Origin of the sequence: Bradyrhizobium erythrophlei (genome assembly GCF_042430365.1) — a bacterium.
GTDB classification, from domain to species: domain Bacteria; phylum Pseudomonadota; class Alphaproteobacteria; order Rhizobiales; family Xanthobacteraceae; genus Bradyrhizobium; species Bradyrhizobium erythrophlei.
This window is the reverse complement of record NZ_JBHMET010000274.1, coordinates 344219-401364: the sequence shown is the minus strand read 5'-3', so window position 1 is coordinate 401364 and position 57146 is coordinate 344219. Positions and strand designations below refer to the sequence as shown.

The following is a 57146-nucleotide window of genomic DNA, read 5'->3' as shown; positions in this document are numbered from 1 at the left end:
TTGCGGATCAAGGGATTGGTGCGCGTGGCGGAGAGCGAGCAACCGCTCCTGATTGAGAGCGTCGGCACAACATTCTCGCCACCGCGTCCGCTGCGGGTCGAGGCGGCGCCGGTTTCCTGCCTTGTCATCATCGCGCGCGACACGGAACAATCCGAAGTTGGACAGATCGCGCCGGCTGGGCTTTTTGAACTCTGCTCCTGGAAGACGCCGGATCCGAGCGGCCGGACCGATCGGCTCGCCATCAGGGCCGAGTGGGTCGCGTAACCGATGAGCGACGGCGCCAATCTCGATCATGCCTGGCGCGTATCGCCGACGGCCTATCTGGCGCAACGCCCTGTGGCCTTTCGGCTCGCCGCGCCGCGCTCTCGATATGTCACGATGCGCGACGGCTGCAGGCTTGCGGTCGATGTTTATCTTCCGGAATCGACGGATACAGCCGCCAAGCCAGCCTTTCCGACCCTTGTCTTCTTCACGCCTTACTACCGGCGTTTCAAGCTGCGGCCGGGCGGCGTTGGCGAGGTCAATCCCAACACCGGAAAGTTCCGAGACTTCTTCGTGCCGCGCGGCTATGCCGTTGTGATCGTCGACGTGCGCGGCACCGGCGCCAGTTTCGGCACGCGCGACGGTTTCCGGTCGCCGCGCGAGCGCCACGATAGCCGAGAGATCGCCGATTGGATCGTGGCGCAGCCCTGGTCCAACGGCTCGATCGGTGCGACCGGCATCTCCTATGTCGGTGCGGCGGCCGATTTTCTCGCCTCCACCGGTCATGGCGCGGTGAAGGCGATCGCGCCGATCTCGTCGGTCTGGGACACCTACGTCGACAACTACTTTCCAGGCGGCATCCAACTGAAGTCTCTGACCAAGGTCTATGATGAGCTGATGATCGGGCTCGACCACGACCGGCGCGATATCCTCAGGCAGTTCTCCTATTTCAACAACCCCGATTTCGAGGGGCCGCAACCCGTCGATGAGGATCCGGACGGCGTTCTCCTGAAGGACGCGATCAGGGACCATCTCAACAATTTCCGGCAGACTGATTTTATGGCGGAGTTCAAGTTCCGCGAGGAGGGGCTGCCTTATGACCCCGAATTCAGCTCGGCCACGATCAGCCCGTACTCCGTCGGTCACAATATCCGGCCCGACGTTGCCATCCTTTCGGTGTCCGGCTGGCTCGATGGGGCAGGCTATATGAATGGAGCGATTTCACGCTACCTCACGAAGGAGGGCAATCCTCGTCATCTTCTGCTCGGCCCCTGGGATCATGGCGCACGCATTGACATCTCGCCTTGGAGGCAGGCGGTCGAACCGGATTTTCCACTGCTCGGAGAGCTGCTGCGCTTCTTCGACACCTATTTGATGGGGCTCAAGACCGGCCTGCGCGACGAAGCGCCAATCCATTATTTCTCGGTCCATGCGGAAGAGTGGCGCGCGGCGGAAAGCTGGCCACCGATCAAGGAGCAGCAGACGTTCTTCCTCGCGTCAGATGGACGGCTCGTGAACACGACGCCGCCGGCAGGCGAGGATCGTTATCAGGTCGACTTCACGCTGGGCACGGGTACGGAGACCCGCTATGAGCGCATCGCCGGCATCGACAGCCGTCACTACTATGCGGATTGGCAGGGCCGCAGCGGCAGGATGCTGAGCTATACTTCGGAGCCGCTTGAGACGGCCGCTGAGCTTGCAGGGCACGGGCTTGCCGATCTCTGGGTCTCCGCCAGCGAGCGCGATCTTGCGCTGTTCGTCTATCTCACCGAAGTCGAGGTCGACGGCACCGAGCGCTATGTGACCGAAGGACTGCTGCGGGCGCTGCACCGGAAGGAGCGGCCAGCGCCCGACAGCTATCGCACCATATGGCCGTTCCGCAGCTTCGCGCGTGCGGATGCCGTACCGCTCGATCCTGGCGTGGTCGAGCGTATTCGGATCCCGTTCCTTCCAGTGGCATGGCGATTTTCCGCCGGCAGCCGCATTCGCTTGTCGATCGCAGGCGCCGATGACGATCATTGCGGACAGATACCGCATGGACGCCCGCCGCTCGTGACGATTCGATGGGGCGAGGGCCATGTCTCACGGTTGGAGCTGCCCGTGCTTGCAGGCGACCGATGAGCTGAGGCCCTGAAGACAACTCGCATCGCTATGTCGTGCCGAGCGTTCGAGCCACCAGCACTACGGGCCCATCAAGGCCGCCGTTATGGGGGAGTCGTTCCCAAGGAGACCCAGCGAGTCCAATTCGCCGCGATGAAGATCGACTTCCAGGATAGCCAAGAGCAGGGCCAGGACGACCGCGACATATATGAGCGACGGCGAGGTTTCAGCAGGCGCATCGTCGCGGCGGGGCGAACTCGAATTGCGACGCGATCGCCACAGCCAAATAAAATGCAGATACGCTTTGGATCGTATTTGCATGCCGTTATCCCTGACGTTTCGCATTCAACATAGGAGTCGCTCGTCCCCAGCGCAAGTTGACAAGCCGCCGCGGCACGCGTGGCAAGGACGTTCGAATTCTGCGCTGCAGCATGGAGGCCGAACAACGTCTCCAATCGTTGACCCGGATCGCGCACGGACAGGCTATCTTGCACAGCAACGGCAAAATGCCCGAGCCAACCCGCGAACCGCCGATGAACTGGATCTCAAGTCTGTGCATGGTTGCCGCGTTGTCGTCGTTTGGTCCGACACCGGCACATGGACAACTCGCGGGCCATGGCGGGCCGGTGCGGGCGATTGCGATTAGCGGCGATGGCAACGTTGCGCTGTCAGGCAGCTTCGACACCTCGGCAATTCGATGGTCACTCAAGGCCGAAGCCGCCGAGCAGGTTCTGCGGTTTCATGCCGACGCCGTAAATGCGGTTGGCTTCCTGAAAGATGGGCGAATGGCGACCGCTGGAGCCGACGGGCGGATCGCGATCTGGACGTCCGGCCGGCAGCAGCCGGATCAGGTTTTCGAGGCGCATCGCGCGCCGATCGCCTCACTCGCAGTTTCGCCGGATGGGGCGAAACTCGCCACCGCGTCGTGGGACCACGCCGTCGGCATCTGGCCGCTCGCTGGCGGTGCCTCGCAGATGCTGGAAGGGCATACGCAGAACGTCAACGGCGTTGCCTTCACGCCGGACGGACAATCGCTGGTCAGCGTCGGCTACGATCATGAATTGAGAATATGGCCGATGGTGGCAGGAACACCCGATGTCGTCATGTTGCCATCACCACTTAACGCTGTGGCAGTCGCTGCTGACGGCGAAATCATCACAGGCGGGGCAGATGGGAAAGTTCGATTTTTGACCTCGGATGGCAATGAGACCGGTGACGTATCGACCGGTTCGACGTCGATCGTCGCGTTGGCGTTATCCGCGGACGGTGCGTTGCTCGCTGCAGCTCAAGTCGATGGAGCGGTTGCCGTCCTCGATCGAAAGGCACGGAGCGTCGTGCGAACAATGGCTGCGCAAGGTCCGCGGGTCTGGTCGGTTGCTTTCCTGCCCGACAACGCGACTTTGCTAACGGGCGGCGCAGACGGCAGGATCCGGCGCTGGAGCGTGCGGACTGGCGATTCCCTGGATTCGTCTCTGCATGTCGCGTCGAGCGATCCCCTGGCAGCCTACGCTGGCGATCACGGCGCCGAGGTGTTCAGAGCGTGCGTTGCATGCCACACACTATCCGAAGGAGACACGCAGCGTGCCGGTCCGACGCTTGCCGGACTGTACGGTCGCAGGATTGCGTCGTTGCCGGGCTATCGCTTCTCCGATGCATTGAAGAAAATGGACATCATCTGGACTCCCGAGACGGTGGCAAAGCTCTTTGAGCTCGGCCCGAATGCCTATACGCCGGGGACAAAAATGCCCGAGCAGCGGATCGGATCGGCGGAGGACCGCAAGGCGCTCACGGAGTTTCTGGAGCGGGCGACGTCAAGGTAGCAACGGAGCGGTTGCAGCACTGATTGGCTTAGAACGCGTCCCACTTTTCTGCAGGAAGGTCCGTTAGATTGGGGTGGGCCTTCAGCAATTGAATCACCTCGATGTTCGGATGTTGCTTCAGGGCTTCCGCAACGCAGTTATTTAGGTATTTCCGGCGCGCCAGCCATTTGATTTTCTTGCCCTTCGCTTCCGCTTTGCAGGCCGTGATCGCCTGCTTCAGCGCGACCTTGTCGGCCTTGGACAGGCTGGCCGCCTGGGTGAGCGTGGGCATCGCGATAGCGCCACCGCTGACAAGAACAGCGAAATTGAAGGCGAACCAGGTTCTAGTGAGAGGGGGCATTTTGCCTTCCCACGTTGGTCCGAAAATGGCGAGGTGTCTGTGGGGCAGGAGCCTAATCCTTGATCTCGCGTTGGCGGAGATAATCGTCGGTGGTGCGAGGTGATGCTCGTTCGGGCACGCCGGCAAACGGGTCGAACTGCTGCTCGGTCATGGCAATCACACGGCAGTCGGCGCACATTCTGACCGTATCCAGCCGTTTGTCGCCTGCCGGAAACATCCAGTGTCGGCCTTCAAGTTTCGCTGCGATCTTCTCGATCGTGCTCTTCACGCCAAAGGGTTTGTTGCAGCGAATGCAGAGCGCCGGCGCTTCCTCCTTGATGACTTTGGCCGAAGCCCTGGCGGCACGGAAATCGATCTGCGGCTTTAGCGTAATCACCTTTTCCGGGCAGGTGCTTTCGCATAGGCCGCACTGCACGCAGGCGTCTTCGACGAATTTGAGCATGGGACGTTCGGGGTCGTCGCGAAGTGCGCCGGTGGGGCATACGGAGACGCAGGACAGGCATAAGGTGCATCCGTCCACATCGACGCTGACCGCGCCTAGCGGAGCGCCGGCAGGCAAGGCGATGACATCGACCGGCGATGGCGCCACGCGATGCAGCTCGTGGAGGGCAAAACGAAGCAGATCGCGCCGCTTGCCGACCGTTTTGAAGGTTGCGGGAGGCTGAACCGCGGGTGCTGGCTCTATCGCGCGCAGCGTTCGCCCGAGCACGTCGGGGTCGTCGGTTTCGATCGTCGCCACCCGGCAACCCGAGAATCCGAGCCCGGAGGCAATGGCCTCCGACATCGCGATGGTCTGGACGAGTCCGGAGACGTCATGTAGGGGCTTTGCCCGCAGAAGAAAGCGCACTGCCATTGCGCCATAGGCAAGGGAAGCCACGACCGATTCCAGTCCAACCTGCGTCACCTCGTTGACGGCAAACGGCAGCACGTTGGCCGGAAGGCCGTCGCCGTGGCGGGCGAGCGCATCGATCAGCGCGGTGCCGTGTTGGCCATCGTGGAGCAGGACGACTGCATTGGCGCCGCCCGCGGCGTGATAGGACAACAGCATCGCGCGCAATTTGTGCAGCAGCGCGTCGGCGGGCGGCAAGGCGTAGGTTGCAGCACCGGTCGGACAAGCCGCAGCGCATTGGCCACATCCGGCGCACACCTCAGCGTTGATGTTGACGTGGTCGCCAGCCGGCGTAATCGCGCTGGTCGGACAGAGATCGAGACAGCGATGGCAGCCCGTCAGATTCGAGCGTGAATGGGCACAAAGGTGTGCGGTGAAATTGACGTATTTCGGCTTGTCGAACGTCCCCACGAGGTCCCGCGCCTTGAGGACTGCCTGCAGCATTGCTGACGGCGTGCGTGGATCGGCGCGCAGATAGCCGTCACGAAGGCCATGTGCTGGGAAAAGTGGTGTTCCCCCGGAAAGATCCAGGACGATGTCGCAGCGCGAGGTCAGGCCGCTGCGTGGGGCCTCGAAGATGAAAGCATCGCGCGAGGAGGGGCGGGGGACGGCATAGTCGTCGACCGTCAATTCGAACGCCCCCAAATAGCCCTTGGCGTTGCGGATCGTGCCCTGGACGATCGGGAAAGATGTTCGCGCCGGCGGTGCAATCTGCGCCGGCCCCGTAATCATGACCGTCACGTCGAGATGATCTGCGAGCAGTTGGCCGGCTTCGATCGCAACTTCGTCGCGGCCGTAAATCAGTACGACGCCCTCGCTGGACAAGGTGACGAACGGATAGGCCGGTACGGGCTCGGATGCCGCGGCAAGCAACGCCGCCATTTTCGGGCCTGCCCGCGCTCCCTCCGTCGACCAGCCCGCCTGCTCGCGAAGGTTGACGAAGTCCATGCTTTCGGAGCGTCCTTCCGCCTCATCGGCAAATAGCGGCGCCTCCTGGGTGCAGCCCACAATGAGCGATCCCGCGGAGTTTGCCACATTGCGAAAGCGATCGAGCTCCGCGCGGCAGAGCTGATGGAATTCAGCGATTTGGCTGTTGCGGCACCCTCGCTTGATGGCCGCCGTATCGAGACGCATTGTGTCTTCGCACGAGCAGACCAGGATTGTCTTGGGCGGTTCCGACATGGGCAGCTGCTTGCCTCCTAGCGAGGTCAGCGCGTCCGTGAGCGGACTCGCGCCGACCCGCCCGCTCGGATAAGTTATTCTCGCAAGGGAAGAAAAGGAAGCAGGAGGCCTGCCTGTCGCCGATCGCCCGATCGCGCTCCTCGATTTCGGAGCCCATCGATCTGCCTCCGCCATTTACGCTGGTGAGGTTGCGCGAAAGTCGTGATGCCTTTGCCCATGCCATCAATATCGCGGAAGAGAGCGGGGCAGGGACGCTGACCTATGTGGGGCGCTTCGACCTTGCCGAGTTCGCCGTTGTACTTGAGCCCGCCGAACCCTTGCGCATGGCGCGCCGGGCTTTCTATGCCGGCATGGTGGCACTGACAGACGCGCTGCGCGCCTATGCGCCGCCGAACAAGGAGGTCGCGATCGACTGGCCGGACGCGATCCGGGTCGATGGCGGGCTGGTCGGCGGCGGGCGGCTTGGCTGGCCCTCGTCCGCAAGGGAGGATGAGCCGCCGCGCTGGCTGGTGTTCGGCGCCATGATCCGAACCGTTGCGATGCTCGACACCGGGGCGGGTGTGAATCCGCTCGCTTCGGCTCTCGACCAGGAGGGGTTTGGCGAGGCCGGCGCGGTTCAGATCACGGAAAGCTTCGCGCGGCATCTGATGCTCGCAACCGACACCTGGCAAACTGACGGCTTCGATGCCATCTCACGCGAATTCCTCAAGCGGCTGGCGCGTGAAGGTCAGACATCGCGCATGATCGACGGCCACGGCGATCTCCTGGTGCGCCGCAGCGGGGCCGACAAGACTGATCGCCGTGACCTGAGGACGGCATTGGCTGCGCCCTCGTGGCTCGATCCGAAATCTGGAGGACCACGCCTGTGAAGCTTTTGCGTACCATCGCGCTCGATCCCTCCGATAGGTTCGTATTCGACGCGGCCGCGGAGCCCGGCGATTGGGCGGTGTCGGGGGCTTTTCGCTTCTGCGATCGGGATCCGCTGAGGTTGAGCGGTAAGGATCGTTCGGCGTTCCGCAGCGGATTTCTCGGAGTGCGGTCCTGGGGATGGTCGACCTTGGCGCAGATCGTCCACGCAACCGAGGACGATCGCCGGGCGTTAGTGGAACTCCTCGCGAGACAGCTGGTCGAGCGGTTCGGCGCGCCCGACGTTGAAGTCGCGCGCTTTGCTGCGGAGGAAGAAATCGCCTTTGCCCAATCGCTCTGCACGCATCCCTTGGGCACGCTCATCGCTGTCCACCGGGCGGCAAGTGACGGTGAGGTCCGAGAGTCCTTTCGCAGATTGCAATTGCGAGAGGGGCAGGGGCACGGAAAGGCGTTCTCGTTCATGGAAATGGATGATGACGTCGAGCCAAGCGGCGACCTCAACCTTGCGGATATGACGAGGGAGACGCGGCGATGAGGGACTTCTGGATCGCCTGCGGCCATCACCTGCTCGATCGCGACGCGACCGGCGGGTTGGTTGTCACGGACGAGTTCCTGAAGGCCTATTTCGCGCGCCCCGAGTTGAACCCGCCTGACGACGCCTGCGCGGTGGAACGCCGGCTGCACCGGCAAGTGCTGGCCGATCCCCGCCATGCCATTCGGGTCAACGAGGTGGCCGCGATCGCCGATGCCGACGCGCGGGAGAATTGGCAATTCGTGCTGGCCTTTCGCGACCTGCTGCTGAGTTATCCGACGCTGGAAGCGGCTTATCTCGCGGTGGTTCGCTCGGGAGCGTTCAATTTGCCGCCACTGTTCATGAACCAGCTCGTCCACGTGATCCTGCGCAACGCGATGGATGGCTGCGAGGATCCGTTTCAATTGCGGGCGGCCGAGTTGTTTTTCCGGCCGCAGCGGATCCTGCCGCACGAACATTCGCTGCTCTTGGGGGACGAGGAGGTCGTCGGCGGGCGTAGCCCGACGCCGGTGCTGTCGCTGATGTCCATGCTTGGGGTTACGACCGATGCGAGCGTCGATGTTCTCAATGAGGAGAATGCCGACAGCTACTGGCTGCGCAGCGACCAGTTCGATATGGGCCTCGATCTGACCGGGGGACGACGGGGACAGGCAGCGCTTGCCGATGCGATGCGTCGCTGGATTTCGCATCTGCTTGGGATCGACGTCGCAATCGAGCCGCTTACCGAATTGCGTGACACTGAGCTTACCTGGTACGTAGGCCTCGATGCCGAGGCTACGCGCATTGGCGACCGGCTTTGGCATGGCGAAGGCCTCGACAGCGGCATAGGGGGACGCGTGCTGGCGTTATTTCGGCTCACCTTTGCGGATGCCAATTTGGTCGTTGATGCCGTCGGGCGCAGGCCGGCCTATCTGATCCTTGCTATGAACTCGGACCAGGTCGTGCGGATGAAGCCGCAGAACCTGCTGACAGGATTGCCGATCAAGCATCTGGAGGCTGCAATGTGACGTCCGTCGTTCAGCCGCTGCTGCGTATTCCGGTCGGTGTCGTGGTCGAGCGCCGCAAGGCGGATTCGCCGTGGGTCGATTTTGTCTGGCGCGGCATCGGCGTGTTGCCAGACGAGCCGGAGATGGCGGCCTGGACGGTGATCCGCGAGCAGGACGGGGCGACGCTGTTTTACGCCGGCAGGGCGACTGTTGATCTCTACCGGTCGGAAACCGATCGTTATCGCGACAACATTGCCACCGGCGCCCCCAGCGTCTGGATCGTTTTGGCTCCCTCGGAAGGCGCCTGGCCCTACCTCGTCTCAGCCGTCACGGCGGATCCCGCGGAGGGGGAGGCGTACACGGAAGCCGGCGCCAATCTGGTCGAAGCGACGCCAATGCCCGACATCTTGCGCACAGCGATTGAAACCTTCATCGCCGAGCACCACGTCGAGAAGGAGTTCGTCAAGCGGGAGCGGCGCCGCGCTGATCCGGAGGCCTTGGCGCGGCGACAGCATCAAGGTGATGACCGATGAGCGACGAGCAATTCCTGACGCGCTGGTCACGCCGCAAGCACGAGGCGAAGGCCGGCCAAGCAAAACCCGAAGAGCCGGTCGAGCCGAACGGGCCGGCGGCGTCCGCCCCCGCCGCGGCGCCGCCGGCTTCCACCGGGGTCGATCTTTCGAGCTTGCCGCCAATCGAGTCGATCGATGCGGCGACCGACGTCGCAGCCTTCCTGCGCAAGGGGATTCCGCAAGAGTTGAGCCGGGCGGCGCTTCGCCGCGCCTGGTCCGCCGATCCGGCTATTCGGGATTTCGTGGGGCTCGCGGAGAACGCCTGGGATTTCAACGACCCTACCGCGATGCCCGGCTTTGGGCCGCTCGACTGCTCGGCCGAGCAGATCGGCGCACTCGTTCGCCGCGTTGTGGGTGACGTGGTGCAGGCGGCCGAGGACGCCGCCGATCCGCTTGGGGGGGCTGCGGAAGACGCCGTCCGATCGACCGCTCCTGAGCCCGAGCGGGATCAGGTGTCTGTTTCAGTGCAGGCCGATAGCGATCCCCGCGAGGTTGGCGAGGCCACGCCCGCAGACCTCCCGCTAAGCTCTATTGCACCGCAACCGCCAACCGAAGAACCGTGCGTGCGGCGCCGCACGCACGGTGGCGCGCTGCCCCGCTAGACCTGCGACCAAATGCTATAGGCAGAGGCTATGCCATCAATTGACCCTTTCCGTGCACGCGACTAGTCTTTGTGTTAAGCAAACGCAATCAAGCGCTTGGCCCCTTGGATGGGAGGGTGGCGTGCGCGATGCGGGCCTTGAACGTGCGATCGATGCTGCGGGCGGCGTTGCTCAGCTTGCCCGAAAAATCGGTATTGCCCAGCCTTCGGTGTCCAACTGGAACCGGGTGCCCGCACAACGTGTCATCGCCGTCGAAGCTGCAACGGGCGTCTCGCGGAACCTGCTACGCCCAGATCTTTATGACATGTCGGACGAAGAAATCGATCCGGTCGATGCCGATCGTGCGCAGGAATATGCGCTGCTTGCGACCTTGCTTTCGTGCGCGCCGTCGCGTGCCTTGCTTGAGCAGATTGCCGGACTGACAGGCGATGCGACGCCGCTTGGGCGCGCGCATGCGGCGCTTGCGGAAGCGGCTTCGATCGCGGTCGTATCCGAAGTCGAGCGCGAGTACTTCGATTTGTTCATCGGGCTCGGACGTGGCGAATTGCTGCCTTACGCATCCTATTATCTGACCGGGTTTCTCAACGAACGCCCGCTTTCACGCCTGCGCAATGATCTCGCCGTGCTCGGCGTCGAGCGTGTTGAGGGCAATGTCGAGCCTGAGGATCATGCGGCGACGCTGTGCGAGATCATGGCAGGCCTCGCCTCCGGCCGCTTTGCGGTTTCGGCCGAGGCGCAGCGCGCTTTCTTCGAGAAGCACGTCTCTGGCTGGATGGGACGTCTGTTCGCCGACATGGAGAAAATCGAACGCGCCAGGTTCTACCAGGCGGTCGGGGCGCTTGGACGCGTTTTTCTGGAGATCGAAACTGAGGCTTTCCCGTTCGCCGACTGACCGAACATGCTGGTGGAGGAGGGATACGATGAAGGACGAAACGACTACGACCGTTGGTCGCCGCGACTTCCTTCGCAAGGTTGGTATCGGCACGGTCGGCGCGGGGGCGACGCTGGCAACGCCCTTGATCGTTCCTGCGCGGGCTGACAGCGAGACCGAGGTCGAGAAGCGCAAAGCGCGCTACAGGGAAACCGAGCACGTCAAAACGTATTACCGGGTCAATCGCTATCCTGCTTGAGGGAGGCCGCCGTGCTGATCAGGAGAACACCGCGTTCCGATTCCGATCGCCGCGGATCCGTCGCGGCCAATCTGTCCGGGCAGGCTGGCGGTCTCGACCGTCGCATGTTCCTGCGCCGGTCTGGCCTTGCCGGCGGCACGCTCGCCGCGCTCGGCGCGCTGCCGATCGGCGGCGTCCGCAGAGCCGAGGCTGCGGTTGCAGGTCCGCTTGCTGCGGGCGCGACCGTTCGCAAGAGCATCTGTACGCATTGCTCGGTCGGATGCACCGTGACGGCTGAGGTGCTGAACGGAGTCTGGATCGGCCAGGAGCCGAGCTGGGATTCCCCGATCAATCGCGGGTCGCATTGCGCCAAGGGCGCTTCCGTGCGCGAGCTCGTGCACAGCAACCGGCGCCTGCGGTATCCGATGAAGCTCGTGGGCGGACAATGGACGCGCGTCTCCTGGGACACCGCGATCAACGAGATCGGCGACAAACTGCTGGAGGTGCGCGAGAAGTCGGGCCCCGACTCGGTCTATTGGCTCGGATCGGCCAAGATGACCAACGAAGGTGCCTACTTGTTCCGCAAGCTCGGCGCGTTCTGGGGTACCAACAATACCGATCATCAGGCGCGCATCTGCCATTCGACCACCGTCACCGGCGTGGCCAACACTTGGGGCTACGGTGCGATGACCAACAGCTTCAATGATATTCGCAATGCCAAGACCCAAATGATTATGGGCGGCAATCCCGCCGAGGCGCATCCGGTCTCGTTGCAGCATCTGCTCGAGGGAAAGGAGCTTCAGAAGGCCAACTTCATCGTCATCGACCCCCGCCTGACGCGAACCGCGGCACATGCGACCGAGTATGTGCGCATGCGGCCGGGCACCGACATCCCGGTGCTCTACGGCATGATGTGGCACATCCTCCAGAACGGCTGGGAGGATAAGGAATTCATCAGGCAGCGCGTCTACGGCTTCGACGATCTTCGCAAGGAGGTGGAGAAGTGGAATCCGGAAGAGGTCGAGCGCGTCAGCGGTATTCCCGGCGAACAGCTCAAGCGTGTTGCGAAGATGTTCGCAACGGAAAAGCCGTCGACGCTGATCTGGGCCATGGGCCAGACCCAGAAGACTGTCGGCACCGCCAATGTGCGGGCGAGCTGCATCCTGCTCCTAATGACTGGAAATGTTGGCGGACCGGGCATGGGCGCCAACATCTTCCGCGGCCACGATAATGTGCAAGGCGCGACCGACGTCGGGCTCGATATCGTCACGCTGCCATTCTATTACGGCCTCGCGGAAGGCGCCTGGAAGCACTGGTCGCGGGTTTGGGAAGTCGACTACGACTTCCTGAAGTCACGCTTCGACTCCAAGCAGATCATGGAGACCCCCGGCATTCCGCTCACCCGCTGGTTCGAATCGGTGACCCTGCCGAAGGATCAGGTTGCGCAAAAGGACAATGTGCGTGCGGTGTTCGTGCAAGGACACGCCAGCAACAGCATTACCCGCATTCCGGAATCCCTGAAGGGCTTGAAGGCGCTCGAGCTACTCGTGATCGCCGATCCGCATCCGACCACCTGGGCATCGCTTGCAGTGGAGGCTGGGCGCAAGGATGGCCTTTACATTCTCCCGGTTGCCACCCAGTTCGAGTGCAAGGGGTCGCGCGTCGCGTCGAACCGTTCGCTGCAGTGGGGCGAGCAGATCGTGAAGCCGATCTTCGAATCGAAGGACGATCTCGAAGTCATCTATCTGATGGCGAAGAAGTTCGGCTTCGCGGACAAGATGTTCAAGAACATCAAGGTCGAGAACAATCTGCCGGAGGCGGAAGATGTGCTTCGCGAAATGAACCGCGGCAGCTGGTCGACCGGCTATTGCGGGCAATCGCCCGAGCGGCTCAAGGCGCATATGAAGAACCAGGCGAAGTTCGACATGCTGACGATGCGGGCGCCCAAGGACGATCCCGAAGTTGGTGGCGATTATTACGGCCTGCCTTGGCCGTGCTGGGGCGCGCCCGAGGTACGGCACCCGGGCACGCCGTTGCTCTACAACACCAAAATCGCAGTGATGGATGGCGGCGGTACGTTCCGACCGCGCTTTGGCATCGAGCGCGAGGAGAAAATGGCCGACGGCTCGACACGCAAGGTCAGTCTGCTGGCGGATGGGTCCTATTCAAAGGATTCCGAAATCAAGGACGGCTATCCGGAATTCACGCTGGCCAGCCTGAAGAAGCTCGGCTGGGACAAGGACCTAACGGAAGCGGAGATGGCGGCGATCAACAAGGTCAATCCCGCTACTCCCGACGCGGTGTCGTGGTCGCTCGACCTCTCGGGCGGCATCCAGCGCGTCGCGCTGATGCATGGCTGTGTGCCTTACGGCAATGGCAAGGCGCGCATGAATGCGTTCGGCCTGCCGGATCCCATTCCGGTTCACCGCGAGCCGATCTATACGCCGCGCGTCGACCTGGTTGCCAAATATCCGACGTTGCCAGATGCCAAGCAGTTTCGAATGCCTAACATCGGGTTCTCTGTGCAGAAGGCCGCGGTGGAGAAGGGGATCGCCAAGCAATTCCCGCTGATCCTCTCCTCGGGCCGCCTGGTCGAATATGAGGGTGGCGGAGAAGAGACGCGAACCAATCCGTGGCTCGCCGAACTTCAGCAGGACATGTTCATCGAGATCAACCCTGCCGACGCGGCCGACCGGGGCATTAAGGATGGTGGTTGGGTCTGGGTGAACGGTGCCGAAAACAACTCGCGGGCCAGGATGAAGGCGCTCGTCACCGAACGGGTCGGCAAGGGGGTAGCCTGGATGCCCTTCCACTTCGGCGGTTGGCTTGCGGGAGCGGACTTGCGCAAGAACTATCCCGCGGGAACTGACCCGATCGTGCTCGGTGAAAGCGCAAATACAATCACGACCTACGGATATGACCCTGCAACCAACATGCAGGAGGCCAAGGTCACCCTCTGTCAGATCGTCGCAGCTTAGGAGGAGCAACGCCTATGGCTCGGATGAAATTTCTCTGCGACGCCGACCGTTGTATCGAGTGCAACGCCTGCGTGACCGCTTGCAAGAACGAGCACGAGGTGCCTTGGGGTATCAACCGGCGCCGCGTCGTCACCATCAACGACGGCAAGCCGGGAGAACGGTCGGTCTCCATGGCCTGCATGCACTGCACGGATGCACCCTGCGCGGCAGTCTGCCCGGTCAACTGCTTCTACACCACCGCCGACGGCGTCGTGCTTCATTCCAAGGATCTGTGCATCGGCTGCGGCTATTGCTTCTACGCCTGTCCGTTCGGCGCGCCGCAATATCCGAAGGTTGGCAATTTCGGCTCCCGCGGCAAGATGGACAAGTGCACGTTCTGCGCCGGCGGCCCCGAGGTCGACGGCAGCAAGGAAGAGTACGAAAAGTACGGGGCAAACCGTCTAGCCGAGGGAAAATTGCCGCTCTGCGCCGAAATGTGCTCGACCAAATCGCTCCTCGCGGGAGATGGTGAAGTCATCGCCCAGATCTACAAGGAGCGGGTGACGAAGCGTGGTTATGGCTCGGGCGCGTGGGGCTGGAAGACCGCCTATCGCGAGACGATCGAGTCCTGAAGACTCTGCCGTGAGCTGGCAAACAGGGAGGAAGCTGATGGCGTCGTTTGCAAGATGGATTCGCCTCGCTTTCGGTGCATGCGCATTCTTCCTCGCCATTGTCACTGCAGCGCCAGTGGCTGCCCAGCAGGTCAATCCGACCGCAAGCTCGGTAAAGGAGCAGCAGCTTCTGCAGGAATTCAGTCGGATCCAGGGGCGCGTCAGCATTCCCGATCAGCGGTCGGGGGTCCTTGAGCAGCCCGCTGGGCGTGAGTGGCGGGAATTTCGGAACGTCACGTTGCGCTGGATCGGTGGGGTCTCCATCCTTGGCATGCTCGCAGCGCTCGTCGCATTTTACCTCATCCGCGGCATGGTCCGGCTTCAGAGCGGGAGGTCAGGGCGAACCGTGATCCGCTTCAACGCCTTCGAGCGCTTCGTGCACTGGATGGCAGCGACCTGCTTCATTGTGCTGGCAATCTCGGGGCTGAACATCACCTTCGGCCGCCCGCTGTTGCTGCCGTTGATCGGTCATGATGCGTTTTCCGAATGGTCGCAATGGGCAAAGTACGCGCACAACTATTTGAGCTTCCCATTCACCATCGGTGTCGTGCTGATTTGCCTGATGTGGATCGGCGGGAACATCCCCAACAAGGTTGACGTCGAATGGATCAAGCAAGGGGGCGGCATCGTCGGACACGATCATCCGCCGGCCTATCGTTTCAACGCCGGCCAGAAAGCTGTCTACTGGATCGTGGTGCTTGGCGGTGCTGCCGTCGCGATTACCGGGTATGAGCTGATGTTTCCGTTCTACCTGTCCGGTATCGAAGGAATGCAAGTAGCCCAGATGGTCCATGCGATCGTGGCGGTGCTGTTCGTAGCTATGATGCTGGCTCACATCTACATCGGAACGATCGGGATGCAAGGTGCGTTCGAAGCGATGGGCACCGGCACGGTAGATGTCAACTGGGCCCGAGAGCACCATAGCCTTTGGCTCGAAGAGCAGGACAGGCGGACGGGTAATGCGCGCTCAAATCCGGCCGCGACCGCAGCGGAATAGGGACACGCAATTCCAGGCGTGCCGGGCACTCGCTAGAGGCGCACGGCGGTCGTCGCAAAGGCCTGTTCGACCGGCTCTTGCACGCGGTTAAGAGCCATGGCCCCGACTGCCGCCACGACGATGGCGGTCACGCAGGCGAGCAGGAAGGCCCTCATTCGAATTCTCCCAAAAGGGCAGGATCGCGCCAGCTTACACAGAACGATCCGTCCCGGATAGCGCATCCCTTGCTGCCGTGCGACAGTGTGGTCGCGAGATGCTGACGCGCCACGCTGTCTGCTGCCCGACCCTCGTAGATCGGGCTCCGGTGAGCGAGTTAGCGACGATCCCACAATTGCCGGACCAGCACGCCGGCTCCCCGCTCGATCGCCTCTGCGGCATCAAGGCAAAGATCCTCGTGATAGCGCGAACCGACGATCTGGACCCCGACAGGCAAGCCGTTGTGAAGGCCGACGGGCACCACCGCGGCCGGCAATCCCAGCACGTTGATGGCGGAAATGAAGCGAAGATCGTTCCAGAACAGCTCCTTCACCCGTGCTGCGCCGCTGAGATCGGCGTTGACTTCCGGCGTCGGCCGAACCGTCGTCGGCGTCAGGACCAGCGGGTAATCCTCGAGGAACATCATCCAGTTGCGGATGTGGCGGGACCGTTCGGCGATCGCCTTCATGTAGCCGGCCTGGTCGAGCATGGTCGACAGGCCGACAAAGCCTTCGAACGAGTTGCGGAAGTCGGCGCTCGTCGTGGCCAGCATCTGCTCCTGCTGCAGGATGCGGACCTCGGTCATGATCAGGTCGCACCAGAGCTGCCACACCTTATTGAACTCGGGCAGTTCGACCTCGCTCACCGCGTAGCCGGCGTTGGCGAGATGATCGGCCGCCTTGCGCTGCAGAGCGATCACGGCGCGATCGGTCGCCATGTCGTCAGGGATCTTGGCGAGCGCGACCTTGATCGGGCCTGCGGGCTTGGGTCCGGTCAGCGGCGCGGGGACCCACCAGGGATCGCGCGGATCGCGCTGTGCCATGACCTCGAGGCCGAGGCGAACGTCCCTGACTTCGCGCGCCAACGGTCCCTGCGAGGACATGAACTGCGCCATCAACGGTCGCTCCGCGGTGGCGCTCGGGTTGAAAGCGGGAATGCGGCCCTGGGTCGGCTTGATGGTGGCAACCCCGTTGCAGTGCGCCGGCCAGCGCAGCGAGCCGCCGATATCGTTGCCATGTGCGATTGTGCCGATGCCGGCAGCAATCGACGCACCTGCGCCACCCGACGAGCCGCCGCAGGTCACCGCAGGATTCCAGGGGTTGCGCGTCAACCCGTGCAACGGATTGTCGGTGAAGGCGCGCAACGAGAATTCCGGCGTGTTGGTCAGGCCGATAATGATCGCACCGGCCTTCCTGAGATTGGCGGTGACCGGAGAATCGCCCGGCGCGATGTTGTCCTTGAAGGCGACGACCCCGTTCGAATTGGCCTGACCCTTGACGTCGATGTTGATCTTGATCGTCACGGGGACACCGTGCAGCGGTCCGATGTCGCTGCCCTTGCTTTTGGCCAGCGCCTCGTCTGCGGCCTTTGCGCCCGTCAGTGCTTCAGCGCCGAGATCGACCACGACCGCGTTCAGCGCGGGGTTGGTCTTGTGCATATGGTCGAGATGGGTGCGGATGACTTCCTCTGATGTCACGTCACCCTTCCTGATTGCCGCAGCCGTCTCGACTGCGGACCACTGCCAGATCGGAGTCTTTGTCACGCTTCTTCCCCTTGCTTCAGTTATCAATTGTAGCGCGTGCGCTGTCGACGCATGCCGACAAACCTTGTTGGTCGTGCGGGCCGACGTCATTCCCTCGGATCGATGGGCGTCAGGTTTGGCCCGCGCGCCTCGATCACTTCCGCGGCCGCAAGGCAGACATCCTCACGGAAGCGCCCGGCGATGACCTGGACGCCAACCGGCGCGTTGCCGGCGGTGCCGGTGGGCACCACCACCGAGGGGAAGCCGAGCGCGGGAACGGCGAGCAGCGGCCGCTGCGCGTCGAGCAGGGCGCGCACCACAGTCTCGTTCTCCTGGTCCTGGTCAAAGCGGAACGGCAGCTGCGCCGATACCGGCAGAATGATGATCGGATAACGTTCCTGAAACAATTGCCACGCCCGAACGATCGCGAGGCGCTGCTCGAAGCAGGCGAGCACCTCGTCGCCGTCGAGTTGTGGCGCGTAGGCGATATGGCAGTCGAGATTGTAGCGGCTCTTGGAATCGCCGAACTTGCGGATTGCGGGCGCGAGCGTGCGCCGCTCTTCGTTGATGACGAGGCGATGCCAGAGGTCCGCGGCCTCGGCGAGCCGCGGAGGCGTGATCTCTTTCACCGCGAAGCCGGCATCAGCAAGCCAGCGACCGGCGGTTCTCACGGCGGCACTGACCTCCGGCGCTTCGTCGCCGAACGGAGCAGGCGCGATTGCCACTCCGATTGGGCGCTTTAGCGCAGCACCTTGCAGAGGCACCGGCATCCAGTTGCCGTCGCGCATGTCGGGCTGTGCCATCGCTGTCAACGCCCTGCGCAGATCGGCGACGGTGCGGGCGAGCGGTCCTTGCACCGACATCATCTGCGCGGTGATCGGGCGATCGCTCGTCGCGGATGGGTTGAAGGCAGGAATCCGCCCCGGCGTCGGGCGCAAGCCGGCGACGCCGCAGGCATAGGCAGGGTAGCGTATCGAACCGCCGAAGTCGTTGCCGTGGGCGATCGCGCCCATGCCGGCGGCGACCGCGGAGGCCGCGCCGCCGCTGGAGCCGCCCGGCGTCAGCCGCTTGCTCCAGGGATTGTAGGTCGCGCCGTGCAGGTCGTTGTCAGTGAACCAGCGATGGGAGAAAGCCGGTGTGTTAGTGCGGCCGACAATGATCGCGCCGGCTTTTCGGAAGTTCGCAACCACCGGGCTGTCCTCGGTGGCGATGACGTTGCGAAACTCGACGACGCCGTTGGTGGTGGCGTAGCCGCGCTGGTCGACGTTGACTTTCGTGGTAACGGGCACGCCGTGCAGCGGGCCGAGCTCGGCACCGGCCTTCACCGCGGCATCAGCGGCGTCCGCTGCAGCGTGCGCTTCGTCGGTTAGGACCTCGACAATGGCGTTCAGCGATGGATTGACCTGCGCGATGCGGTCGAGGCTCGACTGCACGGCTTCCCGGCTCGAGATGGCGCGGGTGGCGATCGCGTGCGCGAGATCGACTGCCGACCAGCGCCACAATTCGTTGTCCATGTTGTTACTCCACTGTTGAACGGATTGAGGGGCTCGGCGCCATCAGTCGAGCCGCAGCGGCTCCGTGAAAACGGGCTGATCAGTCCGCCGGTCAGCCGGCGGGACGACTGTGGCCTCGGCGCTGAGCACGTGGTCGAGCATGATGCGCCTGGCGCGCGCCGCGTTGCCCGCGCGGAAGGCGCTCAGAAGACGCTGGTGGAAGTTGATGTTCTCTACTGTGAAGCCCGCGCAGAATTCCTGCACGCCCTGTTTGCCGATCAGATGGCGGATCGCTTCGTTGACGAAGCGACAGACCAGGCCGAGCAATGGATTGGGACATGCATCGATCAGGATATCGTGGAAATCAATTTCCGCGTGGCGATGGTGCTCCCAGTCTGCGGCACCGCCCGGATGGTGTTCCTGAACCGCAATGGCCTTCTCGAGCGCAGCGAAGTGCGCCGGCGTCAGGTGTCCGACGACGCTGAAGGCGAGCTCCGGCTCGGTCAGGCGCCGGATCTGATAGATCTGCGCCGTGCTGGTTGGCTGAAAATAGAAGTAGTTGCTGAGCAGGCCGACGATCCGGTTGGCCGAGACCGGCGCGACGCGGGCGCCGCCTCCTGGACCGGTGGTGTTCTGCACCAGGCCCTGGACCTCCAGCGATTTGAGTGCCTCGCGGATGGTGGAGCGACTGCAGCCGAACATGTCGATCAGCTCGGATTCCTGCGGCAGCCGATCGGCGGGCTGCAGGCCGGCCTGGAAGATGTGGCTGCGGATCAGGTCAGCAACGACATCGGAGCGCTTGCGCTTGATCGCCGCCCGACGAGAAGGGTTGAGGATATGATTATCAGGTTTATCCATTTTATCATCATAAATTAGTCAGGCAGGATTTCAAGGGGGCAGCCGTACGCTGCTCTGTGGGCCGGGTGGGGAGGTCCGCACGCAACCTTGCGACCGAAGTGGAGGGATCTGACGGGAGCCGGCGTGCCCTTCGCGAGGTCGCCAGCTATCGCACGGCTACCACGACATCCCGGCGTGCTGCGGTGCTCTCTTTGTCAGCGCCTGAAACGTTAGAATGTGCCGCACCTGTCAGCTTTCGTGTCGGTTCAGGCATCAGCCAATCCGGATGGGATGGCAAAGCCACCGAGCGCTTGACGTCCCGAAGCGCACGGCGACTGCGCAGCGTCCAGCATGGATTAGCTTCAATAGCTCCGCTTTTCGGGCGGGGTGCTTGATGTCGCGTCAGACGGTTGAGTCAGATTGGGCTGGCTCCGCCGGCAATTCCTCTCCGTTGGGGTCGCCCGGCGCCGTCGCCCAGGCTAGCTCGACAAGCGTCACGATTCGCCGACCAGTACCGTCAAGCTGGCAAACGATGAGGCCCTGTTCCTCGATATAGGTCAGCAGACGCCGGGCGCGTCGAAGCGAGTGGGTGCCATAGGCGCGAGCGATCGCCGCATCGCTCGGACAGGGCCAGCCGGCCTTGGCCGCGCGGGCGATCATCATGAAGACGCCTTGCATATCCTCGGGCAGGATGGCGGCGCGGATCGAGACATCCTGCCAACTATCCTCCTCCGCCATATCGGTGGCGAGCCCGGCACGGGCGTGCGTCAGCATCCGGCGGAAATCTCCCAGGTCCGGCGCCGCCGAACCGAGGCCCTCGATTCGGCAGCGCACGACGAACTCCTGATAGAGGACGCCGATGGCACGGAAGCCTGCGTCGGGTTCCGCCAGGATGGCGCGCAGGATACGATCCAGCCGCTGACGCCGCTCCGCCAGTTCCTCGGCATTGAGTGGCTGTTCCACGGCTTCGTCGCGAATCTCAAGCGCCGCGGACTTCGCTGCCATGAGCTGGCCAAGGAGATCCGGCGATGGTCTGCGTTGGGGCCGGATATTCTCGGGGGGCGGGTTTGCCAAGATAATTGCGCGCGCGTCCTCCAGTGTCGCTTCGGGCAGCGGCATAAGACGCGGTGGAGCATTGCGAGGCCGCGTATCCGTCGGACCGATGCGCAGCCCCAGAGGGCGGCGGGAGAGGGCGGGGCCCAGAGCCATGAATTGCCCGCGCTCCAGGTCCCGGAAGGCTTCTGCCTGTCGGCGCTCCATGCCGAGAAGGTCCGCGGCGCGCGCCATGTCGATATCAAGGAAAGTTCGACCCATCAGGAAATTGGAAGCCTCCGCCGCAACATTCTTGGCGAGCTTCGCCAGCCGCTGGGTTGCGATGATCCCCGCAAGCCCGCGCTTGCGGCCACGGCACATCAGGTTCGTCATCGCCCCCAGGGAGAGTTTGCGCGCCTCGTCGGAAACCTCGCCGGCGACCGCCGGCGCGAAGAGCTGCGCCTCATCGACCACCACCAGCATCGGATACCAGTGGTCACGGGCAATCTCGAAGAGTCCGCCGAGAAAGGCGGCAGCGCGTCGCATCTGGTTCTCGGCGTCGAGTCCCTCGAGATTGAGCACCGTGGAGACGCGATGGATGCGCGCGCGCTCGCCGGCGACCTGAAGGCCCCGCTCGGTATGGTCCTCGGCGTCGATGACAAGATGTCCGAAACGTTCGGCCAGCGTTACGAAGTCGCCCTCGGGGTCGATGATGGTCTGTTGCACCCAGGGAGCACTCTGCTCGAGCAACCTGCGCAGCAGATGGGACTTGCCGGAGCCGGAATTGCCCTGCACCAGCAGGCGGGTCGCCAGGAGTTCCTCGAGGTCCAGAGTCGCTAGGCCGCCTGCCGTCGTATGCCCCATCTCGATCGCAACGGTCATGTCTCGACTCAAAGTTTCCCTGCGGGGAGGGCTTATCAACCTGGTGGCAGCCCGTCGAGCGCGCCCTATGCTTCGCCGGACCGGCGCCACAAAGGTGTGGATGGAGCAGTCACGGGTGGGGAAGGCAGCGCAATAACCGCGTGGCGGTTCTTGACGGCAATCTCGCGAATGCGCGGGGCTGGAAGCAGTCGACGCCGAGTTCCGCGGCCGCGATCAAGGTCGGCCTTCGTTCAACTCTCAACTTCCAGGGCGACAACGCGGATCATCGCGGCAATCCTGGCGCGAACCATCCGTGGCCCCCAGGCGAACCGTCGCGCGCCTCACCGATGGGAAATGCGCGCGATCTTTCAATAACATCAGTATTTATCTCTTTTGAACGCTGATAGGCACGGATCGCACGGCGCGGGGGCTAGCGGGCGGCTCCGTGAATCAAGCATAATTCTTGGCAATTCTTGCCGTCGCTGCCGGCGGGGCAAAAAAAGCGCCCTATCTTGCGCGAACAAAAAAAGGATGTATACTGAGTAAAATTTAGCGGAGGATGCGAGGCATAAATGGCGTGGCGAGCGGCGACCTCGTTGGAGGGTTTGCGATCCGGAGCAGTAAAGGGTGTCCGCGTGGACGGAACGCCAGTGGCGCTCTATCGGCTCGGTGACCAGGTCTATGCGACGCACGGGGTTTGTACTCATGCCCTTGCATTCCTTGCCGATGGGTATGTCGAGGACGGGAAGATCGAGTGTCCGCTCCATCAAGGCCTCTTCGACATTCGCACCGGCAAGGCGCTGTGCGCGCCGCTGACAACGGACCTTCAGACCTTCGCCGTCAAAGTCGAAGAAGGAACGGTTTTCGTCGATTTTGACTCGCCCGCGGCAGAGGTGCAGCACGCGGCGCCCGTGCCGGGCGAGTCCAAGTCCGAGTCATCTCGCCCGCATGGCTCTGTCCTCATCGTTGGGGCGGGGCAGGCGGCTGCCGCCGCGGTTCGCGGTCTGCGCGTCAATGGCTTCACCGGTGCGATCACAATGGTCGGAAGCGAGCCGCATTTTCCGTATGAAAGGCCGCCGCTCTCGAAGGATATCCTGCTCGGAAAGGCGACCGCGGAGGCGTGTGTGCGCTTGTCGCAAGTCGATGCAGCCACGCTTGACGTGGTGACGCATCTAAACGTCACGGCGACGCGCATTGATCCGAAAACAAAGGCCGTAACGCTGAGCGATGGCCGCGAGCTGAGCTACGAGTCACTTCTTCTTGCCACAGGCGGCGTTCCGCGACGGCTCGAGATTCCCGGTGCCGACCTGCCCGGTGTTCACTATCTCCGCACGCTTGAAGATGCGGCCGCGATCGGCGCGACGTTGGAAGCCGCCCGCCGCATCGTGATCATCGGGGGTGGATTTATCGGCCTCGAGCTTGCCTCCGTCGCAGCGTCGCTCAACGTGTCTGCGACCGTTCTCGAGCGTGAACCGGAACTCCTGACGCGCGTGCTGCCGGCTCCGATAGGGCGGGCTTTTCGTACACTTGCCGAGCGCCATGGAGTGCGTGTTCAGCTCGGGGCGGCGGTGGAGGCGATCGAGCGCGACGGCGATGGGCTTGCCGTGCGGACGACGGGCGGCATCCTCAAGGCCGATGCCGTCTGCATCGGTGTTGGACTTGTCCCCGAGACGGCGCTCGCCGCTGCGGCAGGCTGCGAGGTGGATGGGGCGGTCGTCGTCGACGCCGAGCAGAGGACCAGTGTAGCGGGCATATGGGCCGCCGGCGACTGCGCGCTGCATCATTCGCCCATCAGAGGGCGGCGCGGCCGACTTGAGAGCTGGCACAATGCCGAGCAGCAAGGTGCCGCCGCAGCTCGATCCATTGCCGGATGTGCGCCTGTCGCGGACGAGCCGCGGCCGTGGTTCTGGACCGACCAGTTCGGTCTCAGCATCCAGATCCTCGGCGTCGCTGCGCCCGGTGACAGGGTTGCGCTTACGGGGCGCGACGGCGAGCAGGGCGCGATCTACAGGACAATTGATCCGATGACGGGGCGGCTGACCAGTGTCGTCGCGTTCTCCGATGCCGGCGCAATCCGCCGGGCGCGCGAAGAGCTGGGGAGCGCGGACTGTTTCGACGTCGCCAAGGCGTCTGCCGTTCTTCTGGACAGTGAAGGTAAAGGGGAGGAGCCCTCCGTGGGAGTCGAAGCCAGATCGCAGTCGGCGAAGCAATATGTGTGGCCATCCGAGGGACTGACGAGGATCCCCGACTGGGTCTATACCGACGACTACATCTATCAGCGCGAGGTCGAGAGGATATTCCATGGCCGCACCTGGAACTACGTCGCGCTCGAAGGCGAGATCCCGAATCCGGGGGATTTCATTCGCTCGAACGTGGGGCCGACGCCGATCGTGGTGTCGCGCGCGGAAGATGGGACGATCAGCGCCTTCGAGAACAGGTGCGCGCACCGCGCGGCTGAATTCTGCCGCGAGCTGAGCGGTAATGCCAAGGAGTTCGTCTGCCCCTATCATCAATGGTCTTATGATCTGAAGGGCAACCTGGCCGGTGTCCCGTTCCGTCGCGGCGTCGACGGCAAGGGCGGCATGCCGGCAAGCTTCAAGCCCGCCGATCACGGTCTGAAGCGGCTTAATGTTACATCGCATCGTGGCGTCGTGTTCGCGTCCTACTGCGACGACATGGAACCTCTGGCCGATTATCTTGGCCCAGAGATTCTGCGCGAATTCGAGGCGACGTTCGACGGCCGCAAGCCGAAAGTGCTCGGCCATTACCGGCACACCCTTCCGGGCAACTGGAAGCTTTATCACGAGAACCTCAAGGACCCCTATCACGCAACGCTGCTCCACACCTTCCTCGTTACGTTCGGGCTGCTGGTGGCCGGCAACAAGTCGTCGATGATCGCGGATGCGTCAGGTCGTCATGGGGTGATGGCGTCGGCCAAATCGGACGCCAGCAAGCTGGACGGCGACACCAAGAAGGAAATGCGCGCCTACAAGGAAGGCATGACGCTCGCTGAGCCGCGTTTCATGGATTTCGTCAACGAGTTTGACAGTCCATGGTCGGTGACCATGACGACAGTCTGGCCGAACCTTATCGTACAGCGCGAGATGAACACGCTGGGCGTCCGGCAGATCGTCCCGACTGGCCCGAACGAATTCATCATGAAATGGACGATGTTCGGCTTCGAGGGCGACGATGAGGAAATGACGCGCCACCGGTTGCGGCAGGGCAACCTGATGGGGCCCGCCGGCTTCCTGGGCCTTGAAGACAATGAGGCGATCAAATTCGTCCAGGACGGCATGCTTGGCGTGCCTGACGGCAACCATGTCGTCGAGCTGGATCCCGGCGTCATCGGGACCGCGAACACGTTGATTTCCGAAGCGTCGATCCGCGCAATGTACCAGCATTGGCGCAGCGCGATGGAACTCTGATGGCATCTCATCCCCAGGTTAATCCCATGCTGGCAACAAACACGACCCTATCCAGTCCTAGGCGTCTGGACGACCTGCTGCTTCACTTCGAGATCGAGCGCTTCAACTGCGCCTATGCGGCTGCGCTTGACGAACAAAGGTTGTCGGACTGGAGCGAAATGTTTACGGCCGACGCAAGCTATGTCGTGCTGTCGCGCGAGAACGAGGACCGCGGATTTCCCGTCGGCCTCATCTATTGCGAGAACCAGGGCATGATCCGCGATCGCGCGTTCGCGCTGGAAAAGACAGCCATGTTCGCTCCCCGCTATTTGCGTCACATGATCAGCAATATTCTGCTTCACGGTGAGACCGACGCAGGAGACATCAAGGCGCAGGCGAATTATGTCGTGCTTCAGGTGTTGTTCGATCGGCCGGATGCGACGATTCACCAGGTCGGTACCTATCACGACATCTTTCGACGTACAGACACCGGTCTGAAGCTCGTGCAACGCCGCTGCATCTACGACAATCTGCTGGTTCCAAACGCGCTCTGCATCCCGGTATGATGAGCGACGATCGGTGCGCGAGGCGGGCGGCGCGGCCGTGATTGGAAGCCGGACGCGCACAATGGGCTGGGGACGGTGATGGACAAGAGCGAGGCGTTGGGTGGAGGAATCGGCGCGCGGGTCCGGCGAAAGGAGGATGCGCGACATCTGCGCGGTCGGGGACGCTTCGTCGACGACATCCATATGCCCGGCCTTCGCGAGGTGGCTTTTCTGCGCAGTCCCACTGCCCATGCTCGGCTTGTCTCCAAGGGAAAACCTCCACAGCACGCTGCGTGCACGTTCTTTGCTGAAGACCTCGCCGGGGTCGCTCCGATCGTTACGCGATCGTCCATTCCGGGGTACAAGCTTTCGAAATACCCTATTCTTGCAACTGACAAGGTACGGTTCGTCGGGGAGCCGGTCGCGATGTGCGTGGGCGTCAGTCGCGCGGTGGCGGAGGATCTGACCGAACATGTCGGGGTCGATTACGAGGACCTCCCGGTGATCACGTCCTGCGCGTCGGGCCGTCGTGCGGGCGCTGCGCTCCTGCACGACGAGTGGGGTGACAACCTGTTCCTGGAGACATTCTTCGACAGCGGCATCGACGACGTCATCGCGAAAGCACCGGTCTCGGTTGAGCTTGAGATGTCTTGTGCCCGCCAAACCATGCATCCAATGGAAGGCAAGGGGGTATTGGCGTGGTGGGACCATCGCGCCGATCAGCTCGTGGTGCACACGTCGACGCAAGTGCCGCACTTAATACGCGTGGGGCTCGCCGAGTGCCTCGGGATTCCCCAGGCGCGGATCCGGATTGCTGCGCCCGATGTCGGCGGGGGCTTTGGCTACAAGTGCCTGCTGCAGCCGGAAGAAGTTGCGGTTGCCTGGCTTGCAGCGACCTTCAAGACGCCGTTCCGATGGACCGAGGATCGCCGCGAGCATCTCGTGGCCGGCGCCAATGCGCGGGAGCACGAATACAGGATCAAGGCCTATGCGGACCGGGATGGTCGGCTGCTGGCCATGGATGCCGAAGTATCGGTCGACACCGGCGCCTATTCGGTCTGGCCGTTCACGGCATGCCTGGAGGCGGCACAGGCGGGCGGCAATCTGCCGGGGCCGTACCATCTGGCCGCTTACCGATGCCGGACCTATTCCGTTGCGACGAACAAGCCACCGTTCGCACCCTATCGTGGCGTGGCCCGGCCCGGGGTCTGCTTCGCCATGGAGCAGGTCATCGACGCGATCGCGCGCGAGGTGGGGCGCGAGGCGTGGGAGGTGCGGCGGGACAACCTCGTTCAGGCCTCCGCGATGCCGTACACGAACATCACCAACAAGCACTACGACTCGGGCAACTACCCGGAAGCTTTGATCGCGGCGAAGGACATGATCGGGCTGGAGGCATTTCGGGCGGGGCCGAGGCGCGATGACAGGGGCCGCTATCTCGGCGTGGGGTTTGCTAGTTTCACTGAACAGTCCGCGCACGGCACGAAGGTATTTGCAGCCTGGGGGCTGCCGTTGGTGCCGGGCTTTGACCAGGCCCACGTCAAGCTCACGCCTGACGGGGCCCTGGAGGTCAGTGCCGGCATCCATACGATTGGACAAGGATTGGAGACGACGCTGGCGCAGATCGCGAGCGAACAAACCGGCGTGCCATTCAGGGATATCAGGGTCACGCTCGGGGACACTGCGACCACCCCGTTCTCGACGGGTGCCTACGCATCACGCGGCATTGTGATGTCGGGCGGCGCGGTCTCGCGCGCATCCGCAGTCGTTGCGCAACGGATCAAGGCGATCGCGGCTCACTTGCTGCAGGTCGAGGTCGGAGCGGTCAAATTCGCTGATGGCAGGATCGTCGCCGGCAATGCCAGCGTGACCTACGAGGACGTCGGACGCGCCTGGTATATGCGGCCGGATCAGCTTCCGGACACAGTTGATACTGGTGGGCTCGAAACAACGGAAGGGTACAAGCCCGAGGTCGACACGGGCGTCTTCTCCTATGCTACGCATGCGGTCCGGCTTGCCGTGGACGCCGATACTGGTCACGTCGAAATCCTGGACTATGCCATCGTCGAGGATTGTGGGCGCATGGTGAATCCGATGATCGTCGAGGGCCAGACTTATGGCGGCGCGGCGCAGGGAATCGGAACCGCCCTGTTCGAGGAAAGTCCCTACGACAGCAATGGCCAGCCGCTGGCCTCGACGCTTCTCGACTACATCCTGCCAGGGCCCACCGAACTTCCCGGATTTCGCATCGAGCATCGCGAGACGCTCTCGCCCTATTCGGCGCATGGCATCAAGGGGGTCGGCGAGGGCGGCGCAATCGCGCCGCCGGCGGCGATCATCAATGCCATCAATGATGCGCTTGCTCCGCTCGATGCGACGATCCGGCAGGTTCCGGCGAGCCCACGACGAATTCGCGATGTGATCAGAAGGGCGCGGGATAGGGCCGAAGACGAGCGGGTCGTTGTGCGATGAAGCCCTCCGCGTTCGAATTCAGGAATGCCCAGACGCTGAGCGAAGCAGCTGAGCTGCTTGCCGAAGCGGGTGGCGAGGGCAAGGTTCTGGCCGGCGGTCAATCGCTCGGGCCCATGCTCAATCTGAGGCTGGCACGACCGAAGCTCCTCGTGAACATCAAGCGTGCCAGCGACTTTCGCAAGGTCGCCGCCGACGACAAGGTTTTCTCGATCGGCGCCGGTTGGACCCATGCCGAGATCGAGGATGGCGTGCTCGAGGATCCAGCCCGGGGCCTGTTGCGCTACGTCGCGCACGGCATCGCCTATCGCGCGATCCGCAATCGGGGGACCATGGGTGGCAGCCTTGCGCATGCCGACCCTGCGGCGGACTGGGTCTCGACCCTTGCGGCCCTGGGCGCCACGGTTGTGGTGCTGGGTGTCGGAGGCAAGTCACCGCAAAAGCGCTACGCGGCCGAGACCTTCGTCGAGGGCGCGTTCACGACGAAGCTCGCCGAGACCGACATCATCGCGGCGATCGAGATTCCGCGGCTCTCAACCGCTGCCAAGTGGGTCTACTACAAGATCTGTCGCAAGACCGGCGAATTTGCAAACGCGATCGGCGTCGTCATTCACGATCCGAAAACGGACTTGAGCAGGGTCGTTGCCGGTGCGACCGACGGGCCGCCTGCGATGCTGTCGAAGGCCGCGGCGCGACTCGCCGAGTCCGGCGCCGAGGCGGCCGGCACGACCGTCGTTGACGAAATCCGCGAGGCGTTGCCACATCTCGATTGCGACGCGCAAGGACTGCATGCGGTAGCGGTGTGCCGGGCGCTGGCAAAGCTCGGCAGGGAGCAGCACGAATGACAATGGTCATGATGACCGTGAACGGCAATGCGGTGAACGCAAACGTTGACGCGCGGACGCTGCTCGCCGACTTCCTGCGGCAAGAGCTGCAATTCACCGGCACCCATTTGGGATGCGAGCAGGGTGTGTGCGGCGCCTGCACGGTGGTCGTCGACGGCAAGGTGCAGCGATCCTGCATCACGTTCGTCGCCGACTGCGAGGGGGCGCAGGTCACGACAATCGAGGGATTCGATGACGATCCCACCATGAGTGAGCTGCGCGAAGCATTTTCGGAGTGTCATGCGCTGCAATGTGGCTTCTGCACGCCCGGGATGCTGACCACCGCGCGCGACATCGTGCTTCGTCTTGGCGACATTCCGGAGCCGCAGATACGCGAGGAGCTGTCGGGCAATCTTTGCCGATGCACCGGCTATGTCGGTATCGTCGCAGCTGTCAGGAAGGTCGCGGCAGGAAAGAGCCCGGTCGCGGTGAATCGACCGGCCACGATTTCTGCGCAGCCGTTCGACGGTCCGCGACCGGCCCCCGCGTCAACCCAAGCGACGAGCCAGGCGATACCGCGTGCATTGCCTACCGCCGCGTCCACCGGCGGCGGAACCTCGATCGACGAACAAGTCAAGGTCGCTGCATCGCCCGAACAGATTTGGGCCGTTCTCTCCGATCTCCGACGGGTCGTGCCCTGCGTACCGGGTGCCGAGATCACGACCCTTGCGGGAGATGATCTGACCGGAAAGATCCGGATAGCGCTCGGACCGATCAAGGTTGCGTTCAGCGGTCAGGCCAAGGTCGGTATGGACGCCGACAACCGCGAAGGCTGGATGAGCGGGCGCGGGCGCGATGCCGGACAGGGCTCCTCGGCCGAGGGGACGGCCCGTTGGAAGGTTCTCGCCGATGGCGCCAATGCCTCGGTGATCGCTGTCACGCTGAGTTGGAAGTTGGGCGGGCCACTGGCACAGTTCAATCGGTCCGGCCTGGTACAGGACATCGTGCGTCGCCTCGCTGCGACGTTCGCGGCCAATCTTGAAGCCGCGATCAGCGGCGTGCCTCAGCCTGCGCAAGCCGGCGCAGCGCTCGGCGGCTTGCGGTTGATCTGGTCGATCGTCAAAGCGCGCTTGATGTCGTGGAGATAGCCGTCGACCTTCGCCCAGACGGCGCTCCGTATTATGCGTGGTAAGGCGAGTATTGTATAGATGTATACTGACTAATTTGCCGGGCTCATTGCACTCCATTACTCGTCGTCCTGCGCCCTTTTCTTGCGTCGCTCAGAGGTCGCGGAGGCTTCGGGCAGGCTGTACTGGCTGTTTCCTTCGATCAGCTCCGTGACCATTGCCAGGAATGCGGAGCGGAACTCGGGGCGAAGCGGTGCGAGGAAGCGATCCTGCGCGCGGCGCATGCTGTCATACATCTGTTCCGCAATGTCCTCGCCCTCCTTGGTCAGGAACGCGACCATCGACCGGCGGTCCGTCTTGCTGCGCTCACGACGCACCAAGCCCCGTTCGGACAGCCGGTTGAGGACATCAGCAACATTGGTCCGGTCGATCCCGACCTCGCCCCCGAGCGTGACCTGATCGATCCCAGGATTGTTGAGCAGGGCCGTGATGAGGCCGTACTGCACCGGCGTGATGCCAAACTCCTGGCATTCCTCCTGAAATATCGCCGAGTGAATCTGGTGCAGCCGGCGCACGAGGTATCCCGGGCGCGACGATAGTGGCATGCGCGCGGTCTCCACCTTTGCCTCGGTCCTCGATGGCTTGTTCGTTGGCTGCTTCTTCAACGTTCATGTCCTTCCATTTTTAGGCACGCGGCGCCCGCAAATTGCGCCGCAAGGCTATTGACACCCGATTTCTTTGGTTCATAAATACTCAGTATACATCGTTTTATTACGAGCGTTACCATCGAAGCGGGCTGATCCCCGTTAACAAATTCAAGAACCGAATGGAACGCGCTGTCGAGGGAAGAAGGCTCATGTGCAGATTCGTACTGTCCACGCTCGCGTTCATCTTAATCTTGGGACTCGGCCCGGCCAAGGCAGGGCCGGATGCCGTCACTGTCGGCGTTCTCAATGATCTCAGCGGGGTCTATGCAGACCTCGGTGGGCAGGGTTCGGTGGCGGCCGCAGAGATTGCGGTCGAGGAATTCGGGCCCTCCGTTCTCGGTAAACCGATCAAGGTGATTTCGGGAGATCACCAGAACAAGCCCGATGTCGGCGCACAGCTGGCGCGCCGCTGGTTCGACATCGATAACGTCGACATGGTGATCGACTTCCCGAACTCCGGTGTCGCGCTTGCGGTGCAGGAAATTGCCAAGACCAAGAAGAAGGTAGCGATCTACTCGACCGCAGCCACGATGGATCTCACGGGCAAGGCCTGCTCGCCAACTGGGTTTCAGTGGACATACGATAACTATTCCAATGCGGCCGGCGTCGCGTCGGCTCTGGTCAAGAAGGGTTTCACGAGCTGGTATTTCATCACGGTCGACTATGCCTTCGGGCTTTCGCTGGAGGCCGAGGCATCCAAGGCCGTCAAGGCAGCCGGAGGTTCGGTCGCCGGAACGGCGAGGCATCCGCTCAACACGCCGGACTTCTCGTCGTTCCTGCTCCAGGCCCAATCGTCGAAGGCGAAGGTCGTCGCGCTCGCCAACGCCGGTGGTGACACCGTCAATGCCGTGAAGCAGGCGCACGAATTCAACATCTTCGAGAGCGGGCAGACGCTGGTTACGCCGGTCACCTTCATCACGGACGTGCACAGCCTCGGTCTTGCCGTCGCGCAGGGGCTCACCTTCGTGACCGGCTACTACTGGGATCTCAACGACCAGACCAGGGCCTTCGCGGAAAAGTTCTACAAGCGGCGCAAGGCAATGCCGACGATGGCGCAGGCCGGCGTCTACTCCGGCGTCCTCCACTATCTCAAGGCCGTGAAGGAAGCCGGCACCGATGACGGGCTGGCAGTGGCGGAGAAGATGCGGGCGATGCCGGTGCGTGACGCCTTCACGCAGACCGGCACGGTGCGTGCCGATGGGCGCATGGTGCATGACATGTACCTCGTTGAGGTCAAGAAGCCGTCGGAATCAAAGGCGCCGTGGGATTACTACAAGGTCCTTGCGACCATTCCGGCGGGCGAGGCGTTCAAGCCGCTCGCCGAAAGCGATTGCCCGCTTGTGAAGTGACGTCAACGCCGCGGCTGCATGCGGCCGCGGTGAATGCGACTCGATGCCTGCGCTGGCCTTGACGGAACGACGTCCGTCAAGGCGTGGGCGGGCCTGTGTCCTCAATCCCGATAATCCGGAACGAACAAGATGACCGTCAGACGAATTCGAAAGATCGCGCTTGAAGAGCACTTCACGGCGCCCGGATTCGAGACCTACTCGAAAGTCTTCACCGGCCTGATGGGCGCTGCCGCCCAGTCCGACCTGTCGTCGCGGCTCACGGACTTTGACGATATCCGCCTCGGCGAGATGGATCGGGCCGGCATCGACGTCTCGGTCCTGTCGCAGACCGGCCCGAGCGTGCAGGCGGAGGTCGACGTCGACGCCGCCATCCGCAAGGCCGCCGACAACAACGATTTCTTGGCTCGGCAGATCGCGCGGCATCCGCGCCGCTATGCGGGATTTGCATCACTTCCGACGCATTCGCCGCGAGCGGCGGCCGCTGAACTGTCGCGCTCGGTTGAGGCACTTGGCTTCAAGGGAGCGCTGGTGAACGGGCACACGAACGGAATCTATTACGACGCACCGCCCTATGATGAGTTTTGGGAGTGCATGCAGCACCTGGACGTTCCCCTCTATCTCCATCCGACCGACCCGCGACCATTCCCGAAGGCTTATGAGGGGCATCCGGAGCTCTCCGGCGCTGTATGGGGATGGGGCGTTGAGACGGCGACGCATGCGCTCAGGCTGCTGTTTGGAGGCGTGTTCGACCGCTTCCCTCGGCTGAAGATCATCCTCGGTCACATGGGTGAGGGGCTGCCGATGTTGCGCTGGCGATTCGACAGTCGGTTTGCCGTCTATTCGCACGGGGTGACGCTGGCACTGAAGCCGTCCGAATATTTCGGGCGCAACATCTTCATCACAACGTCGGGAGTCTGCTCTCCGGCGGCACTTGCCTGCGCGCTCGCAGAGATGGGCAGCGAGGCCGTCATGTTCTCCGTCGACTATCCGTACGAGTCAACGGCGATCGCCGCGGACTTCATCGAAGGCGCGGAGCTGTCGGGCGATATCCGGGAGCGGGTCTGCTCGCGCAACGCAGAACGCATCCTGAAACTGGGCTGATTATCCGCGGGAGTATGACAATGCAGAGAGTCTTTCGTATCGGTCAGATCGTACCGAGCTCGAACACGACAATGGAGACCGAAATCCCGGCGATGCTCGACGCGCACGCACGCGTGCATGGGACGCGCTTCACGTTCCATTCCAGTCGCATGCGGATGAAGACCGTGAGGAAGGAAGAGCTGGCGGCAATGGACGGCGAATCGGATCGCTGCGCGCTCGAACTGTCCGACGCGCGCGTCGACGTCCTCGGCTACGCCTGCCTTGTTGCCATCATGAGCATGGGAAAATCCTATCACCGGATTTCGCAGGAGCGGCTTCACGGTCGAACGGTCGAAAACAGTGCGCCGGCGCCCGTCGTGACCAGCGCGGGAGCCCTGGTCGACGCGCTGCACATCATCGGCGCGAAGAGTATCGCTGTTGTTGCACCCTATATGAAGCCGCTGACCCAGCTCGTTGTCGACTACATCGAGCACGAGGGGGTCAACGTCATCGACTCCAGAGCGCTCGAGATTCCTGACAACATCCAGGTCGGACGCCATGATCCGGCGAAGCTTCCCGGGATCGTTGCGGGGATGAGCTTGCAGGACGCCGATGCCATCGTGTTGTCGGCTTGCGTGCAAATGCCTTCGCTGCCTTCGATCGCCGAAGTCGAGGCGCGGACCGGGAAGCCGGTGATTACGGCGGCGGTCGCCACGACCTACGCGATGCTGAAGGCGCTGAATCTCAGCACCAGGGTGCCCGGTGCGGGCGCGCTGCTGTCGGGTGCCTTCGACGACCAGGTGATGGTGTCGCGTACTGCAAGGGCGCACGCGGGATGAGCACCTTCCAATACGGCGGAAATATCCGCGCCAACGGGATCAGGCAGCACTACTTGCGCTACGGGCAACGCCGGCCTGACCGCGACGCCGTGATCGTGTTGCCGGGAATAACGAGCCCGGCCATCACATGGGGCTTCGTCGGCGAACGGTTCGGCCGCCAGTTCGAGACCTATGTCGTTGACATCCGCGGCCGCGGTCTCTCGGAAAGCGGACCGTCGCTCGACTATGGCCTGAATGCCCAAGCCGCCGATGTGGTCGAACTGGCGGCTGGCCTCGGGCTCGATCGGTATTCCGTCGTCGGGCATTCCATGGGCGCTTGTATTGCGATCCGCGCGGCGCGAGCGCGCCCCGCTGGCCTGGTGCGGCTCGCATTGGTTGATCCGCCGGTGTCGGGACCGGCGCGCAGGGCCTATCCGGCGAAACTGGACTGGTACGTGGATTCCATTCGCCTTGCCGGCCAGGGATGCGACGCCGACGCGATGCGCGCATTCTGTCCGACCTGGACAGACGATCAGCTGCGGCTTCGGGCGGAATGGCTGCACACATGCGACGAGCGGGCGGTTCGCGAGAGCTTCGACGGCTTTCACCGTGACGACATCCATGCGGATCTCGCATCCCTCCGGATTCCCGTGCGGCTGATCGCTGCCGGCCGTGGGGATGTGATCCGCGACGAAGACATCACCGAGATTCGATCGCTTGTGCCGCCGGTCTCGGTCACCCGTGTGGCCGACGCGGGCCACATGATCCCGTGGGACGATGAAGAGAGCTTCTACGCCGCCTTCGCCGACTTCCTCGGCGCCCGATTGGATGCCTAGAGATATCAACCAGCAAGGAGAACGAACATGTCGGTCAGCGATCACGATCTGATACAGGCCTGGAAGCAGGTTCTCACGCTTTCCAAGCTGCAGCCCGGGCAACTTGTCACCGTGCTGACCAGCGCGTCGACGCATCCGCAGACCATGTCAACCGCGATCGTTGCCGCTGCGTCAATGGGGGCAATGGTCAACCGCCTCGACCTGCTCCCGGTGAATGGGGAAAAGGCGCTCAGCCGCGACTCGCTTGCCTATCTCGGTACGACGCCGTTGACGGGAAACCGCGCGGCGATCGCCGCCCTGAAGGAAAGCGATCTCGTCCTGGACCTCATGACCCTGCTGTTTTCTCCGGAGCAGCACGAGATCCTGAGCGCCGGGACCAAGATACTGCTCGCCGTGGAACCGCCGGAGGTTCTGGTTCGCATGGTGCCTACACTGGCGGATCGTACGCGCGTGATGGCTGCAAGCGCTAGACTTGGCAAGGCGAAGGAAATGCACGTTACGTCCCCCGCCGGAACCGACGTTCGCTTCAAGCTCGGTCAATTTCCTGCGATCAGCGAGTACGGGTTTGTCGACGAACCGGGACGTTGGGACCACTGGCCGAGCGGCTTTGCCTTGACCTGGGCCAACGAGGGGGAGGCCGAAGGACGGATCGTGATGGAGAAGGGTGATATCCTGCTCCCGATGAAGTCCTACATTCAGGACCGCATCCACTTCAAGATCGAGAAGGGCTTCGTCACATTGATCGAAGGCGGCGTCGACGCCGAGATTCTCAGCGAGTACATGGCTTCCTACGACGATCCGGACGCCTATGCGATGTCGCATATCGGCTGGGGGCTGCAACCTCGGGCGAAGTGGTCGACGCTTGGCCTCTACGATCGCGAGGCGACCATCGGGATGGACGCGCGTGCATTCGAGGGCAACTTCCTCTTCTCGTTCGGGCCGAACAATGAAGCCGGGGGCAGCCGGACGACGGCATGCCATATCGATATCCCGATGCGCAACTGCACGATCGCGCTTGATGGCGAGGAAGTCGTCCGCAACGGCAAGGTTCTTGACGGCGGACCCATCCGCGAGGCGGCGGAATGACCGACGAGGCGCTCACCTATCGGCGGCAAGGGTTCGGCAACGAGCTCGACATCAGCGGCCCGTTCGGCCTCTTGATCGTCGACTTCGTCAACGGATTTCTGGATCCGGCGGTGTTCGGCGGAGGCAACATTTCCGCCGCGATGCAGCGAACGATCGTTCTGCTGGACGAAGCGCGTCGGCGGAGCTGGCCCATTGCACATTCGCGGATCGTTTTTGCCGACGACGACAGTGATGGCAACATTTTCGCGATGAAGGTACCGGGCGTGCTCGCGCTGAAGGAGGATACCCCAAACAGCGCGATCGTTCCGCAACTTACACCAAGGAACGGTGAGCTGGTGGTGCGAAAGACCGCGCCGTCGGCGTTCTTCGCGACATCGCTGGCACCCTGGTTGACCCAGCGAGGCGTTCGCACGCTTGTTGTCGCCGGTTGTGTGACCAGCGGTTGCGTCCGCGCCAGCGTCGTCGATGCCATGTCGCTCGGCTTTCGGCCGCTGGTTGTCAGGGATTGCGTCGGAGACCGCGCAATCGGGCCCCACGAGGCCAACCTGTTCGACATGGCACAGAAATGCGCTTCGGTCATGGGTCTCGATGAGGCACTGGCGCGCATTGCGGGATCCGGGATCGCAACAGGTTCGGTTTGAACAACCGCGGGCGCCTGAATGGGGGCGGCGGAGGCCGTCCTGGGAAGTGAAAGATAGACGAGATAGCGGGAGGGACGAAATGACGGAAGTGCTTCAGCCGATCAGCGTCACGCGCGGCAGTTCCGCGATGACTGCCGAGGAGAAGAAGGTCGTTCTGGCCTCATCATTCGGCGCGCTGCTGGAATGGTACGATTTCTACATCTACGCCGCGCTCGCGGTGCAGCTCGGAAACCTGTTCTTTCCGAAGGGTAACGAGACCGTGGCCTTCCTCGCAAGTCTGGCGACCTTCGGAGCCGGCTTTCTGGTGCGCCCGATCGGAGCCCTGGTTTTCGGGCGCCTCGGAGACATGGTCGGTCGCAAGAAGACCTTCCTAGTGACCATCCTTTTGATGGGCATTGCCACGGTGGGCGTGGGAGTGCTTCCGACATACGACCAGATCGGGATCGCCGCGACCTACGGGCTCGTCACGATGCGTCTCTTGCAGGGTCTCGCACTCGGAGGCGAGGTTGGCGGAGCCGTAACCTACGTCGCGGAGCACTCGCCGATCGATCGGCGGGGGGCCTATACAAGTTCGCTCCAGACCACGGCGACGCTTGGGCTGCTGAGCTCCATCATTGTCGTATTCTGCCTCAAGGCTGTTCTCTCCGACGCGCAGTTCAAGGAGTGGGGCTGGAGGATGCCATTCCTTCTCTCGCTGCTCATGCTCATCATCTCGGTGTATTTCCGAGCGAAGCTGCACGAGTCGCCGACATTCCAGAGGATGAAGGCCGCCGGGGCAACGTCGAAGGCGCCGGTCGTCGAGAGCTTTACGCGCGCTTCGAACCTCAAATGCATTGCACTGCTGTTCATGATCGCCGCGGGCCTCGGGGCGATCTTCGGTACGGGGCACTTCTACTCGATGTTCTTCCTGAACAAGACGTTGAAGGTGCCGATCGAGGAGGTGCAGCTGCTGATTGGGCTCGCGCTGGTCGTCGTAACGCCTCTGTATATTGCCTTCGGCTGGCTTTCGGACCGCATCGGCCGCAGGCTTATCATGGTTGCAGCGTGCCTGCTCGCGGCGTTGACGATCCAGCCCATATTCAAGGGCTTGACCCACTACGCCAATCCGACGCTCGAACGCTTCCTCGAGAACACCGAGATCGTGGTTAGCGCCCGAGATTGTCATTTCCGCCTGTTCGCGGAAGCGACCACGGACTGCGACAAGGTGACGGGCTTCCTGACCGACCTCGGCGTCCAGTATCGATCGATCGAAGCAGCCCCCGGGGAGCCCACGACGGTCCAGATTGCGGACCGCGTCGTGGACGGCTTCAAACCCGATGCGCTCAAGCAAGCCTTGATATCGGCTGGATGGCCCCAGGCGGCGGACCTGTCCCGCATCAACCGGCCTGCGGTGTTCGGACTGCTGTTCGTGCTCGTGCTCTATCTGGCGATGGTGTACGGCCCCATGGCGGCTTTCATGGTCGAGCTGTTTCCCGCGCGTATACGTTACACGTCGCTCTCGTTTCCTTTCCACGTCGGCGCAGGCTGGGTGGGCGGGATGCTCTCGTTCGTCGTCTCGGCAATGAACGTGTTCACGGGCAGCCTGTACTATGGGCTGTGGTACCCGGTCATCGTTGCCGGCCTGGCGTTTGTCGTCGCGATTTGCTTCATGCCCGAAACACGGGGACGAGACCTCGATTCCTGACCGCGCGCCTCTCGGGGGACTGCGCCCTCTCATGAGGTCATGGGTGGGCCCACGATATCGATCTGATGTCTGGCGGCGACGGACTTCAGGGTTTCGATATCGGGTGGCGTGCGCGGGGGCAGCCCGGCTTCTTCCGCCGGTCGGCCTCCGTCCAGGAAGAATTGTTCGCGGCCGCCCGGCGTGTGAATGACGAGGAATCTTGCTGGAGCCCGGTCGACCCGGAAGGTGTGGGGGATCCCGCGCGGCAAGAACACATGTGAACCTGGCCCGGCGTCAAACCTGCGTTCTCCGCACTGGAAGGTCATCCGTCCTTCGATGAGATAGAACGACTCATCCTCGGCATGGTGAACATGCAACGGCGGCGATTCTCCGGCAGGGGCGAGGGTCTCCACCAGGCCATAGGCGCCGCCGGTCATGGCCGCTGTGGCAAGGACCGTCATGCGATAGTTCAGAAACCAGGCCGTCGGGGCGTCGTCCGGCGCAATGATCAGCGCTCGCTTGGTTGCTTCAGTTGCTTTCATGAATTCCCTCCATTGCGTTAGACCTCCACGAAGAGCGCGCCGTGTGTGATCGGCGCCCGCAAGGAGCGCAGCGCGGGGGCGCCCCATGCGCATCTCTGGTTCGGTCCTGGTAACAGCCGCGAACGATCGAAGAGTTAAGCGCCGCCGGTCCTGCGCGCTTGGGCAGCGGCGACGGCGAGCCTGCCTGTCACGACATCGGAAGATTTGCGGTCTGGTTGTCGCGGATCTGCCACATCCTGAGGGGGCTAGATCGTGTCGGCGTTTGATGCCCTATCGACGGTCCCGCCACGCGGCAGCGCGCACATCGGAAGGAGTTGCGCCGTAGAGCTTGCGAAACGTGCGGTTAAAGTAGGACAGGTCGCCGAATCCGACCTCGAAGGCGACCGTGCTGATGCTGCGGTCGAGAAAGCGTGGATCGGCAAGCAACCGATGGGCCCGCACCAGGCGCTGGCCGAGCACGAACTCGGAGAACGTGGTGCCGTCACCCTCGAGCAACCGCTGCACGTGGCGTGGCGTGAGACGCTGGCGCGCGGCCACGGCGCCAATCGTCAGATCGTGCCGGCCGAGATTTTCGACGATGTCGGCCTTGATCGCCGCAAGCCGGGCCGCGCGGACCCCTCGGCCATTGGCCTGCGCCGTCGCATCGCGATTCGCCCCGATCACCAGCGCCACCAGGTCGTGCACGTGGTTGGTGACGACATGCCGCAACTCCGGCGTGGTGAGCTCAAAGCCGTCGCTCAGTTCCACATAGCGGGCCAGCAGCCGCAGTGCATGTGCATCGCGCGGCACGGGACGCATCACCGCGTCATCAAGGTTAGGAACCAGCGGCGCCAGCATCCGCCGCGGCAGCCGGAGGCTGGTAAGGTGCGACGACGAGGGATAGCTCATTGTGGCGGTCTCAGCCATCGACATCAGGCAGGCATCGCCGGCGTTCAGCGTTCGCTCCCAGCCGCGCTGCGACACGGTCTGAACGCCACTGCTGACGACCAGCATGAGGAGATCGTCGGAGTTCCCGTCACGAACGAATTCGCGCGTTCTGGCCACCTGCAAGTTGCCGACCGCCCAGGTTCCGGTTCCCAGTCCCGGAAATGATCGCATCGTCGTCGCGAGATGAAACGGGCCGCCGGACAGGGGCTCCGGGGCGAGCTTCATGATCTCGCGCCCGCACAGCTCTCGCAACGCCGCCAGGCGATCCCGCTCGGCCCAATCGCAGGTCGAAAATCGAATGGGGTCGCAATCCGGCACGGTTGAGGTCATCGATCAATCTCCATCTACAGGGGATCATCTCGATATGTATACGCACCGTGCAATCGGTTCGAGGCAACAGGTGATGTCGCTGCAGTCCAAGGGGATGGTCGCGCCTGTCCAAGTCGTTTCAATTCGACGCCGCTATAACCGGTTGCTGACCGGAACGGCAGGAAGTCGACGTCCACCGCGAGCGCACGCTAAACCGCTCACATTGCCTGTTTCCCGTTTTCGGCGCCGTTCTCCGTATCGAACGGCCCGATCGGAATCGCCCGCGAGAAGTACCTTGATCGAGGCTCCTGGAAGACGCCGGCGTGCGTGTCGATGCGATGAATTGGCAGGGCGTTTCATGCAAAAGATCCCCGCGTTGCTGTACGCTCTCTTTCAACTGGTCGCCGACGTCGGTTTTGCGATTGCGAGCCTTGCTGTGGTGATTGTTGCGTCGGTTCTCACGCTCGGCTTTGCGGCTGAGCCCGAGCTCATTGCGTCGATTCTTGTTCTCGGGTTCCTAACCGCCCTTGCCGATACCAAGCTTCAAGCAGGACAAATGGCTGACAAGGACATCCGGGCGCGCCAAACATTCGAACAACCGTCCGATCCGTTGTGAACGGCGTCTGATCGTCTTTGGACCCGCATGAGGTTTGTGTCGTGGTCACCATGCGCGCCTCGGTGGCGACCAACGGTGCGACTCGCGATACGGTGACGCAGGCCAGCGGCCGTGGCGGTCGCGTTCCGAGGCACTTCCGATCGACGAGTTGCCGCACGATGTCGGTAGGGTGATGCGCTTCTTCAGCCCTCGAACATCGCACGGCACGGAGTTTGATGGCTAAGGCTCGGATAGTCTGGCGCAGTGCTCGAGCCTGGAGGGGATCTCGGAGTCCGGAGCGAGCGAGCCGCCGCGCGGGATGCACTGTCCCATGGGCGCCGCAATGCTGTCTTCCACCCAGCGTGCGAGCTGGTCGAACGCCGCCTGTGCGTGTGGCTGGACAAACTCGAGCGCAGAGAAGCCGTAACCCTGCTTGTACCTGTCGATATGGTTGCCGTTCTGCACCTCGTAGAGGCGATGCAAGTGGCCTCGACCGTGCCGAAGCGCCAGATCATGGTAGATGCGCTGGTCGGTTATCATCAGGGAGAGCTGATCCATGGTGCCGGAGACGGAAATCAGCGGAAGCTTGATGTTGCCGAGCGTAAGAGCGTCTCTGGAGTTTTGCGTCAGATTCAACTTGGCATCGCGTGCCGCATAGTCGTAGCTCGCCCTGGGCCCGGCATAGGTTGGATCGACCTTGCGGACGACGAAGCAGTGCAAGAGTTGCCAGTAGTTGTTGGCATGCGTCTCATAGAAGGAGCCGACCGGGCTGAAGGGATTGCCCGGCTTCGGGCCGACCATGAGCTCGTCGCCATAACCGTACACCAGGATGTTCTGGTAGGCTGTGCTGTCAGCGTCGTGACCTGTGGCGCGATACGCCGGCCAGTTGGAGAGCGCCACCGCGTAGTCACGCAGCAGGTTGTGCTCCGCGGTGAACAGCACGCCCTCCCAGTCGATACCGCCGTCGAAATGCGTCGGGTAATTCTCGATAACGTGTCGGACAGTCCAGCCACCCGCGGAGATGCCAACCAGGTAGTTGCGAGAAGCGCGGCGTCCGTACTGCACCATAGACAGTCGCTGACCGATCTTGGCCGCCTGGACGGTGCGAATCGACCATTCCTTGAATGAATTCTGCGGATCTTCAAAATAGAAATGCAGATAGACGCTCGAGAACTTTGAGCCGTCAGGGGCCATCTGACAGCCCAGTGGATCATCGGCCGTCGTCGAGCGCGCGTTGTACATGCCCTTGTTGGTCGCGATGAAGGCGTAACCCTTCTGAAGCACGTAGTCGCTCCAGGCGAAGTCGAGGCCGAATTCGCTTCGGGTCGAGGAGGGCGCACCTGTCACCATCTTGCCGTTCCAGTCGTTCGGAAGGCGAATGACGAAGCGCGCTTCATCCTTGTCGGCGAAAGTCGCAGAGACCTGGATCCCCGGAACCTTCTTCATAACAGGTGTGCGGAAAGGAGCGTCCGGAGAGATGACCTGCCGGTCGCTGCGGGGAGTGAAGGCACCTCTCGGCAGGCCGGAGATGGAGTCGTCCTGCGGGGTGGTTACCTCGTTGTTGGTGGTAAGGTCGTCGCTCTCGGAGCACGATATGTTGTTGGCGATGCCCTGCAGCGCGGAATGAATACCCGAGCAGCCCGCCGATCTTGCGAGGTGGTCAATTTCGATATGCAGCGTGTCGATGTCCTCGTCGGTGTCGCCTGCCTTCGAAGAGGGCGGCGAGGAGTTCTTGTCCGATGCGCTCTGCGCAGCAGGAGCAAAGACTGTGACTCCCGAGAGCGGGCACGCCGAAATGATCGCCCAGCTCACTGCGCCGAGCGTTCGGCGTTTTACCTGCCCCCACGGAGCGCGTAGTCGCTCCGTTTGAGACTCAGTTGTCCTTGCCATTTTTTCACTCCCCTGATGGGCTTGGAGGGCGCCGAGCTGGTTCGCCCCGATCGGCGGGACGTTTAGGCAATTGAGGGGCGCGGGGCTTGGGCGGGCGCGACATCGATCAGGACAAGGGAGACATCGCCTGGCACCTCGTGCCGGACATCGCAGGGCTGCACGACCGGCCCACACCATCAAGCTGCGCTCCCAGCAATTCGATGTGTCGGCTAATCGTGGGACTGCGATCGCAGCGGCGTGGCGCTCGCATAGCGCACGGCTCGAAGATGTCGAACGATGTCGTCTCCGTCCGTGTCGTTTGCCGCTTCCGGCCAAGCCTTGCCGCTTGGGCGCGGCTAGAATGTCGCTCTCTTATGCTGATGAAAGGGGCTGCCTTTGGGATCGAATGCGACGGAGATCGCAAGCCGGGAGTTGACGATCTGCGACATCACTTCGGACGGACTGGCGATTTCCGTCGGCTTCATCGACCGCGCCGGCAGAGCGGCGGCGGTGAAATTTCCGGTCGACCAGGTCGGCGCTCTGATAATGACGCTGCCGGGTCTGATCGATAAGGCGATGCGCAAGCGGTTTCGCGATGACAGCCTGCGCTTCACCTATCCGCTGGGCTCGTGGACCTTCGAAGGATCGTCCGATTCGGCGATCAACATCGTCACGTTGCGCACGGTCGACGGCTTCGAGGTGCGCTTTTCAATTCGGCAAAGCCAGCAAATCGAGCTGGGCGAGGCGCTGATCATTGCGTCACCGGCGTGGACCGGCCTCAGAGCTAACTAGCCGCAAGTTTTACAATAACCGTTGTCGCCGTCACGCAGGCGGCGTGCGTTTCGTTTGAGGGCTGTCATCGTGAATCTTTTCAAATATGTTGCAAACATGGGCGCGCGGCTTGATGGCGTGATAGCGCGCTCGATCGCCGAACGACGTATCGTCGGAACTGTGGTGCTGGTGGCTCACGGCAATGACGTGATCTATCGCCGCGCCGCCGGGCTTGCCGACCGCGAGGCGGGAACGCCGATGCGCGAGGATGCCATCTTCCGGCTCGCTTCGATCACCAAATCCTACGTCACTGCCGCCGCCATGAGGCTCGTCGAGGTTGGATGCATGGCGCTCGACGACCAGGTGACACGATTTTTGCCTGAGTTCCGGCCCCGGCTTGCCGACGGCAGGGCACCTCCAATCACTCTCGCTCAGCTCCTGACCCACACCTCGGGTCTCAGCTACCGGTTTCTCGAGCAACCGGGCAGCGCCTATCACGCGCTCGACATTTCGGACGGATTGGATCAACCGGGTCTTTCGTTCGAGGACGCGCTGCGCCGGATCGCGGCGGCGCCGCTGGTTTTTGTCCCCGGGGAGCGTTGGAACTATTCGGTCGGGATCGACGTGATCGGCGCGGTGGTCGAACGGGTGATGCAGCGCCCGTTGCCCGAGATTGTCGCGAAGCTGGTGACGACGCCACTCGGGATGGCCGAGACGGCCTTCCACGTCGCCGATCCGTCCCGCCTCGTCAAACCGTACGCAGATGGCACGCCGACACCGCAGCCCATTACCGACGGGATGGAAGTGCCCAGACTTCAAGGAGCGCTTCGCTTCGCACCAAGCCGCATCCTTGACGCGTCATCCTATCCCTCGGGCGGGGCGGGAATGGCGGGCACCGCTGACGACACATTGCGGTTTCTGCTGGCTATACACGACGGCGGTACCCAGATTCTGAAGGCTTCGACCGTTGTCGACATGATGAGCGATCATGCCGGCTTTCCGGTTAATCTGCGGGATCCTGGCTGGGGCTTTGGCTATGGCTGGGCCGTATTAACCGACGCGCGAAAGTCGGGCTCGCCGCAGTCGAATGGTACGATCGGCTGGGGCGGTGCCTATGGTCACAACTGGTTCATCGATCCCGCAAGGAAGCTGACGGTCGTCATCCTTACCAACACCACGTTCGAAGGCGTCTCGGGGGCGTTTCCAGCCGAGATACGCAACGCCATCTACGGCGACGGCGGGACCAGTCGATACTGACCGATTTCCTGCGCGTTTGCGCGGTCACGGGCGTCGGATCGTACCATCCGGCGCGATGCCGGTGAAACGGCGAACACATTATCCATCATTCAACAACATTCCAGCTCGCGACCATTGTCGATGTCGCTTTGGTCCAAGTCGTGGGTCGGATCTGCCCAAGCCGTGCAGGCTGTACACAATTAGAAGGTCGATCTGTGATCTGGGCGTTCACCAGGCAGGTTTGGATCGGGATCACCTGACGATCTAGGGCAGCAGCGTGACCATGCGAGACGGAGAGACCGCCCGAGCGGGCGGATGTACCAATATTGAAGGGAATCCGGCTTGGATGCCATCAGCAAAAGGAGAGTTGTGGTGATATCGGTGTTTCTGATGCGCATCAGCATCCTGCTGGCGCTGATCGGTATGGCTATGGGAGTCGCGATGGGCATCAAGCACGACTTCGCGCTTGCGCCGGCCCATGCCCACCTCAATCTCCTCGGCTTTGTGGCGCTGTTCCTCTTTGGTCTTTATTACCAAGCAGCACCAGAGGCCGCCGCGAGCGTGCTTGGACGAGTCCAGGCTTGGACCGCGGTTGTCGGCGCGGTCATATTTCCGATTGGGATCGCAGCCGAGGTGCTTGGTGAGCCGACACTCAAGCCGCTCGTGGTCGCCGGCTCCATGATCGTATTCGCCGGAACAGCGCTGTTCGCAGCCGTCGTGTTTCGCCACAGCCCGGCACATCGCGCATAGGGGCGACGAGAAAACAAACGCTGCCGAGTTCGTCAAATGACCGTTCTGACGTCGGCGCGGTGAAAGTGTCTGCCTGGCGTGTCGAACGTCACATGGCGGCGAGCTGTCTCCGATCGGCACCATGCCCAGGGAGGGAGGTTGGCCGAACGCATCCGGCAAGCACGCCGTGCCACCCGACCCTCCACGTTGTTTCCCTCGGCTTTCTGCCGCGGCCGCACGCTATGGTATGGTGTGACCAAGTCACCGGGAGCGTTCGCATGTCCAGGGAATATGCTGAGATTGCGTCACGGAGCTTCGTCGAAACGGCACTCCGTGTTGCCAAGCAGGAAGGATTGCGGCTCGCCGTCCGGATGCGCTGGATTGCGCTTGCCGTGATCGCCGTGATGTTGCCGATCACCAACCCCCGTTTTGAGGTGGTCTATCTAGAACTTTCGTTGTTGTTGTTCGCGGTGATCGGCTGGGGGCAGCTCCGTGTCGGGACCACGGGCCGCTCCATTCCCGAACTAATCCTGCTGTTCTGCGATCTTGCTCTGTTGACGGCAATCGCTGTGGTGCCGAATCCCTTGAGTTCGGTACGTTGGCCGCTTGCCATGCAGTACCATTTTCCGTCGTTCATCTATTTCTTTGTGTTGTTCGGTGGGGCTGCGCTGTCCTACTCTTGGCGCACCATGATCGCGATGGGGTTGTGGTCGGCAGCTCTTTGGATTGTCGGCATTGCCTACGTCATCTGGTGGACGCCCGTGACTGGGCCGCTGTCACAGCGCATTCGTGCTGCGGTCGGGAACGATGAGCGGCTGTTCCAATTGCTCGATCCCAATCATGTCGATTTCGGTACCCAGCTCCAGATCGTCGTGGTGTTCGTGATTGTTGCCGCAACGCTCGCGGTCGCGGTGCGGCGCTCTCACGCCCTCGTGCTGGCGCAAGCGGCGGCTGAGCGCTCGCGTGCCAATCTGTCACGCTATTTCTCCGCTACGGTGGTCGAGGAGCTCGCAAGGAACGACGAACCGTTCCGCGACGTGCGAACGCAGAGTGTCGGCGTGCTGTTCGTCGACATCGTCGAATTCACACGCCTGGCGGACAGCCTTAGTCCGACCGAGGTGATCGAAACGTTGCGTGTTTTCCATGCCCGCATGGAGCAGGCGGTATTCGAACATGGCGGCACGCTCGACAAGTTCCTGGGCGACGGCCTGATGGCGACTTTCGGCACACCGCTTCCGACCGATCGTGACGCCGGCAACGCACTGCGCTGCGCGCAGGCCATGATAAGGGCGCTTGACGAAATCAATGACGCGCGCCGCGCTGCAAGTCAGGCGCCGATCGAAGCCGGCATTGGCCTCCATTACGGACCCGTCGTACTTGGCGACATCGGCATGAACAGGCTCGAATTCGCCGTCATCGGCGGCACAGTCAATCTCGCAAGCCGGCTCGAAGCGTTGACACGCCAGCTGGGGTGCCAGCTCGTCGCAAGCGACGCCATTGTACGGCAGGCGAGCGCCGAAGCTGGCAATGCGGCCAATCTCAAGGTCTCGTTTGAATTTATCGAAGCGCAGGCAATCCGCGGGATCGATCGGCCCATGTCGGTCTGGATTCAACGGGGCGGTAGACATGGCTCGTTTGAATTCGCGAGGGAACGTGACGGCCAAACCCTGTGAACGAGATGGTGACGCAGGCAGCGCGCAACGCACAAGCAATAGCTGAAGTGGAGCTGCCTGTTTGACCTTGCGGCGCGTTGTTGTAGGTTTCCGCCGTCGCTTCAGTTCAAGGCGGCATCAGGTTCGGCCCGAGCGCGATAGCCTTGCGATGTCATCAAATCCGAATATCGAGGACGCAGGAGATCAACCGCTTCAGGGAGCACGTGACCCCGTTGGCGCGTTTGGGGCAGGGGCTCGCCCAGTCTTTGATGCGCGAGATCGAGCGACTTGGCGCAGGTCGCTCGCACCGTCGAAGTCGGTCGGCTTCGGCGTTGCCGCGGTGGGGGCTCTGCTGCTTCTAGCGGGTGTTGATGCATTTCTGGCGGAGCGGATCAAAGAGCTGCGGGACCACGCAACCCAGTTACAGAAGCAGATCGCGTCGGTGGAGCAGCGGGTCGGGCGGCTCGAATTGCAAATGGAACAACAGCGGTCTCGCCGCGCGCCGGATGGCCCTGCAGGTTCTGGCCGCTCCGAGGGTGAGACGGCAGCTGTGGTCAAGGCTGACCCTCCCGTCACGCTGACCCGCGCCGAGGTCGATATCATCAAGGATTACATCAAGCTTCCTCCTCCGGCGGCCGGCGCTGCCGCAACGATGAGCGTCGGCGCTCCAGTCGGTAACCATGTGCTCGTTCCATTACCTGCGCAGATCACCGATCGGGTCCCGAAGCTTGTGGGCGCGCGGTTTGCCACCGACCGCAACGGGGCCATCGTCATCGTCGTGGGAACCAGCGATCGGGTCGGCTTCATCATCCCGCCGAATTGAGCTGGGGGCGGCGAGCAGCAACCACCGCCGTCGGTGAATTTCTTGGTGACGCGGAGTGTTTGAGTGACCTGGCCGGCAGCCTCTTGTGGGCGACCGGATCAAGATGTGGGACCGAGCGCACCTCGGCCATCTTAACCGTCGCACACTTTAATGCCTTTGCCCGACGTCGCGGTCGCTTTGACGCTGGCCGATACCGTGCTAGTCATAAGTTGGAATGCGTGCCAGATCGCTTTGAGGCGCCGCATGGATATTTTAGGTCTTAAGGGTATTTTGATTTCGTTTCTGGTCTTTGTGCCTCTTGAGCGATTGTTCGCGCTGCGCAAGGAGCAGAAGATTTTCCGCCGGCAGTGGGCGAACGATCTGCTCTTCCTGTTTCTGAACGGCCTGTTGGTCAGGCTTGGACTTATCGCGCTGATCGTCACGGTTGTCTACCTGGCCGGACAATTGGTCCCGTCATCCGCGAGCGACAGCGTCGCTGCCCTCCCGCTATGGATTCAGATACCGACGGTCATTCTGGTCGCCGATCTGGGATTCTACTGGACCCATCGCATGTTTCATGCTGTGCCGTGGCTGTGGCGATTTCATGCCATACATCACAGCATCGAAGAACTCGACTGGCTAGCCGGCGCGCGAATTCACCCCTTTGATCTGATCTTAACGAGAGGCGTCTCCCTTGCTCCTGTTTTCGTGCTGGGGTTTTCCGAGACTGCGGTCCTTGTTTACGCCGCGATCTATGGGTGGCAGACGATGCTTATTCACTCCAACGTCCGCCTCCGCTTCGGTCCACTGCGCTGGGTGCTTGCGTCGCCTGAATTCCATCATTGGCACCACAGCAAAGATGCTGAAGCCAGGGACAAGAATTTTGCCGCGCAGTTGCCGTTGCTGGATGCGATGTTCGGCAGCCTCCATATGCCGCGCGGGCGGATGCCGACGGCGTACGGGTTGGATCAGCCGACGCCCGATCGCTATGTCCGGCAACTGATCTATCCGTTTACCCGTCAGCGCGACGTTCCGCTCGTCGCGCCGATGGAAGGCGGGGGACAAGCATGCCGATCTTTATCGGCGATACCCGGGAATCCGCGGATAGACCTCAAGACATAGTCCGCTGATACTCATTACGCCTCGCTGGTGCGCCGGTAGTTTTAACAGGGGCAAGAGATGGTCGACCTCAAAGCTGGGAAGGAAAGTACTCCCGGAGGGGAGGGAACCGCACCGGCGTCCGCTTCGGTCCGGTGGATCGATTGGACCGCAAGAGCGGTGGTGCTGGTCACGTTTACCGTGCTCGCCATGCTCAGCCTCGGCGGTCTCCCGCAACTCATGCCGCTGGACAACACCCACAAGCTGCTGCTGGCGGCGGCGCGCGTTTCCAATGTCTTGTTCTTGAGCTTGGTCGCGGCAACCGCACTGACCCGGCTGGCCCCCGTGCAGAAATCCAGGGGCATCGAGCCTCGGATATCGGCCCTGCTCGGTACCTTCAGCGCCATGTCGCTCGCATTGCTTCCCGAGGTTGAGATGGGTTCGATCCTGTCCATCACCGCGATCGTACTGATCATCATCGGGGTCTCACTCTCGTTCGTAGTCCTTCGCTGGTTGGGCAAGTCGTTCAGCATCATGGCGGAAGCCCGGCTGCTGGTGACGGGTGGTCCATACCGCTGGGTCCGCCACCCGCTGTACATCTGTGAGGGAATTGCGCTGGTTGGTCGGGTGCTCCAGGTGCTCTCGCCGTTTGGCGTGGCGATCGGGATCGTCGTTGCGCTGATCCAGTACCGCCGAATGATCAACGAAGAAGCGGTTCTGAGCGCCGCCTTTCCCGAATACAGGGCCTATGCTGCGCAGACGCCCCGCTTGATCCCCCTGAGGCTGGGCCGGCAGTCATGATGAGGAGGGAGAAATACCAAGCGGAGCAATCGCAACGTTTCATCGCCCGAGACGAAACGGCCGATGATTTGAGCCTTCTCAGCCGCTGGGCCGCATTGTCCCGGAGGTCCTTTGCGGAGATATTCGACGCGCCCGCGGATATCGTCATCGCATATGGACGGGTTGTTTTCACATGCATTGCGCTGATTGCAATCGTGTTCGACGCGACCGAGCCGGCTGAAAATGCGGAGATCGTCCGCGCGGTCCTGATCATCTATGCCTGGTATTCGATCGTCGTTCTGGCGGCGCTGTATTGGGGTTGGGTGCGCAAGCTTAGCGCCTTCGTCGCACACTCGGTGGATCTGTTGGCGCTGTCACTTCTGACAATGCTGACGCAAGGGATCTCCAGTCCGTTTCTGGTGGTGTTCAACTTCGTGTTGGTGGCCGCCTCTCTGCGGTGGAGCTGGCGGGGGGTCGTGGCAACGCTGCTGTTGCTGGTGCTGCTGAGTGGTCTGTCGGTGATGGCCGATATGTGGGCGAGCCGAACGCCGGAGAGCCCCGGTCAACTGGCGATCAGGATGGGCTACCTGTTCGTGGTGTCGATCCTGCTCGGCTATGCGAGCGCGCATCGGGAATATCAGCACCAGCGACTGGTCACGCTCGCCAGGTGGGGGCCAAGCGCATCCGTGGATCGCGCGGCCGTTCTGAGCGAAACGCTCCACCGGGCGGCCGAAGTCCTTGAGGCGCATTGCGCAGTTGCGATGTGGCAGATTGATGGCGGGCCCTGGGAAACCGCCATCTGGCGGAACGGTCGCGGCCAGATCTTGACGCCGTCGGCGCAGCCTCCGATCGTGGTTCCGGCGACGCTGGCCAAGGCGACATTCTCGAGGGTCGGGGCGGATCCGGATCGCCTCAATCTGATCGGCGCCAAACTGGCGCAAGCATCGTACGCGCTGAGTGGCGACCTGGTGACAGCGCTGCCGATCGTCGACTATTCATCCGCGCCGCTCGAAGGATCGAATGTCGACGGCCGGCTGTTCCTCATCGGCAATATTCGCGGCAGTGACGATCATCTCTTCGTGACGCGTATCGTCGCGGATCGCGTCAGCGCCGAGCTGGATCGCCAGGTTCTTTCCGAACTCGCCACCGAGCGCACGTCGTTCCGTGAGCGCGAGGCAATTGCCCGCGACCTTCATGACGGATTGCTGCAGAACCTGACCGCAGCGCGGGCGCAGCTGGAACTGGTGCAGGCAGGCGGCGAGACTGCGGGGCAGCTCCAGACGATCCGCGATCTGTTGCAGGTCGAACAACACCGCGTCAGACGCTTTGTCGAGTTCATCCGCTCGATGGAGCACGAGCAGGAGGCGCTCGAAGCGCTGCGACCCCACCTCGAGGAGTGTGCCAGAACCTGGGGCTGCGATCTCTCGCTTGAATTGGCGCCGAAGTCCGCGCGGGTGTCGCGCAGGCAGCTCAACGATCTCTCGCTGATGCTTACCGAAACGGTTGCGAACGCCGTTCGGCACGGTGAGGCTCAATCGATCAAGGTCGTCGTTCGTCACGATGCTGCGCTGGAGGTGGAGGTCCACGACGACGGTCGCGGTTTTCCGGTGGCGACGTCGAACTGGCCGCGTGACGTTGATCCCGATGGTCTTCCGAAGTCGCTGTACTCGCGCGCGCTGGATCTCGGCGGACGATTGCGCATCCTAACCTCGACATCGGGAACCTATGTCTATTTCGAGCTGCCTCTGCAATGATAGTCGCGCCGAGAATTTCCCTTGTGGTCGCCGATGATCATCCGTTGCTCTTGGAGGGTATCGTCCGCGTGCTCAGCGCCGAACGCGATCTCGACGTCCGGGCGCGCTGCTACACCGGCACAGAAGCCCTGCATGCGATCCGACAGCACCAGCCGGCTGTTGCCATACTCGATGTCGCGCTGCCGGATATGACCGGATTGCAGGTCATGCGGGAGCTAAGGGCCGAGGATAGCGCGACGAGGGTCGTGTTTCTGACCGCCAATGCAACGGACGCCAACATCTTCTCGATGGTCGAAGGTGGCGCCTTCGGCCTGCTCTTGAAGGACACGCATATCGATGGATTGGTACGCTGCATCCGACAGGTCGTCAGCGGACGGCGATCGTTCCCTCCGGAAACAATAACGGCGGCGCTTGAACGGGAGATCGGGCGACGCGAACGGCTCGACTATTTCGTGCAGATGCTATCGGCAAGAGAGTATGAAATTCTCCTGCTTGCGGCCAAGGGTTTGGAGAACAAGGCTGTCGCGCATCAGCTCCGCCTGTCCGAGGGAACAGTGCGGCTCCATATGCACCACATCTATCAGAAAACGGGAATTGGTAGCCGGGCTGCCCTTGTCGCAATGGCGCTAGCATATTCCGAGATCGTGAACCAATGACCGGGTTTAGTGCATCGGGTGCAGACAGCCGAGCATGAAGATGCCGATCAGTCCCGCCGCGATCGATGGCGCGAAGGCGACCTTCATCCGGTTGTGGGCGTACTGCACCTGGATCAAGCCGAGGCGGCCGAGCAAGGTGTGAAGCAGAGCCGCGCCCGCCATGATGATCAGGAAAGGCAGAACACATCCGATCCCGGTCCACAGGAGCGCGACGGTGAGCAGCTTGAGATCGCCGCCGCCCATGTAGCCTTGGCCGTACCAGTAGAGCATGAAAATGAAGCCGGCGGCCGCGAAGGCGATATTCCAGTGCAATTGAACCCAGCGGCCCGAGACCGCGGCATGGGCGACAAACAGCACCACGAGCACGATCAGGAGTTCATTGCGGATCTTGAGCTCACGCAGATCGTTAGCGGCAACATAAAACAGCAGGACCGATGTGAGGATGAGGATCAGAAACGATGCGAAGTTCGCGTCGATCATTTTGCGTGGCTGCGCAACATAAGGAAATAAAGCAGATGCGAGGTGGCAAAGGAAGCGACGGAGGTCAGAACCAGGATGGCAAGCATAGTCGACGTGCCGCTGCTCGGCGCGGTGATCCACGCAAGCGAGGCCGACTTCGCCTCGCCGGCTCGTCCCCACACCAGCCAACTGTAGACCACGAAGGCCGAGAAGACCAAAGCCAGGTTGCTCGATATCGCAAGGCAGAGGTTCTTCTTGAGGGCGATCCCTGCAAACCCGATGACCGCAATGGGGCTGGCGATCAGGAACGTCAGCGCAAAAGGCGTGCCGCCAAGGTCAAGCGCAGCGCGGCTCTTCCGGAACATGTTGAAGACGTCCAGATTGAGGTACCAGAGCAGGTTCGACGACGGATGCTGCGCCAGCTCGAATGCGGTGGCGTCGGCTGCCATGGCCGCGGCCAGCAGGGTGATTGGCCCGACCAGCTGAATGCGCGCAAGGTCTCCCATCGCCTGCGAATAACCCAAAGAGATTGAACTTTGGTTAACTGGTAAGCTGCAGCGGGCAACGTCGTCCGGAACGGCTTGCGAAACGCAACTGCTACTCGGTCGACGGACGCCAGTGAAGACCTGATCTCATGCTGAAGATTTAGACGATTCGCCAATAAGGTGATGCGCCGATTTCGCTCGGCTTCGGTTGGTATCCACAACGGCGCCCCGCCCGATTGCGTGGAACCCGGCTCCATCCGGTCCAAATGCGTGAAGGAGGATTTGTTGCACTTTATCGGATATATCTAGGATTCGACGCCCGAGCAGGTCGCGGTGCTAGGACTCCTTTGCATGACGACTGGCGATAATGTTGCCAAGCATGTTGCAATGGCTTCGGTTGCGACCGGTAGCGGCGCAGCGCTGGGTGCCGACGAGGTGAGGGCGAGCGCCGGCGATGGGCGCTCCGCGGCGGCCGCGCGGTCGCCCGCGAAGAGAGACTTTGCGCTGGCCTGGGGGTTGGCGGGCGCAGTCTTGTGCGTCGATCTGGCGTGGTTTCCCCTTTCGCGGCTGCGCATCGCCGACCCTCCGACCTTCCTGGCCGATCTGGCTATCATTCTGAGTATTGTGGTCTGCTACCTCGCCCTGTTCGGCTTGCACTGGTATCTCGGGGACGACACGCATCGCATGGCGAGAGTGATGTCGCGGGTCAGCGAGCGAAGCGCGCTTGTGGTCCATGGCTTCATCTTCCTAATCGTGTTGTTCGGTTCGGTGGTCGGATTCACCTATCTGGCCGCTTCGATCGGCTGGCCGCTGCGCGATGCGCAGCTGGCGTTGATCGATCGATGGCTCGGCTTCGATTGGCCCGGATTTCTGGCGTTCAGCAATTCGAATGCGTTGTGGGCGCGGGTGCTGGTGCTGGCGTATGACAGCAGCGGTCCTCAATTGATCCTGCTTTATCTCCTGCTGGGGCTTGCCGGTCACCGCGCGCGGCTTGCCGAGCTATCCCTTTTGCTGAGCCTGACCGCGGTTGCGACGGTCCTGCTCTTCCTCGTCGTACCGGCCGCGGGTGCATATGCGCACTATGCGCCAGATGCACGGTTGTTCAATCATCTCGACCCGAAAGCCGGCATGTGGCACTTCGACATACTGCTTGGGCTACGGAACGACGCTGCGCCTTCGTTCGCGTTTGAGGGAAGCCAAGGCATGGTGGTGTTCCCGTCGTTCCACACCATGCTCGCGATGCTGATGCCGTACGCGGTGCGCGATGTCAGGCGCCTATTTCTCCCGGTCGCCGCTCTCAATGTGCTGGTGATCGTATCGACTGTCCCGGAAGGCGGTCACCACCTGATCGACGTGATCGCAGGCATCGCGATTACCTGCGCAGCGATCGCTCTGGTTCGCCGTTACAGCAGGATCTGAGGCGCTCTTCGGGCCCGGCGTCTTCCGCCAATACCCCATTATGATCGAGCGGCTACCTCGTTAGGGTTAGTCAATCGCCTATAACAGCTGTTGTATAGTGCTCCAGTTTGAATCAACTTAGTTTCTTTTTGGACGCCGCGCCTTTTCTGTGGCGTTGAAGGGTATTTCGAACAGGAGTTGCATCATGAGGAATACTTGGAATCTGATCCGAAAACTTGGCCGCGACGAAGACGGGGCAGCGCTCATTGAATACACGGTGCTGCTCGGCATCATGCTGGTGGCCGTCATTGGCTCAATCATTTTTGTCGGAGGCTGGATCCAGGGTCGGTGGACTGCGCTTAGCGGCCAGTTGCCGTAATCGGGTCCAGCCCGATTACCGGGCGGCGGGGCGCGCCAAGGCGCCCTGCTCACATCTTGTAGTCAAGTCCTGACTGATTGCCGGGAGTTGCGTCGTGAGGAATGCTTGGAATTTGATCCGGAAACTTAGCCGCGACGAAAAAGGTGCAGCGCTCATTGAATATACGGTGCTGCTCGGCATCATGCTGGTGGCCGTCATTGCCTCGATCATTTTTGTCGGAGGTTGGATCCAGGGACAATGGACCGCACTCAGCGGCCAGCTGCCGTAATTGCGGCAAATCATCAAACGGCGGGACGCGACTGCGCCCCGCTCACAGATTGCTGTCAAGACCGACTTGAATGAATGGCGCGGCCAATGTGAGCCGAAGTTGCGTCATGGGAAATAGTTCGGATTTGATCCGGAAACTTGACTGTGACGCGGCGGGCGCGACTCTCATCGAGCACACGGTGCTGCTCGGCATTCTGCTCGCGGCTAACATTGCGTCGGTTGGCTTTGTTGGACGCTGGGTCGCAGGGCAGTGGACCGCGCTGAGTGGCGCCCTGCCGGAATAGGTTCGGCTTAGCCGGTTTTGTTGGTCGGCGAGCACCACCCCACGGTTCGCTCGCAGGCCGCATTGAGAACGAGTTCATTTCGGCTGCTTCAAATGCAGCCATCATGTGGACGGACTTACCATGCGCAGAAGCAGTTCATTGATCCTTGTGCTCGCCGTGCTGCTGGGCTGCGCGGCAGCCTATCTGGCACGGAATTGGATGCTGGCGATGGCCAGCCCACCACCGCCCAGCGGCACCATCGTCGTTGCCGCTACCGCGCTCGGCTTCGGCACGGTGCTGAACTCCGACAATCTCAACGAGATACCCTGGCCGCACGGTGCGCTTCCGGACGGGGCATTTGCGACCAAGAATGAACTCCTAAAGGACGGCCGGCGGGCGCTGCTCGCGCCTCTTGCGCGGTCCGAAGCCGTGCTGAAAAGCAAAGTGACCGGCCCTGGCCAACGTGCCTCGCTCTCGGCGCTGCTCGACCAGAACCAGCGCGCTGTTACCGTCCGCGTCGATGACGTTCGCGGAGTGGCGGGTTTCGTGCTGCCGGGGGATCGCGTCGACGTCGTGCTCATCCGCACGGTCGAGCGTCAGAATTCGCGTCCCGAAAACGTCTCAGAGGTCCTGCTCCAGCACATCAAGGTGCTCGCCGTCGATCAGCTGGTTAACGAGCGGCAGGAGGCACCGACTGTCGCCAAGGCCGTGACCCTGGAGGTCACGACCGAGCAGGCCCAGAAAGTCCTGCTGGCGACCAACATCGGGAAGCTGTCGCTGATCCTGCGCCAGTCGGGCGCGGGCGACCCCACTGCCGTGAGGCCGGTCTCGGAAGACGACCTCGGCGCTGGCAAGGAGGTGCCCGTAGCGAGTGTCGCCACTCCCATCCCGGCGTCGCTGCCCGCCACGGCGCCCGCCCCGACGGTGGTCGAGGTGATCCGCAGCATGAAGATCGAACGATACAACGTAATTCGCGCGCAGTGACAAAATTGCAACGTTTATGTGCCACCAGTAGTGTTACGGTTTTGGCCGACAAGTTTTGAGATGATAAAGTTTGGCCGGCGGCAGGGTGGGTCTAACGGAAAGCGGCGAGTTCAGGAGGTAGTCCAGGCGGCCGGCACTGCGTACAGGCACTAGGCGTGCGTGAGGGGCAAATGACTCACTTGGAATGTCGCCCGGCCAATGGCGCGGGCAATCCGTCGAGGCCTTGGTGGCACTCGTGTTTTAGCCGGTTGGCCCTGGTTGCCGTCGGCTTGACGCTGGTATGCGGGGCGAGCTCTATCGCCGCGGAGCGGCACGTCGCCGGCGACACGTTCGCAAGCGAAGGCCCCGTGGTCCGGCGCGTGGTTGTGACGGTCAACAAATCCCAGACTTACGAAGTCGGGAAGAAGTTTTCGCGAGCGATCGTTGGTTCGGCGGACTTTGCGGATGTCTTGCCGTTGAGCGAGCACTCGATCTACATCCAGGGCAAGAAGGCCGGCACAACCAACGTATCGTTGTTCGGCGAAGATGCCAAAATCATCGCCATACTCGATCTTTCCATCACGCCTGATACCACCGACCTGCAGCAGAAGATTCGCGCCAGCACGGGCAGCCAGAGCATCCGCGTGTCGTCGGTGCAGAACCAGGTCGTGCTGAGCGGCGTGGCCGGCAATTCGGTTGCGGCCGAGCGTGCTGTGCAGGTTGCCAAGAGCCTGGTCGGCGATCAGGGGGTCGTGAACGCGATGGAGGTCGCCCCGACCCAGCAGGTGATGCTGGAGGTGCGCTTCCTCGAGGCGACGCGCGACGCCAGCCGCGAGCTCGGCGTCAACTGGTTCCAAGGCAACCACAATGGCACCCGCGGTATCAACACCGGCATTCAGCGCGGGCTCGCTGTAGCGCCGGCGCCGGGCACGGCCGATCCCGCCGCCGGTGGGGGTATTCCCCTCGTCGGCACGCTGGGCACGCTTGCGACCCCGAGCCTCGGTGCGCCGGCCTTTACCGCCCTGGTCAACCTCATCAACAAGAACGGCAACACGCTTGATGTGCTGGTGACGGCACTCGAGGAGAAGGGCGTCGTCCGGCGGCTGGCGGAGCC

The 57146-nt window shown here is 62.5% G+C and carries 55 protein-coding genes (2 of these 55 running past the window's edge); 42 read left to right on the top strand and 13 right to left on the bottom strand.

The annotated features are described in order from the left end of the window. From ACFFWD_RS43770 to ACFFWD_RS43760, 3 genes are all read left to right on the top strand, one after another. Nucleotides 1–264, top strand: the final stretch of a protein-coding gene (locus ACFFWD_RS43770) for a CobW family GTP-binding protein (protein ID WP_376975666.1). Its footprint begins 756 nt before the window's first position; 264 of the gene's 1020 nt are visible here — the last part of the coding sequence; its start codon lies beyond the left edge, outside the window; the stop codon is at nt 262–264. 3 nt (nt 265–267) lie between these two features. Next, nucleotides 268–2103, top strand: a complete 1836-nt coding sequence (locus ACFFWD_RS43765; RefSeq protein ID WP_376975665.1) for a CocE/NonD family hydrolase — start codon at nt 268–270, stop codon at nt 2101–2103. Between the two features lie 512 nt (nt 2104–2615). Beyond that, nucleotides 2616–3902, top strand: a complete 1287-nt coding sequence (locus ACFFWD_RS43760) for a c-type cytochrome (protein ID WP_376975979.1) — start codon at nt 2616–2618, stop codon at nt 3900–3902. Nucleotides 3903–3930: 28 nt separating this feature from the next. On the opposite strand, the gene ACFFWD_RS43755 is transcribed toward ACFFWD_RS43760, so the two are convergent. Further along, the gene (locus ACFFWD_RS43755; protein WP_376975663.1) at nt 3931–4173 is read right to left on the bottom strand and encodes a hypothetical protein; all 243 of its coding nucleotides are present in this window, start codon (nt 4171–4173) and stop codon (nt 3931–3933) included. A 121-nt stretch (nt 4174–4294) separates the two neighbouring features. Further along, a complete protein-coding gene (locus tag ACFFWD_RS43750) occupies nt 4295–6265 on the bottom strand; it encodes a 4Fe-4S binding protein (RefSeq protein WP_376975660.1) in 1971 nt (656 codons plus the stop codon). 209 nt (nt 6266–6474) lie between these two features. Here ACFFWD_RS43750 and ACFFWD_RS43745 point away from each other — a divergent pair, with 209 nt between their 5' ends. The 10 genes from ACFFWD_RS43745 to ACFFWD_RS43700 all read left to right on the top strand — a co-directional run bounded on the left by ACFFWD_RS43745 (nt 6475) and on the right by ACFFWD_RS43700 (nt 15606). Beyond that, nucleotides 6475–7182 carry a biotin/lipoate--protein ligase family protein gene (locus tag ACFFWD_RS43745; protein ID WP_376975978.1) on the top strand — a complete coding sequence of 236 codons (708 nt, stop codon included), beginning with the start codon at nt 6475–6477 and terminating at the stop codon, nt 7180–7182. Beyond that, complete coding sequence (locus ACFFWD_RS43740) at nt 7179–7715, top strand: DUF6505 family protein (RefSeq protein ID WP_376975658.1); 537 nt, start codon at nt 7179–7181, stop codon at nt 7713–7715. Before ACFFWD_RS43745 ends, ACFFWD_RS43740 begins: the two co-directional genes overlap by 4 nt. Further along, nucleotides 7712–8719 carry a DUF6352 family protein gene (locus tag ACFFWD_RS43735; protein ID WP_376975657.1) on the top strand — a complete coding sequence of 336 codons (1008 nt, stop codon included), beginning with the start codon at nt 7712–7714 and terminating at the stop codon, nt 8717–8719. The genes ACFFWD_RS43740 and ACFFWD_RS43735 overlap by 4 nt, the downstream gene beginning before the upstream one ends. 41 nt (nt 8720–8760) lie before the next feature. Further along, entirely contained in the window at nt 8761–9231 is a 471-nt protein-coding gene (locus ACFFWD_RS43730) for a DUF3305 domain-containing protein (protein ID WP_376975656.1), read from the top strand. Then, a complete protein-coding gene (locus tag ACFFWD_RS43725) occupies nt 9228–9872 on the top strand; it encodes a DUF3306 domain-containing protein (protein ID WP_376975655.1) in 645 nt (214 codons plus the stop codon). The genes ACFFWD_RS43730 and ACFFWD_RS43725 overlap by 4 nt, the downstream gene beginning before the upstream one ends. Nucleotides 9873–9993: 121 nt before the next feature. After that, the gene (locus ACFFWD_RS43720) at nt 9994–10764 is read left to right on the top strand and encodes a molecular chaperone TorD family protein (protein WP_376975977.1); all 771 of its coding nucleotides are present in this window, start codon (nt 9994–9996) and stop codon (nt 10762–10764) included. 28 nt (nt 10765–10792) lie between these two features. Then, a complete protein-coding gene (locus ACFFWD_RS43715) occupies nt 10793–11002 on the top strand; it encodes a twin-arginine translocation signal domain-containing protein (protein ID WP_376975654.1) in 210 nt (69 codons plus the stop codon). Nucleotides 11003–11013: 11 nt separating this feature from the next. Then, nucleotides 11014–13959, top strand: a complete 2946-nt coding sequence (locus ACFFWD_RS43710; protein WP_376975653.1) for a formate dehydrogenase subunit alpha — start codon at nt 11014–11016, stop codon at nt 13957–13959. 14 nt (nt 13960–13973) lie between these two features. Continuing rightward, nucleotides 13974–14570, top strand: a complete 597-nt coding sequence (fdh3B, locus tag ACFFWD_RS43705) for a formate dehydrogenase FDH3 subunit beta (RefSeq protein WP_376975652.1) — start codon at nt 13974–13976, stop codon at nt 14568–14570. A 37-nt stretch (nt 14571–14607) separates the two neighbouring features. Further along, nucleotides 14608–15606: a formate dehydrogenase subunit gamma gene (locus ACFFWD_RS43700; protein WP_376975649.1), complete on the top strand. Its 999-nt coding sequence runs from the start codon at nt 14608–14610 to the stop codon at nt 15604–15606. A gap of 32 nt (nt 15607–15638) precedes the next feature. Here ACFFWD_RS43700 and ACFFWD_RS43695 read toward each other — a convergent pair whose 3' ends face one another. The 5 genes from ACFFWD_RS43695 to ACFFWD_RS43675 all read right to left on the bottom strand — a co-directional run bounded on the left by ACFFWD_RS43695 (nt 15639) and on the right by ACFFWD_RS43675 (nt 21567). Beyond that, on the bottom strand, nt 15639–15761 hold the full coding sequence (locus ACFFWD_RS43695; RefSeq protein WP_376975647.1) for a hypothetical protein: 123 nt from the start codon (nt 15759–15761) through the stop codon (nt 15639–15641). A gap of 158 nt (nt 15762–15919) precedes the next feature. Further along, nucleotides 15920–17434 carry an amidase family protein gene (locus ACFFWD_RS43690; protein ID WP_376975646.1) on the bottom strand — a complete coding sequence of 505 codons (1515 nt, stop codon included), beginning with the start codon at nt 17432–17434 and terminating at the stop codon, nt 15920–15922. Continuing rightward, nucleotides 17431–18837: an amidase family protein gene (locus ACFFWD_RS43685; RefSeq protein ID WP_376975645.1), complete on the bottom strand. Its 1407-nt coding sequence runs from the start codon at nt 18835–18837 to the stop codon at nt 17431–17433. Before ACFFWD_RS43685 ends, ACFFWD_RS43690 begins: the two co-directional genes overlap by 4 nt. Nucleotides 18838–18879: 42 nt before the next feature. Continuing rightward, nucleotides 18880–19674, bottom strand: a complete 795-nt coding sequence (locus ACFFWD_RS43680) for a FadR/GntR family transcriptional regulator (RefSeq protein WP_376975643.1) — start codon at nt 19672–19674, stop codon at nt 18880–18882. 381 nt (nt 19675–20055) lie between these two features. Further along, complete coding sequence (locus ACFFWD_RS43675) at nt 20056–21567, bottom strand: helicase HerA domain-containing protein (RefSeq protein ID WP_376975642.1); 1512 nt, start codon at nt 21565–21567, stop codon at nt 20056–20058. Nucleotides 21568–21707: 140 nt separating this feature from the next. Here ACFFWD_RS43675 and ACFFWD_RS43670 point away from each other — a divergent pair, with 140 nt between their 5' ends. The 6 genes from ACFFWD_RS43670 to ACFFWD_RS43645 all read left to right on the top strand — a co-directional run bounded on the left by ACFFWD_RS43670 (nt 21708) and on the right by ACFFWD_RS43645 (nt 29939). Further along, nucleotides 21708–21950 carry a hypothetical protein gene (locus tag ACFFWD_RS43670; protein ID WP_376975640.1) on the top strand — a complete coding sequence of 81 codons (243 nt, stop codon included), beginning with the start codon at nt 21708–21710 and terminating at the stop codon, nt 21948–21950. Between the two features lie 168 nt (nt 21951–22118). Further along, a complete protein-coding gene (locus tag ACFFWD_RS43665) occupies nt 22119–24974 on the top strand; it encodes an FAD-dependent oxidoreductase (RefSeq protein WP_376975639.1) in 2856 nt (951 codons plus the stop codon). After that, nucleotides 24950–25519, top strand: coding sequence for an aromatic-ring-hydroxylating dioxygenase subunit beta (locus ACFFWD_RS43660; protein ID WP_376975638.1), 570 nt, complete (start codon nt 24950–24952; stop codon nt 25517–25519). Before ACFFWD_RS43665 ends, ACFFWD_RS43660 begins: the two co-directional genes overlap by 25 nt. 78 nt (nt 25520–25597) lie before the next feature. Then, nucleotides 25598–27970, top strand: a complete 2373-nt coding sequence (locus tag ACFFWD_RS43655; RefSeq protein ID WP_376975637.1) for a xanthine dehydrogenase family protein molybdopterin-binding subunit — start codon at nt 25598–25600, stop codon at nt 27968–27970. Next, entirely contained in the window at nt 27967–28812 is an 846-nt protein-coding gene (locus ACFFWD_RS43650; protein WP_376975634.1) for an FAD binding domain-containing protein, read from the top strand. Before ACFFWD_RS43655 ends, ACFFWD_RS43650 begins: the two co-directional genes overlap by 4 nt. Further along, nucleotides 28809–29939: a xanthine dehydrogenase family Fe-S subunit gene (locus ACFFWD_RS43645; protein ID WP_376975633.1), complete on the top strand. Its 1131-nt coding sequence runs from the start codon at nt 28809–28811 to the stop codon at nt 29937–29939. Before ACFFWD_RS43650 ends, ACFFWD_RS43645 begins: the two co-directional genes overlap by 4 nt. Nucleotides 29940–30037: 98 nt before the next feature. Here ACFFWD_RS43645 and ACFFWD_RS43640 read toward each other — a convergent pair whose 3' ends face one another. Continuing rightward, entirely contained in the window at nt 30038–30583 is a 546-nt protein-coding gene (locus tag ACFFWD_RS43640; protein WP_376975632.1) for a MarR family winged helix-turn-helix transcriptional regulator, read from the bottom strand. Between the two features lie 191 nt (nt 30584–30774). On the opposite strand from ACFFWD_RS43640, the gene ACFFWD_RS43635 reads away from it, so the two are divergent. From ACFFWD_RS43635 to ACFFWD_RS43605, 7 genes are all read left to right on the top strand, one after another. Further along, entirely contained in the window at nt 30775–31974 is a 1200-nt protein-coding gene (locus ACFFWD_RS43635; RefSeq protein ID WP_376975631.1) for an ABC transporter substrate-binding protein, read from the top strand. Between the two features lie 129 nt (nt 31975–32103). Beyond that, a complete protein-coding gene (locus ACFFWD_RS43630; RefSeq protein ID WP_376975630.1) occupies nt 32104–33075 on the top strand; it encodes an amidohydrolase family protein in 972 nt (323 codons plus the stop codon). Nucleotides 33076–33095: 20 nt separating this feature from the next. Further along, nucleotides 33096–33893, top strand: coding sequence for a maleate cis-trans isomerase family protein (locus ACFFWD_RS43625; RefSeq protein ID WP_376975629.1), 798 nt, complete (start codon nt 33096–33098; stop codon nt 33891–33893). Next, on the top strand, nt 33890–34708 hold the full coding sequence (locus ACFFWD_RS43620) for an alpha/beta fold hydrolase (protein ID WP_376975628.1): 819 nt from the start codon (nt 33890–33892) through the stop codon (nt 34706–34708). Before ACFFWD_RS43625 ends, ACFFWD_RS43620 begins: the two co-directional genes overlap by 4 nt. 27 nt (nt 34709–34735) lie before the next feature. Beyond that, nucleotides 34736–35794, top strand: a complete 1059-nt coding sequence (locus ACFFWD_RS43615; protein WP_376975627.1) for a 2,5-dihydroxypyridine 5,6-dioxygenase NicX family protein — start codon at nt 34736–34738, stop codon at nt 35792–35794. Continuing rightward, nucleotides 35791–36435, top strand: coding sequence for an isochorismatase family protein (locus ACFFWD_RS43610; protein ID WP_376975626.1), 645 nt, complete (start codon nt 35791–35793; stop codon nt 36433–36435). The genes ACFFWD_RS43615 and ACFFWD_RS43610 overlap by 4 nt, the downstream gene beginning before the upstream one ends. A 79-nt stretch (nt 36436–36514) precedes the next feature. Then, nucleotides 36515–38119 (top strand): MFS transporter, encoded by a 1605-nt coding sequence (locus tag ACFFWD_RS43605; RefSeq protein WP_376975625.1) that lies wholly within the window; start codon nt 36515–36517, stop codon nt 38117–38119. Nucleotides 38120–38148: 29 nt separating this feature from the next. Here ACFFWD_RS43605 and ACFFWD_RS43600 read toward each other — a convergent pair whose 3' ends face one another. Further along, the gene (locus ACFFWD_RS43600) at nt 38149–38640 is read right to left on the bottom strand and encodes a quercetin 2,3-dioxygenase (protein ID WP_376975624.1); all 492 of its coding nucleotides are present in this window, start codon (nt 38638–38640) and stop codon (nt 38149–38151) included. Between the two features lie 270 nt (nt 38641–38910). After that, nucleotides 38911–39897, bottom strand: coding sequence for an AraC family transcriptional regulator (locus ACFFWD_RS43595; protein ID WP_376975623.1), 987 nt, complete (start codon nt 39895–39897; stop codon nt 38911–38913). Nucleotides 39898–40234: 337 nt separating this feature from the next. On the opposite strand from ACFFWD_RS43595, the gene ACFFWD_RS43590 reads away from it, so the two are divergent. Next, entirely contained in the window at nt 40235–40492 is a 258-nt protein-coding gene (locus ACFFWD_RS43590; protein ID WP_376975622.1) for a hypothetical protein, read from the top strand. Between the two features lie 219 nt (nt 40493–40711). On the opposite strand, the gene ACFFWD_RS43585 is transcribed toward ACFFWD_RS43590, so the two are convergent. Beyond that, nucleotides 40712–42361: a hypothetical protein gene (locus ACFFWD_RS43585; RefSeq protein ID WP_376975621.1), complete on the bottom strand. Its 1650-nt coding sequence runs from the start codon at nt 42359–42361 to the stop codon at nt 40712–40714. A gap of 375 nt (nt 42362–42736) precedes the next feature. Between ACFFWD_RS43585 and ACFFWD_RS43580 the strand changes: the two genes are divergently transcribed. The 9 genes from ACFFWD_RS43580 (at nt 42737) to ACFFWD_RS43540 (ending at nt 51818) form a co-directional block, all read left to right on the top strand. Then, entirely contained in the window at nt 42737–43132 is a 396-nt protein-coding gene (locus ACFFWD_RS43580; protein ID WP_376975620.1) for a hypothetical protein, read from the top strand. Nucleotides 43133–43228: 96 nt separating this feature from the next. Continuing rightward, nucleotides 43229–44368 carry a serine hydrolase domain-containing protein gene (locus ACFFWD_RS43575; protein ID WP_376975619.1) on the top strand — a complete coding sequence of 380 codons (1140 nt, stop codon included), beginning with the start codon at nt 43229–43231 and terminating at the stop codon, nt 44366–44368. 321 nt (nt 44369–44689) lie between these two features. Then, nucleotides 44690–45097 (top strand): hypothetical protein, encoded by a 408-nt coding sequence (locus ACFFWD_RS43570; protein ID WP_376975618.1) that lies wholly within the window; start codon nt 44690–44692, stop codon nt 45095–45097. Nucleotides 45098–45447: 350 nt separating this feature from the next. Then, nucleotides 45448–46749, top strand: coding sequence for an adenylate/guanylate cyclase domain-containing protein (locus ACFFWD_RS43565; RefSeq protein WP_376975617.1), 1302 nt, complete (start codon nt 45448–45450; stop codon nt 46747–46749). Nucleotides 46750–46810: 61 nt separating this feature from the next. Beyond that, nucleotides 46811–47551 carry a hypothetical protein gene (locus tag ACFFWD_RS43560; protein WP_376975616.1) on the top strand — a complete coding sequence of 247 codons (741 nt, stop codon included), beginning with the start codon at nt 46811–46813 and terminating at the stop codon, nt 47549–47551. Nucleotides 47552–47794: 243 nt separating this feature from the next. Continuing rightward, a complete protein-coding gene (locus ACFFWD_RS43555; protein WP_376975615.1) occupies nt 47795–48652 on the top strand; it encodes a sterol desaturase family protein in 858 nt (285 codons plus the stop codon). 57 nt (nt 48653–48709) lie between these two features. After that, a complete protein-coding gene (locus ACFFWD_RS43550; protein ID WP_376975613.1) occupies nt 48710–49429 on the top strand; it encodes a methyltransferase in 720 nt (239 codons plus the stop codon). Between the two features lie 194 nt (nt 49430–49623). Then, nucleotides 49624–51162: a sensor histidine kinase gene (locus ACFFWD_RS43545; RefSeq protein WP_376975612.1), complete on the top strand. Its 1539-nt coding sequence runs from the start codon at nt 49624–49626 to the stop codon at nt 51160–51162. Next, nucleotides 51159–51818: a response regulator gene (locus ACFFWD_RS43540; RefSeq protein ID WP_376975611.1), complete on the top strand. Its 660-nt coding sequence runs from the start codon at nt 51159–51161 to the stop codon at nt 51816–51818. Before ACFFWD_RS43545 ends, ACFFWD_RS43540 begins: the two co-directional genes overlap by 4 nt. Nucleotides 51819–51824: 6 nt before the next feature. On the opposite strand, the gene ACFFWD_RS43535 is transcribed toward ACFFWD_RS43540, so the two are convergent. After that, the gene (locus ACFFWD_RS43535) at nt 51825–52298 is read right to left on the bottom strand and encodes a prepilin peptidase (protein WP_376975610.1); all 474 of its coding nucleotides are present in this window, start codon (nt 52296–52298) and stop codon (nt 51825–51827) included. Next, nucleotides 52295–52783 (bottom strand): hypothetical protein, encoded by a 489-nt coding sequence (locus ACFFWD_RS43530; RefSeq protein ID WP_376975608.1) that lies wholly within the window; start codon nt 52781–52783, stop codon nt 52295–52297. Before ACFFWD_RS43530 ends, ACFFWD_RS43535 begins: the two co-directional genes overlap by 4 nt. Nucleotides 52784–53113: 330 nt before the next feature. On the opposite strand from ACFFWD_RS43530, the gene ACFFWD_RS43525 reads away from it, so the two are divergent. From ACFFWD_RS43525 to ACFFWD_RS43500, 6 genes are all read left to right on the top strand, one after another. Beyond that, nucleotides 53114–54181, top strand: coding sequence for a phosphatase PAP2 family protein (locus ACFFWD_RS43525; RefSeq protein WP_376975607.1), 1068 nt, complete (start codon nt 53114–53116; stop codon nt 54179–54181). A gap of 184 nt (nt 54182–54365) precedes the next feature. After that, nucleotides 54366–54539, top strand: a complete 174-nt coding sequence (locus ACFFWD_RS43520; protein ID WP_376975606.1) for a Flp family type IVb pilin — start codon at nt 54366–54368, stop codon at nt 54537–54539. A 94-nt stretch (nt 54540–54633) separates the two neighbouring features. Then, a complete protein-coding gene (locus tag ACFFWD_RS43515; RefSeq protein ID WP_376975605.1) occupies nt 54634–54807 on the top strand; it encodes a Flp family type IVb pilin in 174 nt (57 codons plus the stop codon). 124 nt (nt 54808–54931) lie between these two features. Further along, nucleotides 54932–55090: a Flp family type IVb pilin gene (locus ACFFWD_RS43510; RefSeq protein WP_376975603.1), complete on the top strand. Its 159-nt coding sequence runs from the start codon at nt 54932–54934 to the stop codon at nt 55088–55090. A gap of 147 nt (nt 55091–55237) precedes the next feature. Then, nucleotides 55238–56053: a Flp pilus assembly protein CpaB gene (gene cpaB / locus ACFFWD_RS43505; RefSeq protein ID WP_376975976.1), complete on the top strand. Its 816-nt coding sequence runs from the start codon at nt 55238–55240 to the stop codon at nt 56051–56053. Nucleotides 56054–56223: 170 nt separating this feature from the next. After that, on the top strand, nt 56224–57146 hold the 5' portion of the coding sequence (locus tag ACFFWD_RS43500) for a type II and III secretion system protein family protein (protein ID WP_376975602.1). Its footprint extends 655 nt past the window's final position; 923 of the gene's 1578 nt are visible here — the first part of the coding sequence; its start codon is at nt 56224–56226; its stop codon lies off the right edge, out of view.

Excerpts from the sequence above, each read along its gene's own strand:
- ACFFWD_RS43600 (WP_376975624.1), bottom strand. The coding sequence starts at position 38,640 with ATGAAAGCAACTGAAGCAACCAAGCGAGCGCTGATCATTGCGCCGGAC.
- ACFFWD_RS43535 (WP_376975610.1), bottom strand. The coding sequence starts at position 52,298 with ATGATCGACGCGAACTTCGCATCGTTTCTGATCCTCATCCTCACATCG.
- ACFFWD_RS43525 (WP_376975607.1), top strand. The coding sequence starts at position 53,114 with ATGACGACTGGCGATAATGTTGCCAAGCATGTTGCAATGGCTTCGGTT.
- ACFFWD_RS43695 (WP_376975647.1), bottom strand. The coding sequence starts at position 15,761 with ATGAGGGCCTTCCTGCTCGCCTGCGTGACCGCCATCGTCGTGGCGGCA.
- ACFFWD_RS43760 (WP_376975979.1), top strand. The coding sequence starts at position 2,616 with ATGAACTGGATCTCAAGTCTGTGCATGGTTGCCGCGTTGTCGTCGTTT.
- ACFFWD_RS43590 (WP_376975622.1), top strand. The coding sequence starts at position 40,235 with ATGCAAAAGATCCCCGCGTTGCTGTACGCTCTCTTTCAACTGGTCGCC.
- ACFFWD_RS43750 (WP_376975660.1), bottom strand. The coding sequence starts at position 6,265 with ATGCGTCTCGATACGGCGGCCATCAAGCGAGGGTGCCGCAACAGCCAA.
- ACFFWD_RS43585 (WP_376975621.1), bottom strand. The coding sequence starts at position 42,361 with ATGGCAAGGACAACTGAGTCTCAAACGGAGCGACTACGCGCTCCGTGG.
- ACFFWD_RS43555 (WP_376975615.1), top strand. The coding sequence starts at position 47,795 with ATGGATATTTTAGGTCTTAAGGGTATTTTGATTTCGTTTCTGGTCTTT.
- ACFFWD_RS43675 (WP_376975642.1), bottom strand. The coding sequence starts at position 21,567 with ATGACCGTTGCGATCGAGATGGGGCATACGACGGCAGGCGGCCTAGCG.
- ACFFWD_RS43520 (WP_376975606.1), top strand. The coding sequence starts at position 54,366 with ATGAGGAATACTTGGAATCTGATCCGAAAACTTGGCCGCGACGAAGAC.
- ACFFWD_RS43540 (WP_376975611.1), top strand. The coding sequence starts at position 51,159 with ATGATAGTCGCGCCGAGAATTTCCCTTGTGGTCGCCGATGATCATCCG.
- ACFFWD_RS43550 (WP_376975613.1), top strand. The coding sequence starts at position 48,710 with ATGGTCGACCTCAAAGCTGGGAAGGAAAGTACTCCCGGAGGGGAGGGA.
- ACFFWD_RS43610 (WP_376975626.1), top strand. The coding sequence starts at position 35,791 with ATGACCGACGAGGCGCTCACCTATCGGCGGCAAGGGTTCGGCAACGAG.
- ACFFWD_RS43635 (WP_376975631.1), top strand. The coding sequence starts at position 30,775 with ATGTGCAGATTCGTACTGTCCACGCTCGCGTTCATCTTAATCTTGGGA.
- ACFFWD_RS43575 (WP_376975619.1), top strand. The coding sequence starts at position 43,229 with ATGGGCGCGCGGCTTGATGGCGTGATAGCGCGCTCGATCGCCGAACGA.
- ACFFWD_RS43605 (WP_376975625.1), top strand. The coding sequence starts at position 36,515 with ATGACGGAAGTGCTTCAGCCGATCAGCGTCACGCGCGGCAGTTCCGCG.
- ACFFWD_RS43615 (WP_376975627.1), top strand. The coding sequence starts at position 34,736 with ATGTCGGTCAGCGATCACGATCTGATACAGGCCTGGAAGCAGGTTCTC.
- ACFFWD_RS43530 (WP_376975608.1), bottom strand. The coding sequence starts at position 52,783 with ATGGGAGACCTTGCGCGCATTCAGCTGGTCGGGCCAATCACCCTGCTG.
- ACFFWD_RS43630 (WP_376975630.1), top strand. The coding sequence starts at position 32,104 with ATGACCGTCAGACGAATTCGAAAGATCGCGCTTGAAGAGCACTTCACG.
- ACFFWD_RS43625 (WP_376975629.1), top strand. The coding sequence starts at position 33,096 with ATGCAGAGAGTCTTTCGTATCGGTCAGATCGTACCGAGCTCGAACACG.
- ACFFWD_RS43595 (WP_376975623.1), bottom strand. The coding sequence starts at position 39,897 with ATGACCTCAACCGTGCCGGATTGCGACCCCATTCGATTTTCGACCTGC.
- ACFFWD_RS43665 (WP_376975639.1), top strand. The coding sequence starts at position 22,119 with ATGGCGTGGCGAGCGGCGACCTCGTTGGAGGGTTTGCGATCCGGAGCA.
- ACFFWD_RS43685 (WP_376975645.1), bottom strand. The coding sequence starts at position 18,837 with ATGGACAACGAATTGTGGCGCTGGTCGGCAGTCGATCTCGCGCACGCG.
- ACFFWD_RS43655 (WP_376975637.1), top strand. The coding sequence starts at position 25,598 with ATGGACAAGAGCGAGGCGTTGGGTGGAGGAATCGGCGCGCGGGTCCGG.
- ACFFWD_RS43700 (WP_376975649.1), top strand. The coding sequence starts at position 14,608 with ATGGCGTCGTTTGCAAGATGGATTCGCCTCGCTTTCGGTGCATGCGCA.
- ACFFWD_RS43755 (WP_376975663.1), bottom strand. The coding sequence starts at position 4,173 with ATGCCCACGCTCACCCAGGCGGCCAGCCTGTCCAAGGCCGACAAGGTC.
- ACFFWD_RS43725 (WP_376975655.1), top strand. The coding sequence starts at position 9,228 with ATGAGCGACGAGCAATTCCTGACGCGCTGGTCACGCCGCAAGCACGAG.
- ACFFWD_RS43565 (WP_376975617.1), top strand. The coding sequence starts at position 45,448 with ATGCGCTGGATTGCGCTTGCCGTGATCGCCGTGATGTTGCCGATCACC.
- ACFFWD_RS43620 (WP_376975628.1), top strand. The coding sequence starts at position 33,890 with ATGAGCACCTTCCAATACGGCGGAAATATCCGCGCCAACGGGATCAGG.
- ACFFWD_RS43645 (WP_376975633.1), top strand. The coding sequence starts at position 28,809 with ATGACAATGGTCATGATGACCGTGAACGGCAATGCGGTGAACGCAAAC.
- ACFFWD_RS43715 (WP_376975654.1), top strand. The coding sequence starts at position 10,793 with ATGAAGGACGAAACGACTACGACCGTTGGTCGCCGCGACTTCCTTCGC.
- ACFFWD_RS43765 (WP_376975665.1), top strand. The coding sequence starts at position 268 with ATGAGCGACGGCGCCAATCTCGATCATGCCTGGCGCGTATCGCCGACG.
- ACFFWD_RS43690 (WP_376975646.1), bottom strand. The coding sequence starts at position 17,434 with ATGACGTCGGCCCGCACGACCAACAAGGTTTGTCGGCATGCGTCGACA.
- ACFFWD_RS43650 (WP_376975634.1), top strand. The coding sequence starts at position 27,967 with ATGAAGCCCTCCGCGTTCGAATTCAGGAATGCCCAGACGCTGAGCGAA.
- fdh3B (WP_376975652.1), top strand. The coding sequence starts at position 13,974 with ATGGCTCGGATGAAATTTCTCTGCGACGCCGACCGTTGTATCGAGTGC.
- ACFFWD_RS43680 (WP_376975643.1), bottom strand. The coding sequence starts at position 19,674 with ATGGATAAACCTGATAATCATATCCTCAACCCTTCTCGTCGGGCGGCG.
- ACFFWD_RS43735 (WP_376975657.1), top strand. The coding sequence starts at position 7,712 with ATGAGGGACTTCTGGATCGCCTGCGGCCATCACCTGCTCGATCGCGAC.